Source organism: Haloarchaeobius pelagicus, from assembly GCF_051207375.1.
Lineage (GTDB): Archaea > Halobacteriota > Halobacteria > Halobacteriales > Natrialbaceae > Haloarchaeobius.
The window spans coordinates 456,929-514,599 of record NZ_JBPJZD010000003.1 but is presented as its reverse complement, the minus strand read 5'-3'; the positions used below and the strand labels follow the sequence as shown (position 1 = coordinate 514,599).

Sequence of the window (57,671 nt, the reverse complement as noted above, 5' to 3'; positions counted from 1 at the left end):
GGACCTGGGCTGTGAGTTCTTCCAGACCGACGTGCGAGAGTACGACCAGGTGGTCGCGCTCGTCGAATACGCGGTCGAGACCCTGGGCGGGCTGGACGTGCTGGTGAACAACGCCGGCATCGGGAGCGTCACATCGGTCGAGGAGATGGAACTCGAGGAGTGGGACGCGGTCATCGCGACCGACCTCACTGGCGTGATGCACGGGACCAAGGCCGCACTGCCACATCTTCGCGACTCGGGTGGCTGCATCGTCAACGTCGCGTCCATCTACGGGCTTGTCGGCGGGCACGGCGCGGCCTCGTACTCGGCGGCGAAGGGCGGTGTGGTCAACTTCACCCAGCAGGTGGCCATCGATTACGCCCGCGACGGCATCCGGGTGAACAGCGTCTGCCCGGGGTTCGTGGACACCCCGATGACCGACGACCTGCTCGAATCCGAGCGCTTCCAGTCGTTCCTGCAGACCAATACGCCGATGAACCGTGCCGCACAGCCGGAGGAGATCGCCCCGGTCATCGCGTTCCTCGCCTCGGACGACGCCTCGTACGTGACGGGCGCGAACGTCCCGGTCGACGGCGGCTGGACGGCCCACTGAGCCGTCCACACTCCAGTTCTCAGTCGTCGGCGGGCGCGACCGTGTCGCCGGCCCAGAGGTACAGTTCGTCCCGGTCGTCTTCGAGTTGCTCGTAGACCGCGTGCTCGACCCGGCGGTCGTCGTCGCGGTTGACGGCGGTTCCGACAAACCGGGGGACGAGCCCGGCGGCGAACCAGAAGTTCGCGCTGTCCTGGAGCTGGAAGTGCAGGTGCGGCTCGCTCGAGAACCCCGAGTTCCCGCACTCGCCGACGACCTGTCCCCGGGTGACCGCGTCGCCGGGGTCGACGCGGACGCTCTCGTGCTTGAGGTGCGCCACGAGGCTGTACTCCCCGCTTTCGTGTTCGATGACGACGTGGTTGCCGGCGATGTCCCAGGTGCGCCATTCGAGCCACCCCGACCCGGGCTTCGGGTAGTCCCGGAGCGACGCCTTCGTCTTCACCACGGTCCCGTCAGCGGGGGCACGAATCGGCTGACCGAAGGCGTGGTAGTCGGTCAGTTCGTCGCCGTCGCCGTCGTAGGTGTCGCCGTTCTCGTCGGTGACGACGAAGTCGTAGGCGTATCGCTGGGAGACGATTCCCCACGAGTGCGAGGTCGGCTTGGTGATGCCGCCGTTGACGGTCGTCCACTCGCCCGAGAACGGGACGGTCAGCCGGGTCGAGGGCGTGTATCTGGTGCGACTCGGCAGGCGGCCGAGATACCGCACGTAGGCGAGCGCGGTGCCGCCTATCTGGAGAACCTGCGTCAGGATGCCCCACGGGGTGAACCCCCAGCGAAGCTGGGAGACGAGAAACTTGAGCCGGTCCGCGTTCGAAATCTCGTGTTCGTAGCCGTCCGCCTCGGTCGAGACCGTCGCGAGCGGGATAGGGAGGATACCGCCGATGAGGAAGAACACCCAGTCGTGCGGTGCCAGTGGCCCGATTCGCCGCGCTACGAACCCCAACAGGAAGAAGCCGCCCATGACGACGAACATGTTTCGCCCCGCGAGCCACTCCACGACCCGGTGAGGAACGGACTGGAGGGCTTCGACCGGGGCCGGCCGGCCGGACTGTCCGGTGCTGGCCGGTGTCTTCTCGGTCATGATTTCACGGTTCGAGATGGTGGTAAGTAGAGGTTTTGAGAGATGCAGTTCACAAGTCGTGCTAGCAGGCAGCATGGATCGCGACCGGACAACTCGTCGCTGTCCCGACCGGTACGCTGATTTCCCGGTCCGGTGATAGCCCAGCCATGTCGGACGAAGCGGAGACGGTTCCCGAGACCCGGGAGGCGTTCGCCCTCCTCGGCCACGACATCCGGCTCGAGATACTCCTGGCGCTCCTGGACCGGTGGCGCGCCGCCCACACCGAGCCACAGGGCTACGCGGACCTGATGCGTGCGGTCGAGATGCAGGACAGCGGGAAGTTCAACTACCACCTCGGCCGCCTCCGGGGCGTCTACCTGCGGAAGACGGCAGACGGCTACGTCCCGACGGCCAGCGCGACGGCGCTCCACCGGGCGGTGCTGGCCAACCGGCCGACCGAGTCCGTGTCACGACACGAGTTCGACACCAGCGTGGCCTGTCCCGAGTGTGATGGGCCGACGACGCTCACGTACGACCGGGAGTTCTTCTCGCTTCGCTGCCCGTCGTGCGACGAACTCGTCGGTGGCTTCACCTACCCGTTCCCCAAGAACGGGCTCAGGAACCGCACGGACGAGGTGGTGTTCGAGACGGTGTACGACCGCGCCAGGACGCAGGTCGGACTGGCCCGCCGTGGGCAGTGCCCGGACTGCGCCGGGACCACGACCGTCACCGTCGACCCGGCGGCCCTCGACCGGGACGGCGCGTTCCCGGTCGGCATCTCCTGTGAGACGTGTACCTGGGTCGTCGAATCGGGCTTCTACCTGCCGTTGCTCTCGCACGCTCGGGTGGCCGCGGGGCTCTTAGAAATCGGGCTTCCCGTCGAGGAAGCGTATCACTGGGACCTGCCGACACCGACGACGACGGTCGTGCGGACCGACCCGCTGGAACTCGAACTCCGTATCGCGGGCCCGGAGGGGACCGCGACCATCGTCGTCGACGGCACCCTCGCCGTCACGTCGGTCACGACGAGTCGGGGCCACGGACCGAGATGACCGGCACCTCCGCGAGTCGCACCACGCGCTCCGTGACGCTCCCGAGCAGGTAGCGGTCGAGGCCGGTCCGCCCGTGGGTGCCCATGACGATGCAGTCGACGTCGTGCTCGTCGGCGTAGTCGATGATGGCGCGGTAGGGTGGGCCGTGGACGACACTCGTGTGGACCGTCACGCTGCCTCCGGCTTGCACGTGGTTCTGCATCGTCTCTAACGCCTGCTCACCGGCGGCCTCCAGCTCGCCGGTGATGAACCCGGACTCGACGCCGCCGGGCGCGACGGTCGTGTCGACGACGTTGATCGCATGGAGGTCACCCCCGACCGCCTCTGCGAGGTCGGTCGCGTGTTCGGTGGCCCGGATGGCGCATTCGCTGCCGTCGGTCGGGACGAGCAGTCGCTCGAAGCTCGCCCCGTCGGGAACCCTGGTGTCTTCGTGGACGGTGAGCACGGGGACCGATGCGGCACGTATCATCCGCTCCGTGACGCTCCCGAGGACGTACCGGTCGAACCCGGTCCGGCCGTGGGTGCCCATGACGATGCAGTCGACGTCGTGCTCGTCGGCGTATCGACAGAGTACCTCGTGGACCTGGTCCGGTTCGTCGATGATGACGGCGTTCGGCTCGATACCGCCCGCTGTCACCACGTCGCGGGTCGCTGTGAGGACTGCTTCTGCGGCGGCGTCGGCCTCGGCTTCCGACGGTGCGAACACCCGTTCCCGGCGGTCGGGCACGTGTACCACGTCGACGACGGCCCCGAACCGTCGGGCCATGGCGGTCGCACACTCGGCCGCGACTAGCGCGGCATCGCTCCCGTCCGTCGGCACCAGTATCCTCTCGTACATGGGACTTCTACACTCTGTAGGTTGCGAGCAGTGTCAACTCTGTTGCTGACATTCTGTTTTGATGACGTGTCTATATGGGGTGATTTCGCGGTGCCATTTGAATAGGTGTGCTAATCATGCTCACACTTCATGCGTTTCGATAACTGTGGTATAGCCGGAGTTCGAGACACAATGACAGTCAACAAGAGCCCCGATCGCGACCTTGCCGCGCTGTTCGTGGAGGTGACCGGCGAGACGACCGTCGTCGAGCGTCAGGACGAAGACGCCCACGGCGTCGTCGATGGCGACGAAGGTGCAGCCGTCGCCGAGACGATGCGGAACAACGGCCTCGACGACGCGCTCGCAGAGCCGGACGTCGACTGAGTGGCAAATTCACATGTAAGTACTTTGTGGCCGATGGGCCGCCTGTGGGGGGTGCCGAACCGCTGTCCGGGGTGTTCCCGGGCGCTGTTCGCCTATCGGCTCCGTTTCCTGTCAGGCGTGCTGGTCGACTCGCGTCGGCCGCGCCGCGTGGGTGGTTCGTCCCACGCGGCCACAGCGCTCCGGATTCTCACACACCAGTGCATCCGGAGCGTATCGTGCGTCTTCGAGAAATCAGATGCCTGTTATTTACCACATCTCGGTCACTCATTTCACCACCAGCAACCGTTTTGACGCTTCGTCGCGAAGTAACATGTATGCAACAAGCGTGGATTCAGCTCCAGTGTTCGGCGTGTGACGAAGGGTGGGAGGCGAACCCGGCCCAGCTCCCCGAACCGAAGCAGGATTTCACGTGCGAGCACTGCGGGACGACCCGTCGGATGGCGGAGTTCGCACAGACGCAGACCGACCTGCGCATCCTGAAGGAGTTCCACGGGGTCTGAGCGGGGTCCCCGGTTCGCGGTCGATTTTCAATCGTCGGCCATCGGCTGGTCCGGGCGGTACTCCCGGCTGATGGCCTTCCACTTCCCGGTCGAGAAGCGATAGTAGTTGATCGCCGCGGGGACGAACGTCTCGGCGGTGAACGACAGGTAGAGCCCCCAGATACCGAGAGCGGTGGTCGCGCCGAGGTAGGCGATGGGGATGGTGAACACGAACATGCCAAGCAGCTGGCTGTAGAACGGCCAGCGCGTGTCGCCGCTGGCGTCCAGCGGGCCGGCGGTCGCCGACTTGACGCCCTGGCCGACCACCGCGAAACAGGCGGCGTACACCAGCGCCACTGCGATGGGTATCGAGGGGTCGCTCGGGTCACCGACGAACAGCCGGACGATCGGCTCGGCGAACGCGCCGACGAGGAGCCCGGCGACGGTGTACGTCGCCACCGAGAAGATGATGACACCGCGGGCGTACGATTCGGCTTCGGCCTCGTCGCCGGCACCGAGTTCCTGCCCGACGAGGCTGCTCGCGGCCAGCGCGAAGCCCCAGCCGGGCGTGTTCATGATGCCCCAGATACGGCGGGCGATGACGTACGCGGCGAGGACGGTCGAACCGAACAGGCCGACGATGGCGAGCATCGGGAACTTCGCGACCGTCCAGACCATGTTCCGGCCGACGACCGGCAGGCCGATCTTCACCAGCTGTCGCAGGTTTCCGATATCGACGTACTGGCCCACAGGAGAGACCTGGACGGGGGAGACCCCGATACCCGGGAGTCGCCCAGCTACGAGCGCGACGACGAAGGCCACTGTGACGAGGACGTTCGCGAGGACGGTGCCGAGGGCGGCACCCGCGACACCCATCCCCATGTCGAAGATGAAGATGGCGCTGAGCCCGATGTTGGCGATGGCCCCACCGGAGCGGACGACCATCGGCGTCCAGGCGTCGTCGACGCCGATGAAGATGCGGCTCCCGATGAGGTTGAGGGCGGCGAACGGGACGCCGAAGGAGAGTACCGCGAGGTAGCGCGCGCCGAGTTCGACGACCCGCGCGTCGCTGGTGAGTACCGAGATGAGTTCGGTCGGGAACAGCCGGAACGCCGCCATCACCGGCAGGGTCACGACGATAACGAGAAGGACGCTCGACCGAACCGCTTGCGCGAGGCCGTCGTGGGCGTCTGCCCCGAATCGCTGGGAGACGAGGGCGATGGTGCCGGCGGCGAACCCGCCGCCGAGGGAGAACGCGATGCCCCAGAACGGCGAGGCCAGGCCGACGCCGGAGATGGCGAGCGGGCCGACCGCGATACCGACCATCGCCACGTCGACCGCGTTCTTCGACATCCGGGCGATGCCGGTGACGATGCGGGGCCAGGAGAGGTCGGTGGTCCGCTCGACGTGTTCCCGGGGGAGCAATCCGAGGCGGGCGAGCCCGAGCCCTATCCAGAGGATGAGCAACCGGATGGGGTTCGGGACACGGCTCATACCGAGACTATTTCGAACCGAAACTAATGTGTTGCGTCTCCGGAAGCACGTGGTATGCGGTGTCCTCCCTGCCCCGCCGACAGCGCCTGGGAGGCCGAACGATTTTTTGCCGCCTGCACGAAGTGGGAGACGAATGTCGGACGGGAGTGAGTCCGCCGCCACGGCAGGAAGCGGGGAAACGGAGTCCGTCGCGCCCCCGGAGTCGTTCGTCCAGCAGGCGAACGTCACCGACCCGTCCATCTATCGCGAGTTCGAGGAGGACTGGCCGGACGGGTGGCGACGCGCCGCCGACCAGCTGACGTGGTCCCGGCAGTACGATTCGGTGCTCTCCACCGACGACGACATCCGGTGGTTCCCGGGTGGGGAACTCAACGCTGCGGCCAACTGCGTCGACCGTCACGTCGACGCCGGGCGCAAGAACCACGCCGCGATCAAGTGGGAGGGCAAACTGGGCGAGACCCGGACCTACACCTACCAGGACCTCTACCGCGAGGTGAACGCGTTCGCGGCGGCCCTTCGGGACCTCGGCGTCGCGGAGGACGACGTGGTCACACTGTATATGCCGGTGGTGCCGGAACTCGTCGTGGCGATGCTGGCGTGTGCCCGCATCGGTGCGCCGCACTCGGTCGTGTTCGCGGGGTTCTCCGCGGACGCGCTCGCGACGCGCATGGAGAACGCCGGCTCCGAACTGCTCGTCACCTGCGACGGCTACTACCGCCGCGGGACCGCCGTCGACCTCAAGAGCAAGGCCGACAACGCCTGTCTCTCGGTCTCACAGGCGGTCGAACAGGTCGTGGTGAACCGGCTCGAACTGGGCTATCCCGGCGACCACCACGCCTACGAGGACTGCATCGCTGCCCACGACGGCGAGGTGGTCGAGCCGGTCGCTCGTGACGCGAGTGACCTGCTGTTCTACATCTACACCTCCGGGACCACGGGTGAACCCACCGAGGTCCGCCACACGACGGGTGGCTACCTCTCACACGTTGCCTGGACGAGCCACGCCGTCTTCGACCTCGAACCGACGGACACCCACTGGTGTACCGCCGACGTCGGCTGGATCACGGGCCACTCCTACGTCGTGTATGGCCCGCTCGCCATCGGCGCGACGACCGTCCTGTTCGAGGGCACGCCGGACCCGCCGGGCAAGGACCGCTTCTGGGAGGTCATCGAGCGCAACGCGGTCGACGTGTTCTACACCGCGCCGACCTCGATTCGGGCGTTCATGAAGTGGGGCGAGGAGGTGCCTGCGAGACACGACCTCTCCAGCCTGCGCCTGCTCGGCTCGGTCGGGGAGAGCATCGACGCGACCGCGTGGGAATGGTATTTCGAGCACATCGGTGGCGGCGAGTGCCCCATCGTGGACACCTGGTGGCAGACCGAGACCGGGGGTGTGATGCTGTCGACCCTGCCCGCCATCGACGAGATGCGGCCCGGGTCGGTCGGCCGACCCCTCCCCGGCATCGACGCCGCGGTCGTCGACGAGTTCGGCGAGGAGGCGTCGGTAGGCGAATCGGGCCAGCTCGTCGTGACGAAACCGTGGCCCGGGATGCCCGTCGCCCTCCGTGAGGGAACCGACTGGGCGCAGACTGCCCGGGGTGACCCAGAGGACGCGCGCTGGCAGTACTCGACCGGTGACGGGGCGGTCGAGGACGAGGATGGCTACCTGACGCTCCTGGGTCGACTGGACGACGTGGTGAACGTCTCGGGCCGACGACTCGGCACCTCCGAGATAGAGTCGGCCATCATCGGCGTCGACGGCATCGCCGAGGCCGCCGTCGTCGGTGGCGAGGACGACGTGAAGGGGACGCGAATCCACGCCTACGTCAGCCCGGCCGCGAACGTGGCCGGGACCGACGAGTTGCGCGAGCAGGTCGAGCGGGGCGTCGAGGACGCTATCGGTCCCGTCGCCATCCCCGACGAGATAACGTTCACCTCGTCGCTGCCGAAGACGCGCTCGGGGAAGATCCTCCGTCGCTACCTCGAAGCCATCGCCAACGGCGAGCGTCCGGAGGACACGAGTTCGCTGCGCAACCCCGAGGTCGTCGGCGAACTCGAGTCGCTCGTCGAGGAGTGATTTCACGGATATCGGAATCAGCGAAGTTGGTTCATGCACGCTCTCACGAGATGACGCCATCAGCGGCTGGTCTCCGGCGTAAACTGCTGTGATAATGCCGAACATTTATTCGCGCTCTCCGAGAAGTGCGAAACGACTGATGTCACCCGGCCAGCACGAGTCGTTCCTGACGGAACCCGAGTTCGAGCGACTCCGCCACGCGACCGAGACCTACCGGGAGGACCTCGTGGTCTCGTTGGCTGGCCTGGTCGGGCTTCGGCCGGCCGAGATGGCACGACTGCGGCCGGGTGACCTCGCCCAGCGGACCCAGCACGGGCGGACACATCACCTGCTCACGGTGCGAGAGACGGAGGCTGAATCCGACCCCACCGAACTCGCCGATGCCACGACTCGACTCGCCTATGTGCCGGCCACGGTCGCCCACGACCTCCGGAAGTTCGCCAACGTGGAGGGTGTCGCGGCCGACGAACCGCTGTTCGGCGTGAGCGCGCGCCGGCTCCAGATGCTGGTCTCCGACGTGGCCGACCGAACCGACGACGACCGCCTGCAGTCGGTGTCCTCGAAGGACCTGCGAAAGCACTTCGCCCATCGGTCGCTGAACGCCCAGGGTGTCCCCGCACCGGTCGTCCAGGCGGTCGGTGGCTGGAACAGTCTGGAGAGCCTCGACCAGTACCTCGACACACCCTCGGCGGCCGCCATCGTCGAGGCCTTTGCCCGTGGTTCGACGGGACTGCGGCAGGGCGGTGGTGCCCCGGTCGGACGCGACTCGCGGCACACACCAGCCACCGCTGACCACCACCCCCGCACCCCCTCGGGGACTGCCGAACTGGTTCACTGTGTCGAGGCCCTCGGTGAGGCGCTGGCGGACGTGGCGACACGTGAACAAGTCGAGACCGCCGCCTGCAGCGCCCTCGCGGACTTCTTCGAGGGGGTCTGGCTCTGTGACGGTGACGGCACACCACGCGAACGCGCAGGAACATGGAGTGACCAGTTCTCCGATGGGGAACTCGGTGAGGTCATCGCTGGGCAGGACCTCGCATCGAGGCTGGCCGACGGAAGCGACGACGCCGTCGTCTTCGATTCCCATGTCGTCGACGAACTGGCCACTGGGGGGGACGAGACCCTGTGCATCGTCGCGATACGGTCCGGGGAGACGGTAGACGGACTGCTCTGCGTCGCGACCCGGTCCGCAGACAGGGAGACACAACGGGTACTCGCGGACGCCGGCCGACGAATCGGCCGAACGCTCACCGCGGTCGAGCGGAAACGGTTGCTTCTGGCGGACACCGGCGTCGAACTCTCCTTCGAGTGCACCGACCGCCGTTCGTTCCTCGTCGACACGGCGACCGCGCTCGATTGCGACCTCGAACTGGAGGGCGTCGTCCCGGGGAACGACGGTTCCCTCCTGCACTTCGTGACGGTCGAGGGCGCAGGCGTCGGCGACGTGCTCGAACGGGTCGACGGGTGCGAGGCGGTCACGGACAGTCGGCTGGTCCGTGACTACGGCGAGCACGCGCTCCTCGAGTTCGTCGTCTCGGGTGACGCCATCGCGCCGATGCTGGTCGAGCGAGGGGGGACGGTCCGGAGTCTGACCGTCGAGAATGGGACCGCCCGCGTGACCAGCGTGTTCTCGGACCAGACGGACGTGCGAACCGTCGTCGAGGCGTTCACGGCGACGTTCGCCGACGCGAAACTGCTCGCCAAACGGGAGGTCGAACAGCCGGTCCAGACGACGGCGCAGGTCGAACAGGTCGTCGACGAGGACCTCACCGAGAAACAGCGGACCGTCCTCCGGGCGGCGTTCCTCTCCGGGTACTTCGAGTGGCCTCGCGGGAGCACCGCCGAGGAGCTGGCGGCATCGATGGACATCTCGTCGCCGACGCTGCACAATCACCTCCGGAAAGCCCAGCAGAAGCTCCTGACGGCCGTGTTCGAGGACTCGGAGCGACCAGCCGACGGACGCCACTAACTATCTAGGGTCGCAGCCGTGCTCACCGATGTCGCGATTACCGATGGAAACAGCTGTTCCTGCTGAACGACCGTGATGGATTCGGACACGTCCGAATTCCGTACTGTGGGATGGTTAGTTCCATCTTTTATAGGGGAGTCGTTACATCGTTATGGTGTATCATGACAGGGGACGATACCGACGTGGAACTCGAGGCACGGCTCGAAGAGCAGGAACGGTTCGAACCGCCTGCGTCGTTCGTCGAACAGGCGAACGCCTCGGACCCGGGCATCTACGAGGAGTTCGAGGAGAACTGGCCCGAGTGCTGGGAGCAAGCGGCCGACCTGCTCGACTGGGACGACGACTACGACACCGTACTGGACGATTCGAACCCGCCGTTCTACGAGTGGTTCACGGGCGGGTCGCTCAACGCGTCCGCGAACTGTCTCGACCGGCATCTCGAGGAGCGAGGCGACGAGACCGCCATCGAGTGGGTGGGTGAGCCGGTCGACGAAGCGGACCGGAGCTACACCTACGAGGAACTCCATCGCGAGGTGAACGAGTTCGCGGCGGCCCTCCGCGAACTGGGTGTGGGCGAGGACGACGTCGTGACGATGTACATGCCGATGATTCCGGAGCTGCCCATCGCCATGCTGGCGTGTGCCCGCATCGGCGCGCCGCACTCGGTCGTGTTCGCGGGGTTCTCCGCGGACGCGCTCGCGACCCGGATGAACGCGGCGGATTCGGAGTACCTCGTCACCTGCGACGGCTACTACCGCCGCGGCGACCACCTGGAGCACAAGGCGAAGGCCGACGAGGGTCTCGCTGGCGTCGAACACGACGTTTCCGACGTGGTCGTCGCCGACCGGCTCGGTGACGTCTACGACCACCCGATGGCCGACAACCACCACGACTACGACGCCCTCGTCGCGGACAACGAGGGTGCCGAGGTCGACCCGGTCGAACGCGACGCAGAGGACATGCTGTTCCTCATGTATACCTCCGGCACGACGGGGAAGCCCAAGGGGGTCAAGCACACCACGGGTGGCTACCTCTCGTGGGCGGCCTGGACCTCCCAGGCGGTACTCGACATCAAGCCCGAGGACACGTACTTCTGCTCGGCAGACATCGGCTGGATCACCGGCCACTCCTACATCGTCTACGGCCCGCTCGCGCTCGGGACGACCACGATGATGTACGAGGGAACGCCCGATTATCCCGAGCAGGATCGCCTCTGGGAGATCGTCGAGGAGTACGAGGCGACCCAGCTCTACACCGCGCCGACGGCCATCCGGGCGTTCATGAAGTGGGGCTCGCAGTACCCGGAGCGCCACGACCTCTCCAGCCTGCGCCTGCTGGGCACCGTGGGCGAACCCATCAACCCGCGGGCGTGGAAGTGGTACTACAAGCACATCGGCGACGAGTCCTGTCCCGTCGTGGACACGTGGTGGCAGACCGAGACCGGCGGGATGATGGTCACCACGCTCCCCGGCATCAAGGACATGAAGCCCGGGTCGGCCGGGCCGCCGCTCCCGGGTCTCGACGTACAGATCGTCGACGCGGCCGGTGACGAGGTCGAAGCCGGCCGTGCCGGCTACCTCACCGTCCAGAAGCCGTGGCCGGGCATGCTCCGGACCCTCTACCAGAACGACGAGCGCTACGTCCAGGAGTACTGGGCCGAGTACTCGGACACCGACAGCGACGACCCCGAGGACTGGGTGTACTTCCCGGAGGACGGCGCGAAGATCGACGACGACGGCTACATCACCGTCCTCGGTCGGGTCGACGACGTCATCAACGTCTCCGGGCACCGGCTCGGGACGATGGAGGTCGAATCCGCCATCGTCGGCGTCGAGGGCGTCGCCGAGGCCGCCGTCGTCGGTGGGAACCACGAGATCAAGGGTGAGGCGGTGTACGCCTACGTCATCACCGAGGACGGCTACGACGAGGACGAGGAACTGCGCCAGCGCATCATCCAGGGCGTCGAGGACGCCATCGGGCCCATCGCGCGGCCCGAGGCGGTCATCTTCACGCCCGAACTCCCGAAGACCCGCTCGGGCAAGATAATGCGCCGGCTGCTCGAAGACATCGCGAACGGCGACGAACTCGGCAACACCTCGACGCTCCGGAACCCGGACGTGGTCGAGGACATCGCGGCCAAGGTCTCTGGCGACTGAACAGGGACATCGACTGCGCCCGTCACTGACCGGTCGCCCGGTCAGTGGTGCGCACTCGTGATTCACCAGCACCGACACAGCGACAGCCATAGCCATCACGAAACTATGTCAGACACAGCCACACAATCCGCGTCAGAGTCCAGTCAGGGCGACGACGCGGCCGCACGCGAACAGAACATCGACTACCTGGAGGCGGAGATAAACATCTTCAAGCCGGCGACCCCGTTCATGCGCGACCACCTGAAGGTCGTCTGGGGGACGTTCATCGCCTGGGTCCTGTTCGTCTTCGGGCCGGTCACGGCGACCGCCATCGCGCCCGGGTTCATGACCGAGACCATCGTGCTGGGCTTCCAGCTCCACTTCTTCCTGACCGCCATCGGCGCGCCGGCGGGCGCATTGCTCCTGTCGGTCGTCTACGCCCGCCAGCGCGACGCGCTGGACGACAAGTTCGACATCGACCACGAAGACGACTCTGAGACTGCCCCGGCCGGACAGGCCACGGCCACCGACGGAGGTGAGGAACTGTGATGCCAGATATCGTCCTGCAGATCGGTGAGACCGGCCTCGACGCCGGGTTCAAAGCCATCCCCGCGGCCATCACCGCCGGGATGCTCATGCTGTTCCTGAGCATCGGGTACGTGTTCCGCGTGGCCGACACCGACGGCCTCTGGGTCGCCGGGCGCTCCATCGGGAACATCGAGAACGGCATGGCCATCGGCGCGAACTGGATGTCCGCCGCCTCCTACCTCGGGGTGGCCGGACTCGTCGGGTTGGCGGGCTACTACGGCCTCGCGTACCTGGTCGGCTGGACGGCGGGATTCTTCATCCTGCTCATCTTCATGGCCGCCCAGTTCCGCCGCTTCGGGAAGTACACGGCACCGGACTTCATCGGTGACCGGTTCTACTCCGACGGGGCCCGCGCCATCGCCGCGTTCACGACGATCCTCATCGGGTTCGTCTACGCGGTCGGCCAGGGTCGCGGGATGGGTCTGATGTCCATCTACCTGTTCGGGACCGACTACACGACCGGCGTCGTCCTCCTCATGGGCATCACCATCGTGTACGTCGCGCTCTCGGGGATGCTCGGTGCGACCAAGAACATGGCCGTGCAGTACGTCATCCTCATCGCCGCGTTCCTCGTCGGTCTCTACGCGGTCGGCTGGTCGCAGGGCTACTCGACCGTCCTGCCCTACATCGAGTTCGGTAACGAGGCGACCTACGTCGCCCAGCAGCTCTCCGCCGAGTTCTCGGCACCGTTCGCGAACGCCTCCTACTTCGTCTGGGTGGCGACCGCGTTCACCCTCATCGTCGGGACCTGTGGCTTACCACACGTGCTCGTGCGGTTCTACACGGTGGAGAACGAGCGGACCGCCCGCTGGTCCTGCGTCTGGGGCCTGTTCTTCATCTGCCTGCTGTACTGGGGTACCGCCGCCTACGCGGCCTTCGGCGGCATCCTCGCCCAGGAGTCGGGTATCAGCCCGGAGGGCGCGCTGTTCACGGGCACGCAGTCCGACGTGCTGGTCGTGCTGACGGCCCAGCTCGCTGAACTGCCCCAGTGGCTCGTCGGCCTCGTCGCCGCCGGGGCGGTCGCCGCCGCACTCGCGACGACCGCGGGCCTGTTCATCGCCGCCTCCTCGGCTGCCGCACACGACATCTACACGAACATCATCAACGAGGACGCGACCCAGCGCCAGCAGCTCCTCGTCGGCCGTGCGACCATCGTCACGCTGGGCGTGCTGGTCACCGTCGTCGCGCTCAACCCGCCGGCGCTCATCGGCGAACTCGTCTCCATGGCGTTCGCCATCGCGGGCTCGGTGCTGTTCCCCGTGTTCTTCCTCGGGCTCTGGTGGGAGAACACCAACCGGAAGGGTGCCATCGCCGGCATGCTCACCGGGCTCGGGTTCTCCCTGCTCGGTATCGTGAACGAGGTCCTGCCGGGCTACGTCGGCTTCATCGACGGTGAGGTGCTCTCGCAGACGCTCGCCAACGTCATCCCGGCGACCTCCTCCGCGCTCGTCGCGGTGCCGGTGGTCTTCGCGGTCATCGTCGGCGTCTCCTGGGCGACCGAGGAGCCCCCGGAGGACATCAAGAAGCTCGTCCGCCAGTGTCACAGCCCCGAACCCATGCAGCGCATGGAGTCGGCCGAACAGGTCGTGAGTGACGGCGCGAACACCCCTGCAGACGACTGATCATGACGGAACGAATCCTCATCCCGACGGACGGTAGCGCGACGGCGGAGGCCGCCGTCGACAAGGCACTGGAACTGGCCGAGCTGTACGACGCAGAGGTACTCGCCCTCTACGTGGTCGACACCATCGCGATGGACGTCAGCCTCGGCACCGAACAGGTCGAGCGCATCCGGTTGGGCAAGTTCGGCGAGATGGAAGACCTCGAAGACCGGGCCCGGAGCGCCACCAGCCGGGTCGCCGAGAAGGCCCGCGAACGCGGCCTCGTCGCGGAAGAACACTTCCGTGGCGGCCGGCCACACTCGGTCATCGCGGACTTCGCCGAGGACTTCGATGTGGACCTCATCGTGATGGGCAGCCACGGGCGCTCCGGCGTCAAGCGGGCCCTGCTGGGCAGCGTCACCGAGCGCGTGCTTCGCTCGACGCACCGCCCGGTCCTCGTCGTGGACGAACGCGAGGGCGAGGACGATGAGTGAGCACGCCCAGTCGGGGCGGTCGCTCGGCGACCTCGGCACCGCGGTCCGGAACCACGTCCGCGAGCACAACGCCGGGATGGCGGTCGACCTCGCGTTCGCGCTCGCCTGGGTGACCCTCGTCACCCTGCTGTTCGAGGTCGTGCAGGGCCCGTCGTGGGCGTACCAGTTGACGCTCGCCTCGGGCGTCGTCGCCTACTACGGCTTCTTCGGGTCGCTGGCTGTCGCGAAGTCGCGCCAGTAACCCGGTTTCAGTCTGCCGTTTCTCTCCCTGTCACCCCTTCGTAATAACAAATCACAGAGAAGGCTTAGCCGCGCTCACTGCCTCTCTTCGGGTACATGCGCACCGACGGCAACAACCGGACGACGGACGCCGTCTCTCAGTCGGACACCGAACAGATTCACGTCTTGCACGTCGACAACGACCCCGAGGCGCAGGACACGACGAAATTCTGGCTCGAACGGACCTGCGACCGGGCACGCGTCGAATCCGTCGAGCGTGCAACCGACGCACTGGCGGTCTTCGATGAGGGCGGTGTGGACTGCATCGTGAGTGATTACGACTTGCCGGGGATGGACGGCATCGAGTTCTTGCGCACGGTGCGAGAACGGGACCCCTTCATCCCGTTCATCCTGTTCACCGGGAGTGGGACCGAGGAGGTCGCTTCGGAAGCCATCTCGGCCGGCGTCACCGACTACCTGAGAAAGAGTGGCCCGGGAGCGTACGAGTTCCTGACGAGTCGCATGGAGCACTACGTGACTGCCTACCGGACCGAGAAGATCGTCGGCCGGCGGCTCCGGGCGATGGAGACGGCGCGCGAGGGCATCGCCATGTTCGACGAGAACGGGCAGTTCATCTACGCGAACCAGGCCTTCGCCGAGATGTACGGGTACACGACCGCGGAATTGCTCAAAGAGCGATGGAAGCTGCTCTTCGACCCGGAGGACCGCGAGTACGTCGAGAACACTATTATGCCGGCAGTCCCACACAAGGGTCGGTGGAGCGACGAACTCGTCCAGCGGCGCAAGGACGGGAGTCCGGTTCACGTGAGCGTGACACTCTCGTACGCCGAGAACGGGACGATGATATGTGTTGCCTTCGACATCTCCGAGGAGACCGAGGCCGAGCGACTGCTGGACGAAGAGAAACAACGGTTCGAACTGCTGATAGATGCTATCACGGAGTACGCCATCTTCTCGATGGACCCCGAGGGGCTGGTGACCACCTGGAACTCCGGGTCCGAACGAATCAACGGCTACCACCACGGGGAGATCATCGGCGAGAAATTCTCGATATTATACACGACTGAGGACGTCACCAATGGGGTTCCGGAACGACAGTTGGAGCACGCCCGTGACGAGGGACCGGTCCACGAGAAGGGGTGGCGGGTGCGGCGGGGCGGCTTCAGATACTGGGCCGATTTCACCCTCACCGCGGTGAACGACGAGAACGGTTCCCATCGTGGCTTCGTCTGCGTCCTCCGCGATATGACCGACCAGCTCGAACGTGAGCGCCAGCTGCAACAGCGGGTCAGGCAACTCGACGAGTTCGCGGGCATCCTCAGTCACGACCTCCGGAATCCACTGTCGACCGCGAAGGTCAGTCTCGACCTCGCGGCCGAGGACGCGGACCAGGCAACCGACCACATCGCCCGCGCCGACCGGGCACTCGACCGCATCGATGCCCTCATCCAATCGCTGCTGGAACTCGCGCGCAAGGGCGAGACCGTCAGTGACTTCGAACAGGTCTCACTGGTCGAATGTGCACAGCTCGCCTGGGACACCGTCGACGCGCCCGACGCCACCCTCGACGTCGACCCAGACACGGATTCGATAGAGGGCGACGCCGAACGCGTCCAGACCCTGTTCGAGAACCTGTTCCGCAACGCGGTCGATCACGGCGGGCAGACGGTGACCGTTCACGTCGGCGAGACGCCCGAGTACTTCTTCGTCGAGGACGACGGTCCCGGGATTCCACCGGCGGACCGAGCGAAGGTCTTCGACTACGGGTACACGGGTGACCCGGATGGGACGGGATTCGGCCTCGCCATCGTGAAGAGCATCGCGGGTGCCCACGGCTGGGACGTCACCGTGAGCGAGAGCGAGATGGGTGGGGCGCGCTTCGAGTTCGCGGGCGTCGATGGATTCGAGACCGACGACGAGTGACCGGCCCGTAGCCGATTGCCCATGCAACCCTCGTTTGTTGCTCTTGGAATCAGTACCCTCCCACCCCGAGTACAGCCACCTGCATGCCCCGCAGCCCGCCACTGCCACCGACCGACGAGATGTCTCGACGGCTCGAAGGGCCACGAGCGAATACTGGAAGCGCTCGGGTTCGCCGTCCCCGTCTGGGGTCGCGGGCACCAGCGTGTCCGCCGGGTCGAACTCGCTCGTGGACATTTCTCCAGTTACTGGGGGGACACAAACGGGACGTGCCCAACACGAACGTTTTCCTATCGCCCCGCTGAAATACCGGTATGTCTAACGAGCACCCCCGCCCCTTCCGCTACGATTCGGAGGTCGACCCCGGCGAGAAGAAGCAGTTCCGCTACGAAGTCAGCGAAACCTACCTCGGCGACTCGGTGGAGATCCCCGTCACCATCATCAACGGCAAACACCCCGGCCCGCGCGTGTTCATGACCGCGGCCATCCACGGCGACGAACTCAACGGGGTGAAGGTCCTCCAGGAGGTCGCCGACCGGTATTCCCCGAGCGACATCCACGGCACACTGGTGTTGCTCCACGTCGTGAACGTCCCCGGCTACCAGGCCCAACAGCGGTATCTCCCCATCTACGACCAGGACCTCAACCGGTCGTTCCCCGGCCGGGAGCGCTCGACGACCGCAGAGCGCATCGCCCACCAGGTCTACAAGCGATTCGTGAGCCAGTGCGACCTCGGGCTGGACTTCCACACCTCGACCCGGAACCGCACCACGATGTATCACGCCCGCGCCGACATCGGGAACCCCGAGGTCGAGCGCCTCGCCGAGGCCTTCGCGACGAACGTCATCCTCTCCGGCGAGGGCGACGAGAGTTCGCTCCGGGCGGTCGCGACCCGGAACGGCATCCCCACGCTCACCGTCGAGATGGGGAAGGCACACCGGTTCCAGCCCGCACTCATCGACAAGGCGCTGGCCGGCGTCGAGAGCGTCCTCGCCGAGTACGAGGTCTACCCCGAGGGAACCATCGAGGAGCCACTCTGGCGGAAGGTCATGGGGCCCGAGGAGGAGAAGCGCTGGCTCCGGGCCGACACCGGCGGCCTCGTCGAGATGAAGTGGGGCCCGAACCCGCTGGTGCAGGAAGGCGAGACCATCTGCACCGTCTCGGACCACTTCAAGGAGGAAGAACACGTCATCGAGGCACCGTTCACCGGCCTCATCGTCGGCGTGCTGGAGAACCCCGTCGCGCTCCCGGGCCACCCCGTGTGTCACCTCGTCAGACTCGACAGCGAGACGCGCGAGGAGATCGAGCGCGAGATAACCCAGGGCGAGTTCGACGGGTATCGCTCGTACGGCCAGCGCTGGATGGCGGACGAGGAAGAAGCAGAGTAGTCGAGTCGCTCACGACCCGCGTATCAGGGCGACGTTGCTCTGGACATCGTTCACGACGCGTTCCGTGACTGTCCCGAAGGGTATCCGCGATTCCTCGGGCCGGTTCGAGAGCCCGACACAGACGGTGTCGTACTCGCTGGCCGCCTCGACGACCGCCCGTCCGATGTCGTCGTCGACGACGACCCGGACGTCGTACTCGCCGGGGTCGAGCCCCGCCGCCTCGGCAGCGTCGGCCACGACCGCTCGACCCCGCGCTTCGGCATCCGAGTCGTCCCCAGCGCCGGGGGACTGGACGTTCAGCAGGGTCGGGACAGTCCCGTCGACGGTTGCGAACTCGACCGCCTGATGCGCGACGACCGGTGCGTTCGGTCCCGGTGCGACGAGCGCTACCGGTGTTCCGATGGTCTCGTGTTTGATGTCGACGAGCGAGACGTCACAGCGGGCGTTCCGAACAACCGTGTCGACCGCCGTGCCGAAGACGTGCCCGTCGTGCTCCAGCGTTCCGTCCCAGCCGAGGAGTACCTCGTCGGCCGCTTCGTCCTCGAGCACCTCGAGAATCGCCTCGCCGACATCGGGGGCGACCATCGCCCTGGTCCGGAGGGTGACGCCCATCGCGGTCGCGATGTCCTGGGCGTTCTCGAGGAGTTCACGTTGGTGTTCCGCACGGTCCGCCTCGACGTTCTGGAGCGGCGAGGGCTGTGCGACCGGCGTGACGTTGACCGCGACGAGTTCGGGCGTCCCCCGGTCCGCGTTGGCGTGTGCGCTCGCCGCCGCGAGCCGGAGTAGCCCGTGCTGTGTCGCCGGATTCGCCACCGGGACGACCACGCGGAACGGCTCAGCCGGCTCCCCGCGGAGCACCTGGCGCAAAAGCCCTTCACTTACGACGCGCCCCCGGGTGTAGGTGACGTACCAGATGGCTCCGAAGACAACGATTCCCGATCCGATGATGACGACGACAGTCGCCATCTGCGAGACGACGAGGAGCGACAGTATCACGCCGAGGACAGGGACGACCGGGTAGAGCGGCCGAGGCAGCTTGAACGAGGGGTCGTAGCCGTCCGGGTCGGCTTTCCGGAAGACGACGAGCGAGACGTGGACGAGCGAGTACGCGACGAGGAAACTGAAGCTCGCCGCCTCCGCGAGCAGCGCGATAATCGTCTCCACTTCGAGGCCGACGAGGATGAGCAACGCCGTCACGACACCAGTGGCCGCGATGGCTCGGTGGGGCGTGTAGTACCGGGGGTGGCTCACGTTGAACCAGTCGGTCACGACACCGTCCCGGCCCATGGCGTAGATGACTCGCGAGGCAGCGAGGATGGAGGAGTTAGAACTCGATATCGCTGCGATGATGGCGGCAAAGACGATTGCGAACACCCCCGCCGGACCCAGGTAGACGACGGCAACGTCCGAGACAGGGATGGGGGAGTCGCCGAGCGACTCGAAGGGTATCACCCCAGTGCTGACGAGCATGACGAGGACGTAGAGAATCGTCACTAGCACTACCGAAAGGATCATCGACAAGGGGATGATCCGACTCGGGTTCTTGATCTCGCCCGCGACAGTGGCGATTATCTCGAACCCGAGAAACGAGATGAACACGATGCCGGTCGTGGCGACGACACCACCGGGCCCGAAGGGGGCGAACGGCTCGAGGTTCCCCGTATCGATGAAGAAGACGCCGACGGCGACGAAGACGAGGATGATGGCGGTCTCAGTCCCGATGGTGACGTTCTGGAACGCACTCGACTCCTCGGTCCCGTAGTAGTTGACCCCGAGAAGCAAGACCAACCCGACGAGCCCCAGCCCGACGATGAAGCCCCGTCCGTCGAGAAACGGGATCGGCTCGACGAGGTATTGTCCGAATCCAATCATGTAGAACGCGCTCGCGAACATCAGCCCGGTCCACATCCCCCAGCCGACGACAGCCCCGAAGAGCCCTCCGAGTGCACGGTTGACGTAGTGGTAGCTCCCACCTGCGATGGGCATCCCGGTCGCGAGCTCCGAGAGTGAGAGCGCCGCGAGCAACGCGACGAAGCCGGCGATGGCGTAGGATATCGAGCTCGCGGGACCGGCGGTCTCGGCAGCGATACCAGGGAGGATGAATATCCCCGCACCGATCATCGTCCCGCCGCCGAGCGTCATCGCCTCGACGAAGCCGAGCGTCCGCTCGAGTTCGCCCCCGTCGGCGCTCATCTGTCCGCCCTCGTGTGTCTGGTCCGGGGTGTCACTCGACGTCCCTCACGATGAGTGCTGGGGCGTCGATGGCGTCGACGATTCCCGAGAGCACGTCCCCGATGATCCGCTCCCGGAGCGATGGCTCGGTCTCGCCGAGGACGACGAGGTCGTACTCCCGACTCAGGTCGACGATCTCCGTCTGCGGGTCACCGTCCTCTGCGAGCCGCCAGTCCACGCGGTCGCGGTCGACCCCGTACTCGACCAGGCGGTCGACGGCACCCATCAGGAGGAGTTCCCCCTGACTCGGGTCGGCGTCCTCCGAGACGGAGTGGAACAACGTGGCAGTCTCGTCCCCCGCCAGCAACAGGTCGGCGACGACCCTGAGAATCCGGTCGAGGTTCACGTCCCCTCGAAGCGGGACGAGGACGCGGTTGACGGTCGCCGAACGCCCGGGTGTCAATACCGCGTTGCAGTCGTACTCGTCGGCGATTCGGTCGATGGTGGCCTCGCGGTCGTGTGTGAAAACGAGCACGTCGTCGAGCGTGGCATGCTCCCGGGCTACTGCGGCTAGCCGGTCCGCAGCCTCGGTGCCGTGCTGGTCCCTGAGCAGTGCCGGCTCTGCCTGGTCCGGAACCGGAAAGTACCCGAGGAGTACGACCTCGACGGTACCGAGGTGGTCGAGGACATCCAGAGCGGGGAGACCTGGCCCCGAGACGTCGAACGGGACGAGGATAGTCAGACCACCACTGTGAGTCATGATGGGAAACAATCACCTCGGCCGGAGTTAAATCCTTCGCGGGGACGGGTGACGACGGTTCCCGGAGCGCCCCGGGTTCGAGGAGTGCTGGGTCGAGCCGTCGGATTCCGGCTGTCCGGACGAGATACGGTCCGTATCCCAGCACGCCACATCCGTGTTGCATACAGGGGACGAATCGGTCACGACCGGGTAGCCGCCGTCAGGAAGTTTCAAATACCTGTCGAAACGACAGGCCGGGAACCCTTGGTCTGTCACTCCGCATCGACCGACCTGTGTTCTCTCTCACTCGCCGGAACGGCGACGGCATCCGGGCGGTCGCCGGCAGCGTTGTCGGGCGTTCTCGCTGCGTCCTCTCCGCCCGAGAGCGCCCGCAGCGACACGACCAGCCCGGCTCCCAGCAGTACCAGCCCGCCAGCGACGCCGAAGGCGAACAAGTAGCCCACGGTCGCCGCCCAGCCGCCGAGCACGCCCCCGATGCCGCCGGCTACGGCCCCCAGTGCGGTGTGCACACCCAGAATCTCGCCGCGTATCGCCGGCGGCGCGAGCCGGGTGACGATGGCCGTCCCGACGACGGCGATGAACGCCCAGGTCGCCCCGATGGCGGCGAGGCCGACCCCCGAAACGCCGAATCCGACCGTGACCGCCCCGATACCGGTGATGAGCGCGACGGCCGGAAAGAGCAGCCCTCGGGCCGCGAGCGCCCCCGACTGGAGCAGCCGGATGTCGAGTTTGCTCGCGAACCGGCCAGCGCGTTCGTAGAGGACGGCCGACCCGAGGCTGGAGGCGAGATAGAGCGCGAACACCTGTCCGGAGTCGAAGTTCAACTCCGTGAAAAAGAGCGGGAGCGGCGCCCAGAACGCGGCGGAGCCGGTGAAAAAGAGAGTTGCGGCAGCCAGATAGGTCACGAGCGCCGGGTTCAGCCGACCGCGGAGTCGCTGCGGATGGAACGACTGCATCGTCCAGTACAGCCGGTTCGGCGAGAACGCGAAGGTCGCACCCTTGACGCCGCGGCGCGAACTCGACAGGAGGCGTGCGACCTTCCGGACCTGCCGGTCGCTCGTGACGTGGTCGGCCGGTGCGGGGCGCGGGAGCGACCGGGCAGCCCCGACGACGCTCGCGGCTGCACACGCCGCGAGGAGCCAGAACAGCACGCGCGTGACCGCGGCTGCACCGACCAGTTGCGTGCCGACGAAGGGCCAGACCGTCCCGAGGACGAGGCCGCCGGCCCAGCCATACCCCTGGTACTTGTTCAGCTGGCCGATGCGTTCGCTCCACGCCGATTCTGGCGAATCGTCCACCACGAGCATGGTCACGACCGGCGCGATGGACGCGACGAACAGCCAGAGCGCCGCGTTGGCGACGATGACCGCTGTGATGCTTGACACGAGTGGTACCACGGCGAGCGCGACCGCGACGATGGCGAGCGTGGTAAGCACCAGCGGGCGACGGTGGCCGACCCGGTTCGCGAGCTTCCCGAACAGGATCGCTCCTGGGGCACCGATGATGGCGGCGGACGCCGCCAGCAGGCCCAGTTCGACTGGTGATGCACCCAGCTGGACGATGTAAAGCGGTATCAGGAGAGACGCGCCCCCGAAGGCGACCGACCCGAGCGCCCAGGAGTAGAGCCAGCGGTCTGTCATTAGTTCGATAGTACAGCACCGGTCGATTAAGACTACTGGTCCGCGGACGATTCACCGGGATTCGCGGACGGCATCCTGTCGAACTTGCGACACGATTCCCGGGGCGGTTACAGCGAGTCTGGCCCCTCGGTCGTCGACAGGTACGCGGTCAGGTCGGTCGTCGTGACCACGCCGATGACCGCGTTTTCGTTGTCTACCACGGGCAGGTGGTGGAAACCGTGTTCGAGCATCACGTCTGCTGCGGTTCGGATGGATTCGTTTACCGTGGTCGTGATGACGTCCGTTGTCATCACGGAGCTCACGGTAGGGACCGGGTCTGCGTCGTCCTGGGCCACGACACGCACGAAGTCGGTCGACGTGAGGATTCCTTCGAGTCGCCCGTTCTCGTCGGCGACGACCATCGAACCGATGCCGTTGTCGAGCATCAGTCGGCCTGCCTCCTGGATGGAGGTCTCGGCATCGACAGTACGGACGGGTGAAGACATCAAACTACCAACGAATACGTCGCTCATCTGAAACAGTACAGTTCGGCGACGGAAAAGGGTTTTCTCGTGGTGTCGAACGTCCGGGACCGTGCTGCGGTAGGCAGGAAATCTCTGTATAGCGTAATGTGGTTCATCGTCTCTCGCGTCGGTAGTTCGCTGGTGAAACGCCTGTACGACTCTTCTTCCGAATCGCGCCCGCTCCCGTGAATTTACACGGGTCGCCGACGAACGCCCGACAGATGAGTCGAAACCTCGATGCAGGGGCTGCGAACCGTCGAGACAGGCACACTGGTGGTCCCCTGTGACCGAGTCGACATCGGGAGACGTGAAGGCGGTCTCCTGGACCACGCTCGACATCGACGAGACCGCCCAACGCTACTGGGACGTCGTCGCGCCCGAACTCCGGGCCGACGGCCTCGACCCCGAGACCGAGAAACCAACGCACGATTGGCTCCGCGAGCACGGATTCGGGACGCTCCTCTATGCCCTTCGGACGTACCACGACCGGACCTTCGGGGACTTCTGGGCAGCCGACCTCGGCTGCGAATCGCCCGATGCGGGATACGACTGGTCGACCGACGACGACCGGACGGTCGACGCCCTGACCGGGTTTCTGGACTCGCGGCGGACCCGGAAGGGGCTCGCGGAGTCCTCGCTCGACACGCTCCGGTACCGGCTCGACCGGTACGTCCGGGCGTACCGGGACGCCAACGGGCACGCGGACCTCCTGTCCCCGGTCGCCAGAGACGCCGAAATGCCTGTTCACGAGGCTATCGACGAGTGCTGGGCAGCGTTCGACCGCTTGCACGACGAGCTCGATTCCGGCCGAACGAAACGGCGTATCCACGGCGTCGTCGAGAACTGGTACGCCCACCTGGTTCGTCGGAAACGAGCACGCACGAACCCTGCAGCCGGTCTCGACGAGGAGTACGACTGGCGCGAGACCGACCCCGACCCGCCACACCTCGACGACGGACAGGTGCGGAGACTGTACGAAACCGCAAGCAGTGAGCGGGAGGAACTGCTCGTGCTCGCCCTCTGTGCGTGGGGGTTGCGTTCGGGCGAGGTCGCCCGACTGCACCGGTCGAACTTCGTCTTCGACGAGGACGTGGCCCATCTCAGCTTCGAGGAGCGAAAAAATGGCCCTGGCCAGGTGTCCCTCCTGTACGGTCTCGACCCGGTGAAACGTCGGTTCGCGCGGTTCGCTGACCGGGAGGACTGGCGTGGCTACCTGTTCCCGTCACCCACTGCCGGCCGGGACCACGTCAGTCGCTGGACCGTCTGGAACTGGTTCACCGATCTCGCCGACGACGCCGGCATCGACGCTGTCGATGGGGAGAATCCGGTGCCACAGATGGGGCGACGATTCTGGTACGACGCCTACTCCTCGTCGCTGGAGGTCGTGGTCGAGGGACTGGACGATATCGCGGCCGAACAGGGCAGCTCGAGCGCCGAGGTCGTGCTCCAGAACTACCTCTCGGATGCGCGTGTCCGCTCACTTCGCCGTGAACACATGCGAGAGCGGCTGTCTGCGGTGTTCGGGGATACTGAGTGACGATTCCTGTGCGTTCAACGGGCAGCAGGCACGAGTGATAAACTTCATGTCGCGATACGGAAGTTCGCGGGGCTGGTGCGGCCTGCCCGGTTTCTCGGTGCGAATTCGATAACGACGTCTTTCGGCGGGATAGTCCTGCTTCCTCCGTCAGTCGTGTCGACAGACGACCTTGCCAGCTCTCGAGATTCGCGGGTGCTCAACGGGCAGACTACCGCCACGGCGCTCGGGATACACAGCTGTGGTCGCTCAACTTGTGGGACACTGGAGCGTCTCTGAGAAGGGTCCAGGGGCGCATACCTTTCCAATGCACGCGCCCACGGACTCGGTCGATCTCGAGGCCGACCCCTGTCGCCAGACAGAGCACGCCACCCGGCTCCAACGACGGGTGCACCGTCGCCGACCGGACTGGCCCCATTCCCCCCAACGGAGCAGACACAGTCGGCCTCTACGGGTCATACATCACGATGTAGATTCAACTCACCGACTGACACTTGATGTCACCGCGTGACACCGCACGGGATGTTTTCTGGTATACATATTTGAACGTGCAGGTGGTTAGCGTGTGGTATGCAGGATGACGACGTGGGGGATGCGCTCGAACTCCTCGACCGCCGGTATCGATTCCTGGAGAGTATCGAGGAGGGGCCGGCGCACGTTCGCGACCTGACCGACAATCTTGGTGTCTCACGGTCGACAGTCAACCGAGGGGTCCGCGAACTCTCAGAGGCCGGGTGGATTCGGCGGACGACGGAGGGCTACGTCGTCACCACGGCGGGGACGCTGGTGTTGAACGACCACCGGAATCACCGGGCGGCGCTGGCGGCGGTGCAGTCGAACCGGGGCGTGTTCGAACCGCTCCCGCCCGAGACACCGCTCGAACCGGGTATCCTCGCAGGTGCGACGATCGACAGGTCCGACGAATACCGCCAGTACGAACTCATCGGAAAGATACACGACCTGCTCGGGCGGGCCGAGTCGTTCCGGGCGCTCTGGCCGGTCGCCAACGACGACCGGTCACTGACCGAAGTCGTCGCGGTGGCCGACCGCGGCGGCGAGTTCGCCATCGCGGCGGAACCCGACCTGGCGGCCCGACTCCGGGAGACGATAGGGGTGGCCGAGGGAGTAGACTCGGGCACGGTGACCGTCGAACCGCACGACTCCCTCCCCGAGTGTCTTGGTGTCCTCGACTGTGTGACCGATACCGACCGCCGCCTCATGCTCGTCTTGTACTCCCCAAACGGTGGGATTCACGCGGTCGTCGAGACCGAGACCGAGTCGGCTCGCCGCTGGGCTGACGACCTCTTTCGGCAGTACCTCGGAACTGGGGCCACAGCCGGCGTCTCTCCGAACGGCGGGGAGAACACGTCCACGACGGGCGGGGCTGCGACCGGCGACCGACCGGCACAGACGCTGCCGGAGACGCTCGGCGAGAGCGGCTTTCTCGCACTGACCCCCGAGTACTTCGAGACACGAGAGACGCTTCCGCCGGAGACGATGCTCCGCGCGGGCCCTGGCCTCCCGGAGGTCGCGGCGGGAATGACGCTATCACGTGAGCACGTCGTCGAAGACGAACGGCGGGATTTCGTCGACGACCTCGTGAGCTCCATCGAAGACGGGTCGGATACCGTTCTCCTCGGACTGCCGGGGAGCGGCAAGAGCACGTGCTGTAAGCAGGCCGCCTGCCGCTGGTGGGGGGCCAACAACGGCCCGGTGTTCTATCGAGAGGGCGGGCGCTCGTCGGCGGTAGACGACCCGTCCGAGCTGGCGGCCGAGCTTCAGGCGACCGACGGCCATGCGCTCGTGGTGGTCGAGGACGCCCCTCGGAGTGACGCGATGGGTATCTTCACCGTGATACAGGAACTCGCTGGGGAGGCGGAGGTCTCGTTCCTGCTCGATGCGCGCCGGTCGGAGTGGGCCGACCCGGACGAACTCCTCGACGCCCGACTGGAGGTGTTCAGGCAGGACGAGATCTCGACCGCCTCGGTGCCGCCCCTGGACGACAGGGAACGCGACCGATTCCACGCGCACGCCGCCGACCTGCTTCCCGGGTCGTTCCCGCCTCGCGAGGAGTTCACGACGGCGATGTGGGACGACGACGATGACGCCGAGGCGGGCGAGCTGCTCATCCTGTCGCACCGGTACGGCCTCTTCGCCGACCCGTTCGACGACGGGGGAGCCGTCACGTCCCTCTCGCAGGACGTCCGGCACTCCTACGCGGCTGTCTCGGACGACCCGGACGAACTCGTCGTCGCGATGTTCGTCAACACCTGTAACGCGGCCGGGCTACCAGTCACGCGCGATCTGGTGTACGCCCTTGCCGTCGACCCCGACGGGCCGCCGCTGGACACGGTCGATGCCGCACTCGACCGACTCGACGGACAGGTACTGTTCGGCCAGGAGAACAGCCACTATCGGACGGTCCACGACGCCTGGTCGACCGCGTTCCTCGACGAGGTCGTCTCGTCGCTGGACCAGGCGGTCGCCCACCGCCGGTTCGCCCGGGCAGTCAACGCGCTTCTCGCACTGGCCGACGACCCGGCGCGCCGCGAGCGCATCCGGTCACTTCGGCAGGGGGACGCTCCCGTGCTCGAGCAGCTCGAAGCCGCCCCCGAGTCGTGGGCCGAAACCGTCGCCGAACGGGTCTTCGCACTCGGCCGCGAAACGCCCGGCCTCGCCCCACTCTACGGCCACGGTCGCCACGCCGACCTGCAGTTCCCCGACGCCTGCCAGATGCAGACGGTCCACAGCTGTCTGGTCGCGCGGGCCCGGATGTACAGCGACGCAGGCGACTACGACGCGGCGATGGCCGAGTGCGAGTTCCTCGACGAGGTCGCTTCGACTGTCTCGGACGCAGACATGGCGGCGTTGCTCAGGGCCCGCTCGAACAAGATTCGCAGCTACGTCGCGGACCGGCGCGGTGACTTCGAGGACGCCTGGGAGTACGGACTCTCCAGCCTCGAAGGCTTCAGGGAGGCCGGCGACAGACAGGGCGAAGCGCGGGCGCTCAACGGGGTCGGCGTCGTCGCCTGGCTCCGTGGCGAGGTCGACGAGGCGAAGGCTCGCTTCGAGGCCGCCCTGGAGATTCACGACGAACTCACCGACCTGCGGGGCGAGGCGGACGTCCGGAACAATCTCGGGATGATCCAGCGCGAACGCGGCGACCTCGCTGGCGCGGTCGAACGCTTCGAGGAGAGTCACGAACTCCGCCACTCCATCGGGGCACGGGTGCAGGCCATCGATAGTCTCATCAATCTCGGCGTGACCGCTCGCGACGTGGGAGCCCTCGACACGGCCCTGGGTCGCTTCAGGCAGGCCATCGAGGAGAGCAAGACCGTCGGCGCCCGCGAGCGTGAATCCCACGCTCACCGGGCGCTCGGGAACACCTACCGGCGGACCGGCGACTACGAGAAAAGCCGGGAATCACTCGAACGGGCCTGCACCATGACCCGCGACCAGGACAACCGGTACTCGGAGATGCTCTGTCTCCGTGGGCTGGCCGCGACGGCGAGAGCGGCCGGTCGACTCGACGACGCGACGAAGCACGTCACTGCCTGCCTGGAGATGGTCGAGGAACTCGGAGACGAGCGCGACGAGGCACTCGCGCTGGCCTGCCGGGGTGCCATCGCTCACGAGCGCGGAAACGAGGACGACGCCATCGAGGACCTCTCGACCGCCGTCGACATGCTCGAATCGCTCGACCGCGCCCCCGGGCTGGCCGAGACGTACCGGGACTACGCGGCGGTGTGTGCGGCGACCGGGGCGTTCTCGGATGCGTTCGAGGCGCTCGAAGCCGCCGCAGACCGGTACGAGTCCGTCGGGGCCACACCCTATCTCCGGGACACCCTCGAAGAACTGCTCGAGGTGGCCGAGGCCGCCGAGGATGACGACCGAGCAGAGACGTGCAGGGAGCGTCTGGCAGCCCTCGAAGAGGAGTGACGCGACGAGTGCGGGCCATCGCGGGCAGTCCGTCATCTCCCCTGTGAGGGGCCGGCGACCGCGACAGTGTTACTATCTCACACCCCGATACCCCCGGAAAAATACGAATCCTTATTATTTCTACCACCGTCAGTTATTATATGACAGTCGTCAGCGTCTCGATGCCCGAGGAACTCCTCGACCGAATCGACGAGTTCGCAGAGACCCACGGGTACACCGGCCGGAGCGAGGTCGTTCGCGAGGCTTCGCGGAACCTCCTCGGTGAGTTCGAGGACAAGAAACTTGAAGACCGGAACCTCATGGGCGTGGTGACCGTCCTGTTCAACTACGAGTCATCGAACGTCGAACACCGGATGATGCAGCTCCGCCACGAGCACGAGGACCTCGTCGCCTCCAACGTCCACAACCACGTCGGCGACCACTACTGCATGGAGCTGTTCATCCTCGAGGGCTCGCTCGCGGAGATATCGACGTTCGTCGGGAAGATCCGCGCCACGAAGAACACCCTCTCGGTGGACTACTCGGTCATGCCCATCGACGAGGTCGGCAGTATCGCCTGAACCGGACCCGTCAGTTCTGTCGCGTCTGCTCTTTCACCGCTGCCATCCGCTCTTGCTCGCGACGGTCGGCGATGAGTCGTTCCATCGACCGGCGGTCCAGTTCGTAGCGCCCCTTCTCGTCCCGGCGCACCACGTCCCGCTTTCGGAGTTCCGTCAGCGCGCTCTGGATGCGCTGGCCGTCCGTCTCCACGAGCGGTTCGATCTGCGTGACCGTCATGGGTGCTTTCTCGCCCAGCACGGCGATGGTGTCCCAGGTATACGTCGCGTTGCACTCCGCCTCGTGGATGGCGTCCTCGACGCGGCCCTCGACGGGGTCGGTCTTGACGAGGTCGACGAGGTCCGGTTCGTCCTCCGGCTCGGTGTCCTCGCTGGTGTTCGACGGCTGTGAGAACCGCCGCTGGAGCTGTTCGAGCGCCATCTCCAGGAACGCGATGCGGTCGCGCTGGTCCTGGACGATGTCTGCCTCCTCGCCGTCCTCGTGGAGCTCCTTGTTCTCCTCGCGGAGCGTCTCGTTCCGGGCTTCGAGTCGTTCGAGTTCCGATTCGAGTTCGCGTACTCGCTTCCTGAGCGTGTTGCGCTCGGCCTCTATCTCCGCGTTCGTCTTCTCCTCGTCGGGCTTGTCGTCCTGGGTCGCGTCGTCCAGCGTCGTCTGCTCGCCCGGGGCTTCGATGCCGGTGTTGCCAGCGATGGCGTCGGCCATCTGCTTCGCCGCCGAGGAGATGTCTCGTGCCCGGTCGAGTTCGTCCTCCAGCGTCGATATCTTCTGTTCTTTCTTCTCGAGCTCGTTCTCGAGTTCGATGATGCGGTTCTCGCGCTCGGCCTTCTCCTCGGTGATGTCCGAGAGGTCCTCGACGAGCGCGTCACTCACTGACTTGAGCTCGGGGCGTTCGAAGTCGTCGAGGCCGGGTGTCGCCCCGGCGTCGAAGGTTCGCTTGCGTCGGAACTGGATAGTCCGGATGTCGGCCTCGGCCCAGTCGGACATCATGAACGCCTGCCCGGCGTTCAGGTCCGTGACGCGCTTCTCGTACTCGTTCCCGAGGATACGGCCGACGACCTTCGTGTCGTTCTCCCAGGTGAGGCGATGCCAGACCATCCAGTTCGCCTGTGTGATGAAGTCCTTCTTGACGTCGGCTGGTCGCTGGCTGATGCCCATGATGCCGAGGCCGTGCTTGCGCCCGCGCTTGCCGACCTTGATGAGCATCTTGCCCGTCTCGTCCATCCCGCCACCCTCCGGGATGTACTCGTGGACCTCTTCCACAACGAGGAGAAACGGTTTCTTGAGCTTCTTCTCTTTGGCGAAGAGGTGTTTGGTGGTTTCGAGGATGAGTTCGTTCGCGACGCTGTCGTCGAGATAGCCCGACACGTCGAGGATGATGGGCACGTTCTCTTCGAGCGCGAGGTGTGCCATGCGCTCGGCGTGCTCGGGTGCGATCTGGATGTCGCACTCCTCGTCAGCACCGGCGTGGAGGAGTTCGTACTCCTCCTTGAGCCCGTAGTACTCGCCGTCGGTGTCGACGATGAGCAGGGGGTAGCCCGCCTCGAGGAGTTCCTCGGCGATGACGCTCGCGGTGTTCGACTTCCCGGACCCGGACTTCCCGGTGACGAATCCCCGTCCAGTCAGCAGTTCTACGACCGGTACCGACACGGTCGACTCGTCCATCGTCTCGCCGATTGTTATCTGTCTCGTCTCGCTCATACCCGTCCCGTTACCGGCTACTCACCGTCGCCCTACCTGTATCTTTCGTGCGAGCTACCAATCGATGGAATCGAACCGTCTACACGGTCTAGAATGTCTACACAGTGTAGACCTCCTCACCCCGACACCACCCGCCTCGGCTCCATACTGGCACGGAGCGCTACGTTGAGAGACGGTCCCGGGAGGGAAACTCTACCGCGCTCCGAAGGTTCATGTATCGGTATGGACTGTGTGAGAACATGGACCGTGAGACCCTGGCGGAGGCACTGGAATACGCCGACCTGACCGAGTATCAGGCAGAAGCGTACCTCTGTCTGCTCGACATGGGCGTCTCACCCGCCATCGAGGTCGGGCGTGAGAGTTCCGTTCCGGTCTCACAGGTGTACGACGTCCTCCGGAGCCTGGAGTCGAAGGGCTACGTCGAGACAATCGACCGCGAGAAACTCTACGTCCGTCCCTGCGACCCGGAGGCGTCGATGGCGAACCTCGAGGCGCGTGGGGAGCTCCTCCACGATGCCGCCGAGGAGATCCGCGAGCGGTACCGGCAGCCGAACCGGATGGACGCCAGGGTGGGCGTGACCAAGCGCGGCGAGACCGCCGTCGAGAACGCACTCGACCTCATCGGCGACGCCGACACCGTCGTCGAACTCGCCGGGACGTACGAGCAGCTCCAGCACCTCTTCCCCGCGCTACGGGAGGCGCGTGAGGAAGGGGTCGTCGTCCGTGCGTCCGTCTACGTCGACGGTGAGGAGACGCCGCCGGAGGACTTCGACCCGACGGGGGCGCTCTCGGAACTCCGGGCGTGCAGCATCCCCGGGCCGTTCCTCGTCATCGTCGACCGCCACCGCACCTGCTTCGCACCGAACACGCGGTCGGACGAGGACTACGGCGTCATGATCTACGACCGAATCCTCCCGTTCGTGTTCCACTGGTACTACCTCACCTGTCTCTGGAACCTCTACCCGACGGTGTACGCCGACGACCCGGAACGGGTCACCTACGTCACCATGGAGGAGTTCATGTGCGACTGCCACTTCCTGTGGGAGGCGGGCTACGAGTTACGGGTCGTCGTCGACGGCGTCGATATCGCCACGGAGTCGCGACGGACCGTCGAAGGCATCGTGGTGGGGCTCTCGCACTTCCACGACGACCAGGACCTCACGCGGCTGGCGCTCTCCGACATGGGGGCCTACAAGAGCATCGTCCTCGCGACGGGCGACGGGACCATCGAGGTCGGTGGCTGGGGTGCGGTGTTCGAGGACATGGAGATGCGGACCATCTCACTGGTCGGTATCAACCCCGGCAAGACGCCGTTGCGCGGCCGCTAGCGAGGATTCTGCTGGGTCGTGTGCGACAGGCCGCGAAAAAATAACAGCGAAAAGCAGTGGTGGCTGCGAATGGTTGGTGGGATTCGGCTCCTCAGTTCTGCTCGACCACCTCCAGTGACGTCTCCGTGGATTCACACCAGAGGGAGACCTTCCCTGCCTCGAACCGACTCGCGCCGTCGGGGTGGACCACGTCGAAGGTCTCGGTGGTCACCTCGAACGTCACGGTGGTCTCCTCGCCGGGTTCGAGCGTCACCCGCTCGAAGCCGACGAGTTCCTTCACCGGCGTGACGACCGAGGAGTAGTCCCGGCCGGCGAACAGCTGGACGACCTCGTCACCCGTCCGGTCGCCCGTGTTCTCGAGCGTTACCGAGACGGACACCGACTCGCCCTCCGCGAGGGAGTCGTCGGAGACCGAGAGCTCGCCGTACTCGAACTCGGTGTACGAGAGCCCGTGGCCGAACGCGAACAGCGGGTCGTACGACGGGAGATGCTCGTTGTCGCCGATCGGCGTCGGGTTCGGCAGGTGGTTGTGTCGTACCGGGAGCTGGCCCTCCGAGCGCGGGACCGATATCGGGAGCTTCCCGGCCGGGTTGTTCTCGCCGAACAGCGTCTCGGCGACGGCCCGGCCACCCTGGGCTCCCGGATAGTACGCCTGCAGGATGGCGTCGACGTTCTCGGCCGCCCACGAGATCGCCAGGGGCCGCCCTGTGACGAGCACGAGGGCGGTCGGCGTCCCGGTGTCGAGGACGGCTTCGAGGAGTTCGCGCTGCGCGTCGGGCAGGGTGAGTTCGGCGCGGTTCGGGAAGTCCTCGGTCGGGCCGGTGACGTCCTGGGGACCGAACTCGTGGATGTACCAGTTCTCCCCGAGGACGACGACGGCGGCGTCGGACGATTCGGCCGCCTCGACGGCTGCGTCGATGTCGTCCGGCTCGTCCGTCCCGGAGCCACGCTCGTAGTTGACCGTCGTCTCGGCGGACGTGAGTTCCTCGATACCGTCGCGGATGGTCGCGCCGCTGAGTTCGTGCTCCTCTTTCAGGCTCCAGCCGCCGACCTGGTTGACCAGCGAGTCGGCGTTCGGGCCGGTGACGAGTATCTCGTCGGTGTCGGCATCGAACGGCAGCCGGTCGTCGTCGTTCTTCAGCAGCGTCATCGACTTGCGGGCAGCCTCGAGCGACACCTGCTGGTGGGTGGGCTTGCCGAGGGTATCGGCGGACTCGGTCGGGTCGACGAAGGGGTCCTCGAACAGACCGAGTTCTGCTTTGAGTTCGAGCACGCGACGGACAGATTCGTCGACCGCTTCCTCGGTGATGACACCGGATTCGACGAGGTCCGCGATGTGCTCGATGTGGTCGATCTCGCCGAGCGAGTGGACGTCGACGCCCGCGTCGAACGACTGGTGGATGGCGTCCTTGCTGGTCGTCGCGACCCGGTGGTCGTCGTGGAGCATGTTGATGCCGTTCCAGTCGGAGGCGACGTAGCCGTCGAAGCCGAACTCGTCCCGGAGCACGTCGGTCAGCCAGTGACGGGAGCCGTGTGACGGCTCGCCGTTGATGGAGTTGTAGCTGGGCATGATGCCCTCGACGCCCTCGTCGATGACCTTCTCGAACGACGGGATGAAGTCGCGGTAGAGCGACGACAGCGAGCGGTCGACCGGCGCGGTGTCCTCGCCGCGTTCGGGCTCACCGTAGGCCGGGAAGTGCTTCGCCATCGCGGCCACGTCGACGGGGGCGTCGTGGATGCCGCGGACCTTCGCCGCGGCGAGCTCTCCGACGAGGTACGGCGACTCGCCGAAGGTCTCGAACGTGCGACCCCAGCGGGGGTCACGGCCGACGTCGCAGGTCGGGCCGTAGGTCAGGCTCGACCCGGTTGCGGCGACCTCGGTCGCCGTGACGGCCCCGACCTGTTCGCTGAGATCTCGGTCACGGGCCGCCGCGACGCCGAGGTTGTGCGGGAAGATGGTGGTGTCTTCCACGTATGCGTTGCCGTGGATGGCGTCGACGGGGATGAGGATGGGAATCCCGAGGCGGGACTCCTCCTGGGCGACGCGCTGGAGCTCGTTCGCGATCTCGACGACCTCGGTGGAGTCCCGGTGTGGGGACGCGCCGTACCCGAAGGGGGTCACGAAGCCGAGACCGTGGTCGCGGACCATCTCCTTGGCGTCTTCGACGGTCCGTGTCTCGCCCATGGTGCCGACGTAGGTGCCGGCGAGCTGGGCGGCCTTCTCTCGAATCGTCATCTCGTCGAGAAGCGTCTCGACGCGCGCTTCGGTCTCTCCTTCCTGCGTTTGCGTTATCTGTGAATCGTGGGTCGTCATAATGTCGTGGTCGTGGTGGTCTCCTGGCCCGCCTGGTCGGTCACGGTTACCGCGACCGTCTCGGGGGTGTTCTTCGTCTCGAGGTCGGTCGTCCCCGAGGCCGTGTCGCCGGAGACCGAGGTCGTTGCCGAGTCGAGGGTCGACCCCGAATCGTCGCGGAGTTCGACCGTCACCGACTGGAGGTCGGCGGTGGCGTCGGACACCGTCCAGTCGACGGTGACGTCGGTCCAGGGGCCATTGCTGCTGGTCGAGGTGGACACCGAGTCGACCGAGGGGGTGGTCGAGTCGTCGGCGCCACCGTCGCCCGAGTTCGAACTGGCGGTCGTCGTCGCAAGGTCGTTCGCCGGGACCGACAGCGAGGTCCCGTCGGAGAACGAGACTGTCGTGCTGGTGTCGTCCGCGTTGTAGGCGACGTACGTTTTCGTGCTGCCGTCGTCGAAGACGGCGGCGAGGGGTGTGTCGGCGGTGACGTTGGCGTCGACCGCCCCGAGGCCGTTCATCGCCGTGAGCCAGCGGTAGGTGTGCGCCTTCGATTCGCCGAACTCGACGGGGTACGAGGACGCCTCGGCCTCGAACAGGCGCAGCGCGTCAGCGGGGTCGCTGAATGCGCGGTAGGACCACAGGATGTCGGGCCAGTAGGTGAAGTCGTCGCCGCCGTTGGCGGTCACGAGCTCCTGGTAGGTCGATTCGGCAGCCGCGCGGTCGCGGCCGAGCGAGAGGCTGTGGCCGCCGACCGGCAGGACGTTGATGCCGTGGATGGCCTCGACGTCGTCGGTCCACCAGGTGTCGTACTTGTAGCCGCCACCCCAGACCATCCCGGCGAAGCCGTAGTCCCAGTCGGCGGGGTGGTTCTCCTCGTCGACGTCGTACCAGTACTCGTCGACGGCGGTCGTCTCGTGGGCGAGCAGGTACGCGCCGGTGTCACGGAGTTCCGTGTCCCCGATGTACTCGCCGTACATGAGGACGGCGGCGTAGGCGTTGACCGCCTCGGAGGAGGACTCCTGGTTGTTGCCGAGGTAGAACGCCGGGTTGCCGGCGGCCCAGGAGTGCCCCTCGTAGGGCGAGAAGTTCCGCAGGAACGGGAACTTCGCGTCGCTCCGCGACGGGTTCGCGTAGTCGCGGATGAGGAGGTCGACCATCCCACCCCAGTTCGAATCGTCGGCCCACGTCGGGTTCGTCCGGGTGATCTCGGCGGCCGCCTTGACGTACTGGCCGTAGTGGAAGTGGTGGTCGTTCAGTTCGGGACCGGACCCGAACGAGTCGTTGTAGCCGATGAGCGTCCCCCACGTCTCGTTGTAGTAGAAGACGTCCTCGGAGTCCGACGAGCCGGAGACGGTCGCGTCGAGCCAGGTCTCCAGCTCGTCCTGCATCGCGCCGAGGAAGGCGTCGGCAGCGGTCGTGTCACCGACCTGCTCGGCGATGGGGCGCAACTGGGACAGCCGTTCGTAGTTCTTGCCGGTCCAGTACGTCCCGTCACCGGGTTGTTCGGGCCCGAATCGAATGAGTTCGGGCTCTGCCTCGACGTCGTCGACGTAGCTGGCGAGTCGGGACTCGTCGTACTCACCGACATCGGGCATGAACGGCACGATGGGTGGCAGGTCGAGCGTCGTCTCGAACGCCGAGCCGGTCGTCGTCTTCATCGTCCCGCGCGGGGAGACGAAGGTGTCGCCGTCGAGGGTCGCCTCGGAGTGCTTGTACTGGTGCGGGTACAGTGCAGCGATGGTCCCGGTCGTCGAGGACTCCGCGCGAGCGGTCGTCTCGAACGTGTGGGTCGTCTGCACCGTCGCGTTCGCCTCGTCGTAGGTCCACGAGACGGTGGTCCCGGTGAGCGTGTTGTACGCGTAGGACTCGTAGCGCGAGAGTGCCGCCTCCGTCGCCTCGGGCAGCACGCCGACCGTGAGGTAGCCCGAGCCCGCGAGGTCGCTGGTGAGCGTCGGCGAGCCGAAGCCGGACCAGGTCGCGCCGCTGGGCGCGAAGACGCCGTAGTGGTGCCCGTTGACGGTGACACCGAGGACGTTGCCCTGGTCGGCCCAGACGTCGGGCGTCGCCGAGAACGAAAGCCTGGCGTCGGCCCCATCGACCTCCGCGAAGACGAAGGGCGACCCCTGTGCCATGGTCGCGTCGAGCGTCGGTGAGGAGGCGTCGCCCGCCCCCCACCGGATGTCGACGTGCCAGTCGCCGTAGCCGGCGCACCTCGCATCGAGGAACGAGGCCCCGGTGGTCGACAGTGTGAGGTCGGCGCTGGGGTCCATCTCGGCGATGTTGCCCCGGTTCTTGTCGCCGTTGACCTGGGTGAAGTTCCACTCGGTCGGGTGGGTGATGCCGAGCCCCGAACTGGTCGGTGTTCCCACGAGCGGGTGTGCCCACATGGCCTCGCCGTACTGGCCACGGAGGAGGTTACTCCACCAGTCGTTGGTCGGATACGGTGCCAACACGTCGTCGGTCGCGTACACCTGCTCGGGTGGTTCCTCCTCTCCGGACGGGAGGGTCGTGGTGTAGCTCCCGGACCCCACGGAGACCACGTTCGCCGTGGTCTCAGCGGTCTCGGTCGCCGTCGCTGTCGCTGTGGACGTCGACGTGGGCTTGCTGCCGGCGGTGGTCGTTTCGGTCCCGTCGGACTGACTGGAACAGCCAGCGAGTCCGACGCTCCCGATCGCACCGATGCCAGCGAGGCAGCGTCGACGGGAGAGCTCGGTGTCACCGTCGAGCAGGAAGCCGGTGTCGCGTCCCATCAGAGTTCAGCTCCGTCGAGCGGGTCGCTATCCCAGTAGGCGTCGTCCTCGGTCGTGCGGTAGCAGGCGACGCGATGCTTGCCGTTGTCGTCGCCGTCGACGGCGGTCACGTCCGGTGCAGCCGTGCTGCACTGTTCGGTCGCGTTCGGGCACCGGGTGTGGAACCGGCAGCCGGACGGTGGGTTCACCGGGTCCGGGATGTCTATCTCGCGGACCGGCGGGCCCGATGCGTCCTCGTCGATGCCGAGCTCCGGGGTCGCCCACTTCAGCACCTTCGTGTAGGGGTGCTGGGGGTTCTCGAGCACCTCCTCGACGGGGCCGATCTCGACCAGCTCGCCGAGGTACATCACGCCGAGACGCCCGCCGGCGTGTTCGGCGATGTACCGGGCGTTCGAGAGGTCGTGACTGATGAACAGGAACGACGTGTCGAACTGCTCTTGCAGTTCGAGCATCAGGTCCATCATCTCGACCCGGAGGCTCACGTCGAGCGCACTGACCGCCTCGTCCGCGAGGATGAGGTCGGGGTTCATCAGCAGCGCACGGATGAGTGCGACGCGTTGTTTCTCGCCACCCGAGAGCTGGTGTGGGTAGCGGTGTGCGTAGTCCTGCGGCGGGGACATCCCGACGCGTTCGAGGAAGTGGAAGATGCGTGCCTCGCGGTCCTCGGAGCCGAGGTTCGGCTGCCACCGCTTCAGCGGTGCGGACAGCGAGGACAGCACGGTCCGGTTCGGGTTCAGCGACGCGCCGGGGTCCTGGTGGATGATCTGGAGCGAGCGCCGGATCTCCTCGAAGGGAATCTCCGGGTCCGACCGCCACTTCTTCGCCTCCCAGATGTCCTGTCCCCAGTAGTTGACGCTCCCGTTGGTCGGCTTCTGCAGGCCGACCGCGGTCTTGCCGAGCGTCGTCTTGCCACTGCCGGACTCGCCGACGATGGCGACGACGTCGTTCTGCTCGATCTCGAGGTCGACGCCGTCGACCGCGCGAACCGTCGGTCGGTGCGCGAAGGGGTTCAGGCCGCTGCCTTCCTTCTTGAAGTGGACGTCGACGTTCGACATCGAGAGGACCGGCTGGTCCGACTGCAGGGGGTCGTCCTCGAGTGGGGTATCAGTACTCATCGCTGCACCCCCGTCGAGAGCGATATCTCGTCATCGATGTCCTCCCAGTGGTGGCAGGCGACGTCGTGCGTCCCCGTGACGGGCTCCATGGCGGGTTTCGAGTCCTCGCACTCGCTGGTCGCCATCGGGCACCGTTCGTGGTACGGACAGCCCGGCGGGACGGCGACCGGGTCGGGTGCGGACCCGGCGATGGGGCGCATCTCCGAGAGCGGTGCGTCGAGGTTCGGGGTCGCGTTGAGCAGAGCACGGGTGTAGGGGTGTCGCGGGTTGCGAACCATCGCGTCCGTGTCGCCGACCTCCGCGAACTCGAACGCGTACAGCACGCCGATGCGGTCGGCCAGCTTCGTCACGAGTGGCAGGTCGTGCGTGATGAACACCATCGTGAGGTCGTACTTGTCACGAAGGTCCGACAGCAGGCTGATGATGGAGCGCTGCATGAGCAGGTCCAGTGCGGCCGTCGGCTCGTCCATCACGAGCACCTCCGGTTCGAGCACCAGTGCGAGCGCGATGAGCGCCCGCTGTTTCATCCCACCCGAGAGTTCGTGTGGGTAGGAATCCAGGATGCGCTCGGGGTCGAGATAGAGGTCCGAGAGAAGCTCTTCGGCCCGCTCGATTCCTGCTTCGACGTCGTAGTCGTGTGCCTCCAGGGTCTCGACGAAGTGCTCGTGGAAGTCCATCGTGGGATTGAACGAGCTCATCGCCCCCTGGAACACCATCGAGATGTCCTCCCAGCGAAGCTCCCGAAGCGGGCGCTTGCCGAGGTCGAGGACGTCGACCGGTTCGCCACCGCGGGGGTAGTAGTTGATCGTGCCCTCGGTTCGACCGGGGTTGACGACGGCGTTCAGCAGTGCCGATGCGAACATCGACTTGCCACTACCACTCTCCCCGACGATACCGAGAATCTCGCCGCGACGGATGTCCATCTCGACCTGGTTGAGGACGCGGCTCGTCCCCCGTTCCATGCTGAACGAGACGGTGAGGTCACGGCACTCGAGGACGACGTCCTCGGCGCTCGATTCGGTCGTGGTCGATCGCGTTGCAGTAGAGTTACTCATAGTTCACCTCCGACGGTCGTGGACGCGCTGGACGCCTCGGCGGGGTCCCCGTCATCGTCGCCGGTCGACTTCGCGTGGCGAGCCCGGACGCGGGGGTTGAACACGCGGTCCATCCCCTGCGCGAACAGGATGAGACCCATCGAGAGCAGGATGATGCAGAGCATCGGGACGATGAGCCAGTGGGCGGCGTCGAGCGTCAGCATCCCACCGTTCGAGTAGGCCAGCTGGAGCATGACGCCCCAGTTGACGACCTTCGAGAACGGCAGGAGGCCGAGGAAGTACAGGCCGACCGAGGCGAAGATGACGTTCCGCATCGCGCCGACCATGTTGATCATCACGAACGGCATGATGTTCGGGACGATCTCCTTGCCGACGATGCTCGGCGTCGACAGCCCCATGGCCCTCGCCGCCTCCACGTAGGAGGTCGACCGGAGGGTCAGGACCTGCGACCGGATGGCGCGAGCCATCCCGGCCCAGCCCTGCAGGGACAGGACGATACCGAGGACGATGGGGTCCTCCGGTTGCAACAGGGCAACCAGGATGAGCAGGATGGGCAGCCCCGGGAGCGTCATCACGATGTCGATGATGGTCGAGAGCCCCTGGTCGAGACGACCACCGGAGTAGCCGGCGAGCGCCCCGATGCTCGTCCCGAGAATGGTGACGAAGAGGCCAGCACTCGTGATCATCTGGAGCATCCGCGGGGTCGCGTAGACGGCCTGCTCGAGGATGCCGCGGCCGATGTTGTCGGTCCCGAGCGGCCAGTAGAAGGCCACCCAGGGGACCGAGACACCGAACATCGACATGCTCGTGAACTCGTACCAGCTCCCGCCGATGATCCCGCCGTGGAACGGACCCAACAGCAGGGGTGCCTGGCCGATGCGCGGCTCGACGACGATCATCGGGCCGATAACGCCGATGAAGATGAACCCGAGGACGAGCGCCGTCCCGATGCGGGCACGGACGTCGTTCCAGACGACCTTCGCCGGTGCCGCGAGCCAGAGGTCGAACACCTTCTGGAGCCGGTCCATCCGGCTCAGCGAGGAGTCGGCCACCGTGCCGAACCCGCTGGGGTCGTCCGGGAAGTTACTCATCTGGTTCTCCCGGCTCACTGGGCGTCACCTCCGGTCGTAACGCGGGGGTCGACGAGGCCGTAGGTCAGGTCGGCGATGAACGCGCCGGTGACGACCGCGAGCGTGATGAGCACGAACGTCCCCATCATCAGCGGGTAATCGCGTGTCTCGACGGCCGCGACGATGTAGTAGCCCAGCCCCGGGTAGACGAAGATCTCTTCCAGGATCGCCGAGCCACCGATGACGGCTCCAAAGGAGAGGAGTATCCCGGTGTACATCGGCAAGATCGCGTTGCGGGCGACGTAGCGCAGGGCGATGCGGGTGTCCGAGAGGCCGCGAAGGCGGGCGACCCGGAGGTAGTCCTCACCGAGGACCTGGATGCTGTTCCCGCGCATCCCGAGTGCGACACCACCGAAGCCGGTGATGACGACCGCCGCGATTATCAGCGTCGCGTGGTAGAACGCGTCGGCGACGAACTGGAACGTCGCGATCGGCTGGAGCGGGTCGACGATGGGCGCGACCTGTGAGGAGTAGTGCCCGTTCGTCGGGAACCACCCCAGCGTGAAGCCGAACACGTAGAGGAACAGCAGTGCGGTCACGTAGTTCGGCGTGGAGTTAAGGACGATACCGACACCGGTCACACTCATGTCGAAGCGGCTGCCTTCCCAGTAGGCCATGATGGCACCGAGCGCGATGCCGACGGTGAACATCAGGCCGATGGCGGTGGAGAACGCGAACACGGTCCACGGGAGTGCCTCGCCAAGTATCTCCGACACCGGTGCGTTCTGGCTGATCGACCGGCCGAGGTCGCCCTGCAGGATACCCACGACGTACTCGATGTACTGCTCGTGAAGCGGCTTGGTGAGGTCGATGTTGATGAAGTTCTCGACCTTCCGGTTGATCTCCTGCTGGGAGAGGTCGGGGTTGTTCCGTATGAGCTGGCCGCGGAGCTGGTCGGCCGGGTTACCCGGCATGAGCCGAACCAGTGCGAACGAGAGCGACAGGACGAAGAGCGCTGTAAACAGCGCCTGCGCTGTTCGCTTGACGAAGTACTCGTACATCAGCTCTCACTTGGGCTTGGCCGTGAGCTTCCCCTCGCGCGGCAGGTAGTACGGCGGCCAGTCGACGATGGCGTCCTCGTCGTTCTTCTTGATGGTCTCCCAGTTGTCGGTCGTCAGCCAGGACTGGTCGAGTTTCTCCATGAGCGGAGCCATCGGGAGGTGCCGGTTGACGACCCACGCGAGCTCCTGGGTCTTCTGCATCGCTTCCTCGCCGGTCAGCCCGGCCAGTTCCTTCACTTCGGACTCGAGGTTGACGGTCCGTTTCGAGCCGTTCGGCTGACCGAGCGGCGAGACCTCGACCTCGCGCGGGAACTTCAGGATGGTCCGGGAACGGAAGCCGTTCAGCAGCTTGTTGAGGGTGAAGTACGGGTAGACCTTCCCGTCAGCCCAGCCGAGGCCGGCGACCGTGTAGTTCTGGTTGCCGTAGATGTCGCCCCAGTAGGACTGGCTCGGGTTGAGCGAGGCTTCGATGCCGAAGTCGTTCAGGTCCTGGACGATGGACTGGCCACCGGCCGTCCAGTCGTTCCAGCCCGCGGGAATCTTGTACGGGAACTTCAGCGTCTTGCCCTTGGCGTCGACCCAGGTCCCGTTGTTCTTCTCGAAGCCTGCTTCACGCAGGAGCGACGCGGCCTTGTCCGTGTTCGGCTCGTACTTGTCGAACTTCGAGAGGTTGTCGCCGAGCCAGTTCTTGTAGCTGCCGTTGAAGTTGCCCGGGAGGCCACTCGGGACCTCGACCGGCACGTGCATCTTCGAGCCAGCACTCTGTGCGAGCTTCTGGCGGTCGATGACGTACTGGATCGCGCGCTTGACGTTCTGCTGGCTGTAGTGCTCGTGCTCGTGGTTGAACATGATGCCCATCCCCCAGTTGGCGGGCATCGGAATCTCGCGGACGTGGTCGCCGTAGGACTCCGCGATGTTGCTGGGCGTGAACACGTTGTCGATCCCGTCGACCGTGTCGGTGCGCAGTGCCTGCCACTGCTTCTGGTTGGACTGGAGGTAGTTCCACTTCATCCGCGGGAAGTTGATGTTGTCCGCGTCAGGGTGGTCCGTGAAGCGCTCGGCGACGACCTCCTGGTTCCCCGCCCGGACGAGTTTGAACGGCCCGCTGCCGTTCGGCTCGTCGATGGTGAGCTCGGTCAGGCCGGGTGCCTCGCCGTCCGATTCGTAGGCGTCGAGGAACTCCTTGAACGTATCGCGGGGCGTGTCGAGTGCGATGGGCTTGAGCGAGTAGAGGAAGACCTCGGAGGAGACGGGGCGCTGGAGGCCGAGTTCGAGGGTCGAGTCGTCGACGACCGTGACGTCCTCGGCGTTGACGATGTTCCCGATGGCTGCGCCGTCGTAGATCTCGAGCTTCAGCTTGAACGCAACGTCTTCGGCGGTGATCTCGTTGCCGTTGTGCCAGTGGTAGCCATCACGGACGGAGAGCGTGACCGTCTCGCTCCCGATGTCCCACGATTCGAGGATGCCCGGCATGAACTTGCTCGTCGCCTCGTTGACGTAGAGCAGGTTCTCGAACAGCGCCAGTGCGATGCGCTCGGGGTACTTCTGCCCGTACGGGTTGAACTGCATGTCCTTCGGGACGTCCGCCGTCGCGGTGACGAACGTCCGGTCGGTCATCGGCAGTTCGTCTTTCGAGGTCTGGGTCCCGGTACCGCCACCCCCACCCCCACCGCCGTTGTTATCCTGACCGGCGGTGGTGGCAGTGTCCTTGTTCGAGCCGGCGCAGCCGGCGAGGCCGGCAGCGCCCGCCGCCCCTGCAGCTTGCAGGAAACGACGTCGAGTCTTTCGCAGGTTTCGTTCGCTATCGTCCGTGTGGTGTTCGGACATACCTCGACCAAAAACCGGCAGGTATGTATGTATTTTCGATGATGTTTTAGATGTAGTGGCCCAATAAATAATTATTTTGACATAGTTCTGAACCGGGGTTCACGGACGAATCTGGCCGCTGCCGGGGCCAGCACGGGAGAATATCGTGGTTCAGGGCTCGTAGAACTCCGCACCCCGTCGAATCGCGATGCCAAGCCCGGCGAGTGTTGCCAGGATTATCCCGAACGAGGCGAGCGAGATGGCGCGTTCGGCCGTTCCGGGCTCCGTGAACTGGTACCCGATCGCCAGGAGCACGAGAAGGATGGTATCGAGCGCGAAGAGTATCGAGAGGAAGTTCTGGCGCATGCTTCCACCCGCGAGAGCCACGCTCAAAAGCATATCGGCGCGGGTGTCCAGGGCACGCTGATTCAGTCCAGTTCGGACTCGATAAAACATTTATCTTACATATCTGGTTCTCGTCGACAACTCCCCAACTGAGACCGTACCGATAAACCATCAGAACGAGTGTGTGGCCTCATGGAACATCTTCACGATGCCGCAGCACTCCGAGAGTCGATGCGAGCCCGCGACCCCGTCGTCGGGGGCTGGGTCTCTATCGGTCATCCGGCGGTCGCCGAGATAACAGCAGGTGCTGCCCTGGACTTCGTCACCATCGACATGGAGCACGCGGCGATGAGCATCGAGACCGTCGAGAACCTCGTGCGTGCGGTTTCGGTCACGCCCGGTGAGACGGTCCCGCTGGTTCGCCCACCCTCGGCCGACCCGGTCGCCATCAAGCGCGTTCTCGACACCGGTGCCGGTGGATTGCTCGTCCCGCGGGTCGACACGCCCGCCGAGGCAGCACAGGTCGTCGAGGCCTCGACGTATCCTCCCGCAGGCATGCGCGGGACCGGTGGTGGGCGGGCCTCGAACTACGGTGGGACGCTTCCGGCGTACATCGACGCCGCGGACGAGTCGTTGACGCGAATCATCCAGGTCGAAACCCGCGACGCTGTGGACAATGCTGCGGAGATCGCCGCCGTCGACGGCGTCGATGCCCTGTTCGTCGGCCCGGCCGACCTCTCGGCGGCGCTGGACTGCCACCTCGACTTCTCGGCTTCCCAGTTCGAGGACGCGGTCGAATCGGTTCTCGACGCCGCCGAAGCCGAAGGCGTCCCTGTCGGTGTGTTCGCGACTGCTTCCGACCAGCTCGAGGCGTGGCTCGACTCCGGGTTCGACTTCGCTATCGTCGGCTACGACGCGAAATTCCTGCGGGAGGCGACGGACGAACTGGTCGCCGCGTTCGACGAGGGAACCGGTGGCTCCAGCGAAGCCCGGTAGGTCCACTCCACAGACGATAACTCGGTGGTATGACTCGATGGTAATACTTTTCGTCGCCGTCGCGCAACTGCCCGTATGGCGTTCACGGACGAGATACGAGCGGAGGCCGACGCGTACTGGGAGGCCATGGTCGAGCACCCGATGGTCGCGCGACTCGGTGACGGCAGCCTCGACGAGGAGCCGTTCCGGTACTGGGTCAGACAGGACTACGTCTACCTGGTCGAGTACAGTCGACTGTTCGCGTTGGGGGCCGCGAAGGCACCCGACCTGGACACGATGGGGACGTTCGCGCAGCTCCTCGATTCCACGGTCAACACGGAGATGGACCTGCACCGGTCCTACGCAGCCGAGTTCGGCATCGACGAGACTGAACTCGCGGCGACCCGGCCGTCGCCGACGACGCGGGCCTACACCGACTTCCTGGTTCGGACGGCCTCGCACGGGACCTTCGGCGACCTCGTCGCCGCGTTACTCCCGTGCATGTGGGGGTTCAACGAGACCGGCAAGCGCCTCGCGGCGCAGGGCACGCCCGACCACGAACAGTACGCTGCGTGGGTCGAGATGTACGCCGGCGAGGAGTTCAGCGAACTCACCAAGTGGTGCAAGGACCTGCTGGACCAGGTGGCCGCGGACGGGACGGAGACCGACCACGCCCGATATCGTGACCTGTTCCGGACCTCCGCACAGTACGAGTACCTCTTCTGGGAGGCGGCGTGGACCGAGGAGGAGTGGCCGCTATGACTGGCGAGTTCGCGCACTACGCCGCGGCCCGGGACGAACCGCGGTTCACAGACTGGCTTCGAGACCGAACAGGGATGGACTGGCAGGCAGCGACCGACCATCGCTTCACCCGTGAACTCGGTGCCGACGAGATCGACGATGCGACCTTCGAGCGCTACCTCTTGCAGGACTACGCCTTCGTCGAGACGCTGGTCGGGACGTTCGGGCACGCCGTCGGGCAGGCTCCGACCATGGCGGCGAAATCGCGGCTCACCGACTTTCTGGGGATCCTGACCGACGAGGAGAACGATTACTTCGAGCGGTCGTTCGAGGCACTTGGGGTCACCGACGCCGAGTACGAGAATCCCGACCTGCTCCCGCCGACGCGAGCCTTCGTGGACCTGCTCGGCCGCGCCGCCGCGCAGGGAGACTACGCCGAGACCCTGGCCGTACTCGTGCCCGCGGAGTGGGTGTACCTGGAGTGGGCGGCCGCGGTCGCTGGCCAGGAGCAGTCCCGGTTCTACCTCTCGGAATGGGTCGACCTGCACGCGACGCCCGGCTTCGAAGCCTTCGTGGGGTGGCTCCGGTCGGAACTCGACCGGGTCGGGGCCGAGGCTGCACCCCGACGACAGGAACGACTCGCCCGCCTGTTCCGCCGGACGGTCGAACTCGAGGTCGCGTTCTTCGATGCGGCCTACGGTGAATCCGAGGCGGTTGCAGGGGGTGAGACGCAATGGTGAGTACGGCTATCGCGCTCTCGCTCACTGTCGCGACACTGGTCGTCTTCACCGCCCTGGGGCTCTGGCACTCGCGCGGCCGGGTCGGCTCGGTGGAGGACCTCATCTCGGCCCGGAACTCAGCGGGAGGACGCCGGACGACCGCGACACTGGTCGCGTCGGTCATGGGTGTCTGGATTCTCTTCTCGGCACCCGAAGCCGGTGCAGGCTTCGGCATCGCCGCGGTCGTCGGCTACGCCATCGGCGAGGCGGTCCCGATGCTCGCGTACTCGAAACTCGGCCCGCGCATCCGCCAGCTCATCCCGGATGGTCACTCGCTCACCGAGTTCGCCCACGCCCGGTACGGCGACGCCATGTACGGGTTCGTCGTGCTGGTGAGCGCGCTCTACATGTTCATCTTCCTCGCCGCCGAGTTGACCGGTATCGCGGGCGCGCTCGCCCTGGTCGCCGGGGTTCCCCAGTGGCAGACCGCCGTTCTGGTGGGTGGATTCGTCCTCCTCTACACCGGCTACGGTGGCCTCCGGGCGAGCCTGTTCACCGACACAGTGCAGGCGCTGCTTGTCCTGCCCCTGCTCCTGTTGACGTTCGGTGGCGCAATCGTCGCCCTCGGAGGCCCCGGACAGGTGTACGAGGGCGTTCAGACCACCAGCCCGACGCTGCTGGACGCCGGCTTCGCCGCCGGCCTGCAGTTCGGTCTCGCGCTCTCGTTCGCCATCCTCGGTGCGGAACTGCTCAACCAGACCTGGTGGCAGCGTATCTACGCCGGGAAGGACAGCGAGACCGTCGCCAGCAGCTTCAGACGGGCGAGCCTCCTGAACGGTGGCCTCGTCTTCTTCGCCGCACTCTTCGGTATCATCGCCGTCGGGAACGCCGACGTGGTCACGGACATCACGAGTTCGGGCTACAACGCCGACGTGGCGTTCTTCGTCCTCTTGCAGAGCGCCTTCCCGGAGTGGCTCGTCCTCGCGGTCGTCCTGCTCGCGCTGTTGCTCGTCATGAGCTCCGTGGACACGCTGTTCAATGCACTCTCGAGCCTCGTGACGGCCGACCTCGCCCGACTGCTCTCCGGTCCGAGCGACCGGCAGCTCGCCCTTGGCTCGCGCGCGTTCACCGTGGTCGTCGCGGTCGCGGCCATCTACGTCAGCCTCCGGGCACAGAGCGTCCTTCGGCTGTTCTTCCTCGCCGACCTGCTCGGGGCCGCGGTCGCGTTCCCACTCGTGTACGGCCTTTACTCCGAGCGCATCACCGGCCCGGGCGCGCTCGTGAGTAGTCTCGGCGGCCTCGCGGTCGGGCTCGCGTACTTCCCCGACCTTCGCGGGTACATCACGGCGATTCCGGTCGTCGGCGACCTGCTGCCTGCGGCGGACCCGCTGTACCTCACCTCCTTCGCGGGAGCGTTTCTGGTCTCGACCGGGCTGGCTCTCGTCGCGGCTCGCGCCGCGAATGCGGACTTCGACTTCGACCGACTCGCCCGGGAGATTCGGCGACTTGACGAGCCGATGACGGACGGAGGACGCGGCCAGGAGGAGTGAGGTCAGCTGTACACCCTGGCGAAACTGACTTGTCGTCGGTCCGAGACGGTCGACCCGGATGGACCTGGTGTTCCTCGGACGACTCGTGGTCGGGTACGGGTTCGGTCTCGCGCTCCTCTACGGCGGGGTGATGCAGACGCGTCGGGCGGCCAGACGGCAGTACGACAAGCTCACGTTCGGGTCGTTCCGGTACGTCTTCGGCCCACTCGGGCTGACCGACAACGACGAGGTACTCCGGGTCTTCTGGCTCGCCGGTGGCCCGCTGTGCTCGCTGGTTGGCACTGCGTATCTGGTCGGAATCACCTGGTTGCTCCTGACCTGACTGAGAAGGAGACTGCGACCGAATACGAGACGGAGTACGCACTCGGGGTTCGGTTCACCGCGGTCGAAGACTGACGGAGTGTCTTTCCAGAGTTGTGATAATACAGCAAACGATTTTTGCCCCTCTCCGCTGTGTGATAGAGTATGTCTCTCAGGATGGAGCGGCTGGAGCCACTGGACAGAACCCCCCTCGCGGGGAAGACCTGCGTCGTCACCGGCTCGTCGCGGGGTATCGGGCGGCAGATCGCGCTCGAACTCGCCCGCTGTGGGGGTGATATCGTCGTCAACTACAACTCGTCCGAGGAGCGTGCGGCGGAGGTCACCGAGGTCATCGAAGCGAACGAGGGCAATGCGATGTCTGTTGGTGCGGACGTCTCTGACCCCGAGCAGGTCGAACGGATGGCAGACGAAGTCCACGACGAGTTCGGCCAGATAGACGTCCTGGTCAACAACGCCGGCATCACGAGAGACCGAACCTTCGAGGAGATGACCTACGACGACTGGAATCAGGTCATGGGGGTCAACCTCAACGGGGCGTTCAACTGTACGAAGGCGTTCTACGAGGACATCAAGTCGACCGACGGTGGCCGGCTCATCAACATCTCGAGCGTCGTCGGCCAGCAGGGGAACTACGGCCAGGCGAACTACGCCACCTCGAAGGGTGGTCTCATCGCGTTCACGCGGACCATCGCCCTGGAACTCGCCCGTCACGACTCGACGGCGAACTGCGTCGCCCCCGGGTTCACCGAGACGGACATGCTGGGGGAGGTCCCGGAACGGGTCCGGGAGAAGATTCGCGCGAAGATACCCCTCAACCGGTTCGCCGACCCCGAGGACATCGTCGGTCTCGTCCGGTTCCTCGCCAGCGACCAGTCGAGCTACATGACCGGGCAGGTGCTCGGGGTCAACGGCGGCATGGAGTGGTAAGCGACTGATTCCGGGGGTTCGGTCACCCGAGTTCGACGACCCGCTCTGCCCACGCCCGAAGCCGACGTAGTGCCGCACGTTCATTTCGCGACACCGCGTCGTCGCTTCCGAGTTCGTCGCTCTCGAAGGCGTTGAGCACTGCCACGTCTGCCCGGTCGCAGTAGCTCGTCAGCCGCCCGGTCGCGTCGGCGTCAGCCTGTAGCGCGATGGTCGCGTCGTTGACGAAGACAGCGGTCGGATTCGCCGGCGCTGCATCGAGCAACCGGCCAGCGTTTGCCGCGTTCTCCGAAGCCAGTTCTCGTGCTTCCTCCTCTGACTCGCTTGCCGACCGCGGTGCATGTGCCTCCAGTACCCCGTGCCAGGCGTCGTCCGGAACTTCCGTGAACCGCGAGAGCCGGCCACCGAGGAGCACGCCGTCGCGCTCGACCTCGGGGGCGAACTCGAGGACGACGACACCCTCAGGGCCGTGCTCTGTGACCCACGAATCCAGCGCCTGCGCCGTGAGCCGGGTCTTCCCGGTGTTCGAGGGACCCACGACGAGCGTCGAACTGGACAGCGGGAACGGCAGGTCGGGCATCAGTCGAGCGATTCCTGTGCGGCTGGCTCGCGGCTGCCCCAGTCCCGGACGAACAGCGCCAGCAACCCGAGGGTCGCCACGCCGAGCACCGCGGCGAAGATGACCACGAACAGCGTGATGGGGTCACCGAGACCCGCAGAGACCTGCCCGCGCAGGAACGATCCGGCCGTGACGGTGGTGATGCCGATGAGGACGAGCCCGGCGACGTTCGCGGCGACGGAGTTCGTCTCCGACACCGTCTCGGGGTCGTTGAGCAGGAACAGCACGAGGGCGATGGCGAAGGGCGTCCCGACAAGCCCGAACGCGAGCACCAGCACCAGCAGCGGAAAGAACGCGCCGCCGAGGAAGACGCCGCCGATGCCGACCAGGGCCGTCACGACGATAGCGGCTCGGTACCGCGAGTCGGACACGTCGGTCTCCCAGCCGAGCTTATCGGCCAGCAGGTATGGCGGAACCGTCGTGTTCCCGCCGAGGGTGGAGATGGCCGCGCCCCAGAGCCCGAGCAGGAACAGCCACTTCGCGTTCTCGCCGACGAGCGGGCCGAGGGCCTGTGCGGCCGCGGTCGCTGTCAAGCCCTCAGCGGAGACGGAGCCTGCGGAGTGCAGGACACCCGCGGCCACGAGGAAGATGGCGAGGCTGTAGACCCCGAAGGCGACGAGCATCGATGCGCCGATGTCGGTGACCGCGAGGTCGTACTCGTCACTGGTCCACTGCTTGGCGCGCATGGTGTAGGACTGCATGGTGATGAGCGTGATGTGGACCGCGCCGCCGAGGATGCCCGCCGCGGCGAGCGCGCCGCTCGTTCCGGCCGGAATCTGTGGGACGAGCCCCGTCGCGGCCGCGCCGAGGTCGACCGGGACGACGACGAGCGAGGCCACGAACGCGAGCACGACGAGGGAGACGAGTACCTTCGCGCCGGTCTCGGCGATGCGGTAGCCGCCGCCGGCGAGGCCGACCGCGAGGACGACGCCCCAGACGACCGCCCAGACCACGTTGCTGATACCGGTGATGGTCGCGCTCACGTCCGCGACCGTCTTCATGATGACCAGCTGTGCCAGCCCGGAGGCGAGGACCGCGTCGCCGACGAGCAGCCACGCCCATCTCGAACCGAGCCGGTCCTCGACGACGGAGACGATACCCGCCTCGGTCAGCAACCCGAGTCGCATCGCGAGGAACTGTGCGGTCGCACCGAGCAGCGCCGAGAGCAGGACGATCCAGAGCAGGGTGTAGCCGTAGCCAGCACCCGCCGTGAGCAGGCTGGCCATGGTCGCCGGCCCGGCGGCGATAGCACCAGCCAGCCACGTCGGGCCCATCCGGGAGAGCAGTGCGTCGAACCGGCCACCGGAGTCACTCGTCGCCATCTCAGACACACCCCGGGAACTCGTCGCCGGTGACGTGGAGGCTGTCGACCCACTCGGGCGGCTCCTCGTCGGTGAACCGTGAGCGACCACGCATGTACGCGAGGATGAACGCGCGCCGCCAGTCGTCGGTGGTGTTCGGCGCGGTGTAGTGGGGCAACAGGCAGTGCTGGAACAGCACGTCGCCCGGTTCCATCGGGAGCGCCACGGTGTCCTCGGGGCCGTACTGCCGCCCCGTCAGCGTGATGTCGGTGTCGTACTCCAGCGCCTCGTGTTCGATGAGACCGTCCGTGTGTGCGCCGGGCACGACCTGCATACAGCCGTTCGCCGTCGTCGCCTCGTCGAGGGCGACCCACACCGTGACGTGGTCCATCGGATGGATTGGATAGTACGCCGCGTCCTGGTGGAACTTCTTCTCGCTCCCGACCCGGGGCGGCTTGAGCATCGCCGCGCTCCGCAGGAGTTTCAGGTTCGGACCCTGGAGCTGCTGGACCACCGAGACGATTCCGTCGTGCTCGGCGAGCGCCGCAAAGGCATCGTCCTCGCGCACCATCCCGAGTCCCTCGAACTTCCGGACTGGCTCGCTATCGCCCTCTGCGTCCCCGGGGAGCGAGTCCGCCTCCGGTTCGAGCATCCGACTGAACTCCCGTTCCGCACGGTCCCCCTCGACGTATTCCTGAAGCCGTCGCTTCGTTCGCTCGACGACCGACTCGTCGAGCAGTCCGTCCACCACCACGTACCCCTCGCGCTGGTAGTGGGCGAAGTCGCTGTCTGTGAGCTGCATACCACTTGGTTTTATTGCTGAGTAATAAAGTGGTTGGTTGCTGTTCCATCTACCGTCCTGCATCGGCTGAACGCTGGCGAGAAGGGCTTTCAACTGGATTCTGAGGGTTCTACGACCTTTTGCTCCACCGACGCCTACCTACGGGTATGCCTGCAGTTCGCTCCCGGATGGCCGCCCGATACCGGTCGCTGACGATGATGGAATCGCTCGCGGTATTGCTCGTTCTGGTCACGGCGCTCGTCCACCTGTACGAAGGGGTCGAGGACCTGGGTGAGGGGATGCTCGGCGTCATGTTCATCCTCGCCGGGCTCGGGTTCCTGGGTGCTATCGTGCTCTTCTTCCTCGACTACCCCCGGCTACCGCTGTACATCGTCGGTATCTTCTACACCGGCCTGCAGTTCGTACTGTACTTCGTCCTCCGGTGGCCGAACGTCTACGACACCCTCGCCCTGTTCGACAAGATCGTCCAGCTCGTGCTCATGCTGGTCCTCGTCGAACTGTTCCGGAGCGAGCGCGCGAAGTCGGAAGAGGCCGCCCCGGAAACGCCCGAGAGTGACGGACCGACGACGGAGGAGTGACATTCCAGTCCCCGACTTACGTCCCTCCCAAATCCTGCGAGTACCCAAGTCTCTATCCGCGATGAGCGACATATACAGGGTATAGGATGGTCTACGTGAGTATTATCGGCTGTGGCAACATGGGGAGCGCCCTCGCAGAGGGTCTCTCGAAGGCTGGCGGGTATTCCGTGACGGCCTGCGACCTCGACCCCGACGCTCGTGACCGCGTCGCGGACTACTGTGAAGAGACGACCGACGACCCCGCGGCGGCGACTGCCGGTGCGGACATCGTCGTCGTCGCCGTGAAACCGGACATCGTCGGCCCAGTGCTCGATTCTATCGACCTCTCGCCCGAGCAGACGCTGGTCTCGTTCGCGGCCGGCGTCCGCCGGGAGTACGTCCAGGCGCGAACCGACGCCACGGTCGTTCGTGTCATGCCGAACATCGCCGCCGCCTACGGCGACATGGCTGCCGCGGCCGTCGCCGACGACCTGACCGACGAGGTTCGCGAGATGCTCGCCGCCGTCGGCTCGTTCGTCGAGGTCGACGAGTCCCTGATGGACATCGCGACCGCGGTCAACGGCAGTGGCCCGGCGTTCGTCTTCTATCTTCTCGAAGCGATGAAGGACGCCGGCATCGAGAGCGGGCTCGACCCGGAGCAGGCCGAGGTGCTCGCCGCCCAGACGTTCAAGGGTGCGGGGGAGATCGTCCTGCAGGACGACCGGAGCGTCGACGAACTCATCGACGCGGTCTGTTCGCCCAACGGAACGACCATCGAGGGCATGAAGGTCCTCAGAGCCAGCGACGCGGACACCGCCGTCATGGATGCGGTGGAGGCCGCCCGCAAACGCTCTGTCGAACTCGCAGAGGAGTTCAGAGATGACTGAGGCGATAGACAGCACCCCGGTCGACGACGACGTCGTCTCCGCGGTGCGAAAACAGGCCGCCGCGGCGGAGCGCGTCATCGTCAAGGCGGGGACGAACTCGCTGACCGACGACGACTCCAACCTCGACGACGCGAAGCTCGACAAGCTCGTCGACGACATCTACGACCTCCGGAAGCGCGGCAAGGAAGTGCTCCTGGTCTCCTCGGGTGCCATCGGGGCCGGGGCCGGGCGGCTCGGCCGGACGGACCGGACCGTCGAGGAGAAGCAGGCCCTCTCGACGGTCGGCCAGAGCCACCTCATGCGGCGGTACACCGAGAGCTTCGAGCGCTACGACCTGACCATCGCCCAGATTCTCATCACCCAGCAGGACCTCGACAACCCGGAGCGGTTCACGAACTTCCGGAACACCATCGAGACGCTGCTGGACTGGGGTATCGTCCCCATCATCAACGAGAACGACGCCGTCGCAACCGAGGAGATCCAGATCGGTGACAACGACATGATCTCGGCGTCCATCGCCATCGGCGTCGACGTCGACCTGCTGGTGACGCTCACCGACGTCCCGGGCGTCTACACCGGCAACCCGAAGCACGACCCGGAGGCGGAACGTATTCTGGCCGTCGGCGAGAACTACGACGTGGTGCAGGACATCATCGCGAAGAGCGCGACCGATGGGTTCGGCGGTATCCGGACCAAGGTCGAAGGCGCACGCGACGTGAGCGAACACGGCATCCCCGCCATCATCGCGGAATCGACCGAACCCGCCGTCCTCGAACGGATCGCGAACGCGGAGTCGGTCGGGACCATCTTCCTTCCCATCAACGGTGACACCGATGACTGAGAACGACACACTGGCACAGGTGCAGGAGGCACAGACCGCGTCGCTCGAACTGGCGAAGCTGTCCGACGAGACGCGAAGCGAGGCGCTGCGAGCCATCGCCGACGCCATCGACGCCCGCCACGAAGAGATACTCGAGGCGAACGCGAAGGACGTCGAGGCGGGCGAGGAGCTGCTCGCGAAGGGCGAGTACACTCAGGCGCTGGTCGACCGGCTCAAGCTCTCGGATTCGAAACTCGATAGCATCGCCGAGATGGTCAGAAGCGTGGCGAATCAGGACGACCCGCTCGGGAAGACGCTCTCGGCGCGCGAACTCGACGATGGACTGGAACTCTACAAGGTGAGCACGCCTATCGGCGTCATCGGGACCGTCTTCGAGTCCCGGCCCGACGCCCTGGTCCAGATCGCCGCGCTCAGCATGAAATCGGGGAACGCGGTGATGCTCAAAGGCGGCAGCGAGGCCGCCCACTCGAACCGCGTGCTGTACGACATCATCCGCGAGGCGACCGCAGACCTGCCTGCGGGGTGGGCCCAGCTCATCGAGGCCCGCGAGGACGTCGACCGGATGCTGGAGATGGACGAGTACATCGACCTGCTGATGCCCCGCGGAAGCTCGCAGTTCGTCGAGTACATCCAGGACAACACGTCGATTCCGGTGCTGGGTCACACCGAGGGCGTCTGTCACGTCTTCGTCGACCGGGAGGCCGACCTCGACATGGCTTCGGACATCGCCTACGACGCGAAGTGCCAGTACCCCGCAGTCTGTAACGCAGTCGAGACGCTGCTCGTCCACGCGGACGTGGCGGCCGACTTCTTGCCCGAGATGGTTGCCCGGTACGAGGAGGCCGGTGTCGAGGTTCGCGGCGACGAGCGCACCCGCGAACTCGTGGACGTCGAGGAGGCCACCGAGGAGGACTGGTCGACCGAGTACGGCGACCTCGTGCTCTCCATCCGCGTCGTGGACTCGCTCTCGGACGCCATCGACCACATCACGAGATACAGTTCGAAGCACACCGAGTCCATCGTCACCGAGAACTCGGAACGGGCGGCCCGGTTCATGCGGAGCCTCGACTCCGCGAGCGTGTTCCACAACGCCTCGACCCGGTTCGCCGACGGCTACCGGTACGGCCTGGGTGCCGAGGTCGGCATCAGCACCGGGAAGACCCACGCCCGCGGCCCGGTCGGGCTCGAAGGCCTGACGACCTACAAGTACCACCTCGAAGGCGACGGCCACATCGTCGGCGACTACGCCGGCGAGAACGCGAAGCCGTACACCCACCGCGAGTTCGACGGCGAGTGGCAGCCCGGGAAGCGCTCGGACGAATAGGGGTTCACCGCGGTTCGTTCTCTTCCGTCTCTGAGCCAGTGCCCGTGTAGCGCGACGTTTCCTGGGCGGCCGGGCCATCGTGTCCGCTGATTTCAACTACGAGGTATGCGATGTCGAGGCGGCATGGTGGAGGTGGACGGGCACACGGTCGTCATCCCCGGGGCGTAGCCTTCCCTGTGGCACGAGGGTGTGTCGCACACCACCCGGTCGCTTATTATCGGGGAAACGACTGTTCTAGTATGACGCTCCTGTCGGTCTCCGTCTCGTCGCATCCGGCGTCTCTCGGAGCCATCGCCAGCCGGGCAGACAGCGTGGAACTCAAACTCGACTGGGAGCACGTCGACGCGCTCCTCTCGGATAAACCGGTGTCGGCACACTGTCGCGAGCAGGGTGTGGACACCGACTCGATTCGCAGCATCCATCTCCCGCCCGGGACGAACCGCCGGCACGGGATGGCCATCGCGCCCGGCAACACCGGCACCATCACCGACTTCATCCATCGAGGGCTGGGCGAGGCTGTCGACCCCGAGTGGCTGACCGTCCATACGGTACGGCGGTTCGACTACCGCGAGCAGGTCGAGCGATTCGCCACCGTCACCGACCTCACCGGCTTCCCGATTGCGGTCGAGAACACGCCCGACGCGTCGTACTTCCACGCCCCGGAGGAACTCGCCTTCGTGGCGATGCTGACCGACCAGGTGGACCGCCTAGCAGATACGCACCTGCTCGTGGACACGGCACACGTCGATACGGACAGATGCCAGGCCGCGGTCGACGAGACGGTCATCGCCGATGTCCTCGACAGGGCCCCGGCAGATATGGCTGCCAGCGTCGAGGACGACCTTCGTCAGTTCGTCGCAGAGAACCTGTCCGGGCTCGACGGGACGGTGCCGGCGAGTGACCCCTGGGCACCCGTCCTGACGACGCTTTACGCGACCGGTGGCGAGCGGGTCCGCGCGGTCCATCTGAATCACCCGGTCGACGATGGTCTGCCCAGGGCCGGCCACGACGCCGCAGAGGGTCTCGACCACGTACTGGCCTTCTGCCGCGAGCACGACATTGCGGTCGTCCTTGAACCCGGCCGGGCATCATTAGAAGAAATCGTGACCGTGGTCGAGGACCTGCGCGAGGGGGCCTGAGTACAGGCGCGTCCCCGCTCAGCCCCGGCGGTCGGCCCAGACCGACACCTCCCGGCGGACCAGTTCGGGATGCGGGTCGACCTCTTTCCTTCCTGCCGCGACGGTCTCGAACGCGTCGCCGATGTCCTGGTCCCGGTGGAGCGCCACCGCCGTCGCTGCGACGGCCGCGCTACGCGAGGACCCCCACGAGCAGTGGACGAGGACGCGCTCGCCAGCCTGGAGCAGTTCCACCGTCTCTGTGACGGCCTGCTCGAACGCCTCGCGGTCGTTCCTGGGGCCGTCCATCATCGGGAGGTGTCGATGGTCGAGCCCGGATGGGATGCCACCATCGGGCGACTCGTGGGTCACGGAGACGACCGCGGTGATGTCGTTCGCCTGTAGCTGCGCCCGGTCGCCGGCCGCCTCGATTCCACTCACGAACAGGTCGTCGGAGACGTCGTCCATGGCTGGTCTCATTCCTCTCGTCGCTCGACCCTCGCCAGCACCGGCTCCGCGGGCTGTAGCGTCATCTGTGGGTCGACCTCGACCGCGTCGTCGTCGACGTCGAGCGAATACCGCTGGCCGACCGTGGCGAGGACGGCCTTCATCTCCAGGCGGGCGAAGTGACGCCCGATACAGATCCGCGGCCCGGCACCGAACGGGACGTAGGCGTACCCGCGTGCCCGTGGTGTCGTGTCCGCCCAGCGGTCCGGGTCGAACGTCCACGGGTCGTCGTAGAACCGCGAATCGTGGTGCACGTTCCAGACAGAGAGCAGGACGTCGGACCCCTCCGGAACGACGTAGTCACCGACCTCGGCCGGCTCTCGCATCACCCGGGGAATCGCGTGGACCGGCGGGTAGAGCCGCAGCGTCTCGTGGATGATTCTGTCGAGGAACTCCATGTCCTGCAACTCCGCGAGTGTGGGGCTGCCGTCGACGACCTCGTCGAGCTCGGCGTGGAACCGGGCCGCAACATCGGGATGTGCGGCCAGCTGGTGGAGCGCGTACGTCATCGCGAGGGCGGTGGTCTCGTGGCCGGCGAAGATCATCCCGACGACCTGGTCGAGCACCTCGG

The 57,671-nt window shown here is 66.1% G+C and carries 49 protein-coding genes (2 of these 49 running past the window's edge); 28 read left to right on the top strand and 21 right to left on the bottom strand.

Annotated features, from left to right (window positions below; translation table 11 throughout):
- Positions 1–592, top strand: the 3' portion of a protein-coding gene (gene budC / locus ACSC1S_RS20375) for a meso-2,3-butanediol dehydrogenase (protein ID WP_435365924.1). 140 nt of this gene lie to the left of the window's left edge; only the last 592 of its 732 coding nucleotides appear in the window; its start codon lies beyond the left edge, outside the window; its stop codon occupies positions 590–592.
- A 19-nt stretch (positions 593–611) separates the two neighbouring features.
- Here the strand turns inward: budC and ACSC1S_RS20370 are convergent, their stop codons facing one another.
- The gene (locus tag ACSC1S_RS20370) at positions 612–1,670 is read right to left on the bottom strand and encodes a M23 family metallopeptidase (RefSeq protein ID WP_435365923.1); all 1,059 of its coding nucleotides are present in this window, start codon (positions 1,668–1,670) and stop codon (positions 612–614) included.
- A 146-nt stretch (positions 1,671–1,816) separates the two neighbouring features.
- Between ACSC1S_RS20370 and ACSC1S_RS20365 the strand changes: the two genes are divergently transcribed.
- Complete coding sequence (locus tag ACSC1S_RS20365; RefSeq protein ID WP_435365922.1) at positions 1,817–2,701, top strand: DUF7351 domain-containing protein; 885 nt, start codon at positions 1,817–1,819, stop codon at positions 2,699–2,701.
- On the opposite strand, the gene ACSC1S_RS20360 is transcribed toward ACSC1S_RS20365, so the two are convergent.
- Positions 2,670–3,539, bottom strand: coding sequence for a universal stress protein (locus tag ACSC1S_RS20360; protein ID WP_435365921.1), 870 nt, complete (start codon positions 3,537–3,539; stop codon positions 2,670–2,672). The genes ACSC1S_RS20365 and ACSC1S_RS20360 overlap by 32 nt on opposite strands.
- Positions 3,540–3,710: 171 nt before the next feature.
- Here ACSC1S_RS20360 and ACSC1S_RS20355 point away from each other — a divergent pair, with 171 nt between their 5' ends.
- Positions 3,711–3,902, top strand: coding sequence for a hypothetical protein (locus ACSC1S_RS20355; protein WP_435365920.1), 192 nt, complete (start codon positions 3,711–3,713; stop codon positions 3,900–3,902).
- A gap of 314 nt (positions 3,903–4,216) precedes the next feature.
- Positions 4,217–4,402 carry a DUF7836 family putative zinc-binding protein gene (locus ACSC1S_RS20350; protein WP_435320435.1) on the top strand — a complete coding sequence of 62 codons (186 nt, stop codon included), beginning with the start codon at positions 4,217–4,219 and terminating at the stop codon, positions 4,400–4,402.
- Positions 4,403–4,429: 27 nt separating this feature from the next.
- Here the strand turns inward: ACSC1S_RS20350 and ACSC1S_RS20345 are convergent, their stop codons facing one another.
- Positions 4,430–5,875 (bottom strand): MATE family efflux transporter, encoded by a 1,446-nt coding sequence (locus ACSC1S_RS20345; protein ID WP_435365919.1) that lies wholly within the window; start codon positions 5,873–5,875, stop codon positions 4,430–4,432.
- 133 nt (positions 5,876–6,008) lie between these two features.
- Between ACSC1S_RS20345 and acs (ACSC1S_RS20340) the strand changes: the two genes are divergently transcribed.
- From acs (ACSC1S_RS20340) to ACSC1S_RS20300, 9 genes are all read left to right on the top strand, one after another.
- Positions 6,009–7,952 (top strand): acetate--CoA ligase, encoded by a 1,944-nt coding sequence (gene acs / locus ACSC1S_RS20340; RefSeq protein WP_435365918.1) that lies wholly within the window; start codon positions 6,009–6,011, stop codon positions 7,950–7,952.
- A gap of 139 nt (positions 7,953–8,091) precedes the next feature.
- Positions 8,092–9,921 (top strand): bacterio-opsin activator domain-containing protein, encoded by a 1,830-nt coding sequence (locus ACSC1S_RS20335; protein ID WP_435365917.1) that lies wholly within the window; start codon positions 8,092–8,094, stop codon positions 9,919–9,921.
- A 161-nt stretch (positions 9,922–10,082) separates the two neighbouring features.
- Positions 10,083–12,077: an acetate--CoA ligase gene (gene acs, locus ACSC1S_RS20330; protein ID WP_435365916.1), complete on the top strand. Its 1,995-nt coding sequence runs from the start codon at positions 10,083–10,085 to the stop codon at positions 12,075–12,077.
- 105 nt (positions 12,078–12,182) lie between these two features.
- Entirely contained in the window at positions 12,183–12,605 is a 423-nt protein-coding gene (locus ACSC1S_RS20325) for a DUF4212 domain-containing protein (RefSeq protein ID WP_435365915.1), read from the top strand.
- Complete coding sequence (locus tag ACSC1S_RS20320) at positions 12,605–14,266, top strand: VC_2705 family sodium/solute symporter (RefSeq protein WP_435365914.1); 1,662 nt, start codon at positions 12,605–12,607, stop codon at positions 14,264–14,266. The genes ACSC1S_RS20325 and ACSC1S_RS20320 overlap by 1 nt, the downstream gene beginning before the upstream one ends.
- A 2-nt stretch (positions 14,267–14,268) precedes the next feature.
- Positions 14,269–14,739, top strand: coding sequence for a universal stress protein (locus ACSC1S_RS20315; protein ID WP_435365913.1), 471 nt, complete (start codon positions 14,269–14,271; stop codon positions 14,737–14,739).
- The gene (locus tag ACSC1S_RS20310) at positions 14,732–14,980 is read left to right on the top strand and encodes a DUF8119 family protein (protein ID WP_435365912.1); all 249 of its coding nucleotides are present in this window, start codon (positions 14,732–14,734) and stop codon (positions 14,978–14,980) included. The genes ACSC1S_RS20315 and ACSC1S_RS20310 overlap by 8 nt, the downstream gene beginning before the upstream one ends.
- 95 nt (positions 14,981–15,075) lie before the next feature.
- Complete coding sequence (locus tag ACSC1S_RS20305) at positions 15,076–16,902, top strand: PAS domain-containing sensor histidine kinase (RefSeq protein WP_435365911.1); 1,827 nt, start codon at positions 15,076–15,078, stop codon at positions 16,900–16,902.
- A gap of 311 nt (positions 16,903–17,213) precedes the next feature.
- Positions 17,214–18,287, top strand: a complete 1,074-nt coding sequence (locus ACSC1S_RS20300; RefSeq protein WP_435365910.1) for a succinylglutamate desuccinylase/aspartoacylase family protein — start codon at positions 17,214–17,216, stop codon at positions 18,285–18,287.
- A 9-nt stretch (positions 18,288–18,296) separates the two neighbouring features.
- Here the strand turns inward: ACSC1S_RS20300 and ACSC1S_RS20295 are convergent, their stop codons facing one another.
- The 4 genes from ACSC1S_RS20295 to ACSC1S_RS20280 form a co-directional block, all read right to left on the bottom strand.
- Positions 18,297–20,480, bottom strand: a complete 2,184-nt coding sequence (locus tag ACSC1S_RS20295) for an amino acid permease (RefSeq protein ID WP_435365909.1) — start codon at positions 20,478–20,480, stop codon at positions 18,297–18,299.
- A 31-nt stretch (positions 20,481–20,511) separates the two neighbouring features.
- Positions 20,512–21,219, bottom strand: a complete 708-nt coding sequence (locus tag ACSC1S_RS20290) for a universal stress protein (RefSeq protein ID WP_435365908.1) — start codon at positions 21,217–21,219, stop codon at positions 20,512–20,514.
- A gap of 251 nt (positions 21,220–21,470) precedes the next feature.
- Complete coding sequence (locus ACSC1S_RS20285; RefSeq protein ID WP_435365907.1) at positions 21,471–22,859, bottom strand: MFS transporter; 1,389 nt, start codon at positions 22,857–22,859, stop codon at positions 21,471–21,473.
- Between the two features lie 107 nt (positions 22,860–22,966).
- On the bottom strand, positions 22,967–23,371 hold the full coding sequence (locus ACSC1S_RS20280) for a CBS domain-containing protein (protein ID WP_435365906.1): 405 nt from the start codon (positions 23,369–23,371) through the stop codon (positions 22,967–22,969).
- Between the two features lie 274 nt (positions 23,372–23,645).
- Here ACSC1S_RS20280 and ACSC1S_RS20275 point away from each other — a divergent pair, with 274 nt between their 5' ends.
- From ACSC1S_RS20275 to nikR, 3 genes are all read left to right on the top strand, one after another.
- Complete coding sequence (locus tag ACSC1S_RS20275; protein WP_435365905.1) at positions 23,646–24,899, top strand: tyrosine-type recombinase/integrase; 1,254 nt, start codon at positions 23,646–23,648, stop codon at positions 24,897–24,899.
- Positions 24,900–25,466: 567 nt separating this feature from the next.
- Positions 25,467–28,835 (top strand): tetratricopeptide repeat protein, encoded by a 3,369-nt coding sequence (locus tag ACSC1S_RS20270; RefSeq protein WP_435365904.1) that lies wholly within the window; start codon positions 25,467–25,469, stop codon positions 28,833–28,835.
- A 140-nt stretch (positions 28,836–28,975) separates the two neighbouring features.
- The gene (gene nikR / locus ACSC1S_RS20265; RefSeq protein WP_435365903.1) at positions 28,976–29,395 is read left to right on the top strand and encodes a nickel-responsive transcriptional regulator NikR; all 420 of its coding nucleotides are present in this window, start codon (positions 28,976–28,978) and stop codon (positions 29,393–29,395) included.
- Between the two features lie 10 nt (positions 29,396–29,405).
- Here nikR and ACSC1S_RS20260 read toward each other — a convergent pair whose 3' ends face one another.
- Positions 29,406–31,091 (bottom strand): ATP-binding protein, encoded by a 1,686-nt coding sequence (locus tag ACSC1S_RS20260; RefSeq protein WP_435365902.1) that lies wholly within the window; start codon positions 31,089–31,091, stop codon positions 29,406–29,408.
- A gap of 239 nt (positions 31,092–31,330) precedes the next feature.
- Here ACSC1S_RS20260 and ACSC1S_RS20255 point away from each other — a divergent pair, with 239 nt between their 5' ends.
- Entirely contained in the window at positions 31,331–32,419 is a 1,089-nt protein-coding gene (locus ACSC1S_RS20255) for a TrmB family transcriptional regulator (protein WP_435365901.1), read from the top strand.
- 91 nt (positions 32,420–32,510) lie between these two features.
- Here ACSC1S_RS20255 and ACSC1S_RS20250 read toward each other — a convergent pair whose 3' ends face one another.
- The 8 genes from ACSC1S_RS20250 to ACSC1S_RS20215 all read right to left on the bottom strand — a co-directional run bounded on the left by ACSC1S_RS20250 (position 32,511) and on the right by ACSC1S_RS20215 (position 43,938).
- Positions 32,511–34,733: a glycoside hydrolase family 3 N-terminal domain-containing protein gene (locus ACSC1S_RS20250; protein ID WP_435365900.1), complete on the bottom strand. Its 2,223-nt coding sequence runs from the start codon at positions 34,731–34,733 to the stop codon at positions 32,511–32,513.
- Positions 34,730–37,465 (bottom strand): glycosyl hydrolase, encoded by a 2,736-nt coding sequence (locus ACSC1S_RS20245; protein WP_435365899.1) that lies wholly within the window; start codon positions 37,463–37,465, stop codon positions 34,730–34,732. The genes ACSC1S_RS20250 and ACSC1S_RS20245 overlap by 4 nt, the downstream gene beginning before the upstream one ends.
- Positions 37,465–38,580 carry an ABC transporter ATP-binding protein gene (locus ACSC1S_RS20240; protein WP_435365898.1) on the bottom strand — a complete coding sequence of 372 codons (1,116 nt, stop codon included), beginning with the start codon at positions 38,578–38,580 and terminating at the stop codon, positions 37,465–37,467. Before ACSC1S_RS20240 ends, ACSC1S_RS20245 begins: the two co-directional genes overlap by 1 nt.
- Positions 38,577–39,635 carry an ABC transporter ATP-binding protein gene (locus ACSC1S_RS20235; RefSeq protein WP_435365897.1) on the bottom strand — a complete coding sequence of 353 codons (1,059 nt, stop codon included), beginning with the start codon at positions 39,633–39,635 and terminating at the stop codon, positions 38,577–38,579. Before ACSC1S_RS20235 ends, ACSC1S_RS20240 begins: the two co-directional genes overlap by 4 nt.
- On the bottom strand, positions 39,632–40,744 hold the full coding sequence (locus ACSC1S_RS20230) for an ABC transporter permease (protein WP_435365896.1): 1,113 nt from the start codon (positions 40,742–40,744) through the stop codon (positions 39,632–39,634). Before ACSC1S_RS20230 ends, ACSC1S_RS20235 begins: the two co-directional genes overlap by 4 nt.
- Positions 40,741–41,766, bottom strand: coding sequence for an ABC transporter permease (locus ACSC1S_RS20225; protein WP_435320400.1), 1,026 nt, complete (start codon positions 41,764–41,766; stop codon positions 40,741–40,743). Before ACSC1S_RS20225 ends, ACSC1S_RS20230 begins: the two co-directional genes overlap by 4 nt.
- A gap of 6 nt (positions 41,767–41,772) precedes the next feature.
- Positions 41,773–43,593, bottom strand: coding sequence for an ABC transporter substrate-binding protein (locus ACSC1S_RS20220; protein ID WP_435365895.1), 1,821 nt, complete (start codon positions 43,591–43,593; stop codon positions 41,773–41,775).
- A gap of 150 nt (positions 43,594–43,743) precedes the next feature.
- Positions 43,744–43,938, bottom strand: coding sequence for a hypothetical protein (locus tag ACSC1S_RS20215; protein WP_435320398.1), 195 nt, complete (start codon positions 43,936–43,938; stop codon positions 43,744–43,746).
- 171 nt (positions 43,939–44,109) lie between these two features.
- Between ACSC1S_RS20215 and ACSC1S_RS20210 the strand changes: the two genes are divergently transcribed.
- From ACSC1S_RS20210 to ACSC1S_RS20185, 6 genes are all read left to right on the top strand, one after another.
- Complete coding sequence (locus ACSC1S_RS20210; RefSeq protein WP_435365894.1) at positions 44,110–44,913, top strand: HpcH/HpaI aldolase family protein; 804 nt, start codon at positions 44,110–44,112, stop codon at positions 44,911–44,913.
- Between the two features lie 75 nt (positions 44,914–44,988).
- Positions 44,989–45,654: a thiaminase II gene (gene tenA, locus ACSC1S_RS20205; RefSeq protein WP_435365893.1), complete on the top strand. Its 666-nt coding sequence runs from the start codon at positions 44,989–44,991 to the stop codon at positions 45,652–45,654.
- On the top strand, positions 45,651–46,373 hold the full coding sequence (locus tag ACSC1S_RS20200; RefSeq protein ID WP_435365892.1) for a TenA family protein: 723 nt from the start codon (positions 45,651–45,653) through the stop codon (positions 46,371–46,373). The genes tenA and ACSC1S_RS20200 overlap by 4 nt, the downstream gene beginning before the upstream one ends.
- A complete protein-coding gene (locus tag ACSC1S_RS20195; protein WP_435365891.1) occupies positions 46,367–47,902 on the top strand; it encodes a sodium:solute symporter family transporter in 1,536 nt (511 codons plus the stop codon). The genes ACSC1S_RS20200 and ACSC1S_RS20195 overlap by 7 nt, the downstream gene beginning before the upstream one ends.
- 58 nt (positions 47,903–47,960) lie before the next feature.
- Entirely contained in the window at positions 47,961–48,224 is a 264-nt protein-coding gene (locus ACSC1S_RS20190; protein WP_435365890.1) for a hypothetical protein, read from the top strand.
- A gap of 143 nt (positions 48,225–48,367) precedes the next feature.
- Positions 48,368–49,150, top strand: coding sequence for a beta-ketoacyl-ACP reductase (locus tag ACSC1S_RS20185; protein WP_435365889.1), 783 nt, complete (start codon positions 48,368–48,370; stop codon positions 49,148–49,150).
- Positions 49,151–49,172: 22 nt separating this feature from the next.
- Here ACSC1S_RS20185 and ACSC1S_RS20180 read toward each other — a convergent pair whose 3' ends face one another.
- Genes ACSC1S_RS20180 through ACSC1S_RS20170 form a run of 3 tightly spaced genes read right to left on the bottom strand, consistent with a single transcriptional unit; the run spans position 49,173 to position 51,869 of the window.
- Positions 49,173–49,727 carry a hypothetical protein gene (locus ACSC1S_RS20180; RefSeq protein ID WP_435365888.1) on the bottom strand — a complete coding sequence of 185 codons (555 nt, stop codon included), beginning with the start codon at positions 49,725–49,727 and terminating at the stop codon, positions 49,173–49,175.
- Positions 49,727–51,088, bottom strand: coding sequence for an NRAMP family divalent metal transporter (locus tag ACSC1S_RS20175; RefSeq protein WP_435365887.1), 1,362 nt, complete (start codon positions 51,086–51,088; stop codon positions 49,727–49,729). Before ACSC1S_RS20175 ends, ACSC1S_RS20180 begins: the two co-directional genes overlap by 1 nt.
- Before the next feature lies 1 nt (position 51,089).
- A complete protein-coding gene (locus ACSC1S_RS20170) occupies positions 51,090–51,869 on the bottom strand; it encodes a phytanoyl-CoA dioxygenase family protein (protein WP_435365886.1) in 780 nt (259 codons plus the stop codon).
- 146 nt (positions 51,870–52,015) lie between these two features.
- Here ACSC1S_RS20170 and ACSC1S_RS20165 point away from each other — a divergent pair, with 146 nt between their 5' ends.
- From ACSC1S_RS20165 to ACSC1S_RS20145, 5 genes are all read left to right on the top strand, one after another.
- Entirely contained in the window at positions 52,016–52,447 is a 432-nt protein-coding gene (locus ACSC1S_RS20165) for a DUF7475 family protein (RefSeq protein ID WP_435365885.1), read from the top strand.
- A gap of 86 nt (positions 52,448–52,533) precedes the next feature.
- Positions 52,534–53,313 carry a pyrroline-5-carboxylate reductase gene (gene proC / locus ACSC1S_RS20160; protein WP_435320384.1) on the top strand — a complete coding sequence of 260 codons (780 nt, stop codon included), beginning with the start codon at positions 52,534–52,536 and terminating at the stop codon, positions 53,311–53,313.
- Complete coding sequence (gene proB / locus ACSC1S_RS20155; protein WP_435365884.1) at positions 53,306–54,154, top strand: glutamate 5-kinase; 849 nt, start codon at positions 53,306–53,308, stop codon at positions 54,152–54,154. The genes proC and proB overlap by 8 nt, the downstream gene beginning before the upstream one ends.
- Positions 54,147–55,478 (top strand): glutamate-5-semialdehyde dehydrogenase, encoded by a 1,332-nt coding sequence (locus ACSC1S_RS20150; protein WP_435365883.1) that lies wholly within the window; start codon positions 54,147–54,149, stop codon positions 55,476–55,478. Before proB ends, ACSC1S_RS20150 begins: the two co-directional genes overlap by 8 nt.
- Before the next feature lie 239 nt (positions 55,479–55,717).
- Positions 55,718–56,617, top strand: a complete 900-nt coding sequence (locus ACSC1S_RS20145; RefSeq protein ID WP_435365882.1) for a hypothetical protein — start codon at positions 55,718–55,720, stop codon at positions 56,615–56,617.
- 18 nt (positions 56,618–56,635) lie between these two features.
- Here the strand turns inward: ACSC1S_RS20145 and ACSC1S_RS20140 are convergent, their stop codons facing one another.
- Both ACSC1S_RS20140 and ACSC1S_RS20135 read right to left on the bottom strand, forming a co-directional pair.
- Positions 56,636–57,061 (bottom strand): dual specificity protein phosphatase family protein, encoded by a 426-nt coding sequence (locus tag ACSC1S_RS20140; RefSeq protein ID WP_435365881.1) that lies wholly within the window; start codon positions 57,059–57,061, stop codon positions 56,636–56,638.
- An 8-nt stretch (positions 57,062–57,069) separates the two neighbouring features.
- Positions 57,070–57,671, bottom strand: the 3' end of a protein-coding gene (locus tag ACSC1S_RS20135; protein ID WP_435365880.1) for a cytochrome P450. Its footprint extends 709 nt past the window's final position; only the last 602 of its 1,311 coding nucleotides appear in the window; the start codon falls outside the window, past its right edge; its stop codon occupies positions 57,070–57,072.

Coding starts and splice junctions, on each gene's coding strand:
- ACSC1S_RS20370 (WP_435365923.1), bottom strand. CDS start 1,670: ATGACCGAGAAGACACCGGCCAGCACCGGACAGTCCGGCCGGCCGGCC.
- ACSC1S_RS20365 (WP_435365922.1), top strand. CDS start 1,817: ATGTCGGACGAAGCGGAGACGGTTCCCGAGACCCGGGAGGCGTTCGCC.
- ACSC1S_RS20360 (WP_435365921.1), bottom strand. CDS start 3,539: ATGTACGAGAGGATACTGGTGCCGACGGACGGGAGCGATGCCGCGCTA.
- ACSC1S_RS20355 (WP_435365920.1), top strand. CDS start 3,711: ATGACAGTCAACAAGAGCCCCGATCGCGACCTTGCCGCGCTGTTCGTG.
- ACSC1S_RS20350 (WP_435320435.1), top strand. CDS start 4,217: ATGCAACAAGCGTGGATTCAGCTCCAGTGTTCGGCGTGTGACGAAGGG.
- ACSC1S_RS20345 (WP_435365919.1), bottom strand. CDS start 5,875: ATGAGCCGTGTCCCGAACCCCATCCGGTTGCTCATCCTCTGGATAGGG.
- acs (WP_435365918.1), top strand. CDS start 6,009: ATGTCGGACGGGAGTGAGTCCGCCGCCACGGCAGGAAGCGGGGAAACG.
- ACSC1S_RS20335 (WP_435365917.1), top strand. CDS start 8,092: ATGTCACCCGGCCAGCACGAGTCGTTCCTGACGGAACCCGAGTTCGAG.
- acs (WP_435365916.1), top strand. CDS start 10,083: ATGACAGGGGACGATACCGACGTGGAACTCGAGGCACGGCTCGAAGAG.
- ACSC1S_RS20325 (WP_435365915.1), top strand. CDS start 12,183: ATGTCAGACACAGCCACACAATCCGCGTCAGAGTCCAGTCAGGGCGAC.
- ACSC1S_RS20320 (WP_435365914.1), top strand. CDS start 12,605: ATGCCAGATATCGTCCTGCAGATCGGTGAGACCGGCCTCGACGCCGGG.
- ACSC1S_RS20315 (WP_435365913.1), top strand. CDS start 14,269: ATGACGGAACGAATCCTCATCCCGACGGACGGTAGCGCGACGGCGGAG.
- ACSC1S_RS20310 (WP_435365912.1), top strand. CDS start 14,732: ATGAGTGAGCACGCCCAGTCGGGGCGGTCGCTCGGCGACCTCGGCACC.
- ACSC1S_RS20305 (WP_435365911.1), top strand. CDS start 15,076: ATGCGCACCGACGGCAACAACCGGACGACGGACGCCGTCTCTCAGTCG.
- ACSC1S_RS20300 (WP_435365910.1), top strand. CDS start 17,214: ATGTCTAACGAGCACCCCCGCCCCTTCCGCTACGATTCGGAGGTCGAC.
- ACSC1S_RS20295 (WP_435365909.1), bottom strand. CDS start 20,480: ATGAGCGCCGACGGGGGCGAACTCGAGCGGACGCTCGGCTTCGTCGAG.
- ACSC1S_RS20290 (WP_435365908.1), bottom strand. CDS start 21,219: ATGACTCACAGTGGTGGTCTGACTATCCTCGTCCCGTTCGACGTCTCG.
- ACSC1S_RS20285 (WP_435365907.1), bottom strand. CDS start 22,859: ATGACAGACCGCTGGCTCTACTCCTGGGCGCTCGGGTCGGTCGCCTTC.
- ACSC1S_RS20280 (WP_435365906.1), bottom strand. CDS start 23,371: ATGAGCGACGTATTCGTTGGTAGTTTGATGTCTTCACCCGTCCGTACT.
- ACSC1S_RS20270 (WP_435365904.1), top strand. CDS start 25,467: ATGCAGGATGACGACGTGGGGGATGCGCTCGAACTCCTCGACCGCCGG.
- nikR (WP_435365903.1), top strand. CDS start 28,976: ATGACAGTCGTCAGCGTCTCGATGCCCGAGGAACTCCTCGACCGAATC.
- ACSC1S_RS20260 (WP_435365902.1), bottom strand. CDS start 31,091: ATGAGCGAGACGAGACAGATAACAATCGGCGAGACGATGGACGAGTCG.
- ACSC1S_RS20255 (WP_435365901.1), top strand. CDS start 31,331: ATGGACCGTGAGACCCTGGCGGAGGCACTGGAATACGCCGACCTGACC.
- ACSC1S_RS20250 (WP_435365900.1), bottom strand. CDS start 34,733: ATGACGACCCACGATTCACAGATAACGCAAACGCAGGAAGGAGAGACC.
- ACSC1S_RS20245 (WP_435365899.1), bottom strand. CDS start 37,465: ATGGGACGCGACACCGGCTTCCTGCTCGACGGTGACACCGAGCTCTCC.
- ACSC1S_RS20240 (WP_435365898.1), bottom strand. CDS start 38,580: ATGAGTACTGATACCCCACTCGAGGACGACCCCCTGCAGTCGGACCAG.
- ACSC1S_RS20235 (WP_435365897.1), bottom strand. CDS start 39,635: ATGAGTAACTCTACTGCAACGCGATCGACCACGACCGAATCGAGCGCC.
- ACSC1S_RS20225 (WP_435320400.1), bottom strand. CDS start 41,766: ATGTACGAGTACTTCGTCAAGCGAACAGCGCAGGCGCTGTTTACAGCG.
- ACSC1S_RS20220 (WP_435365895.1), bottom strand. CDS start 43,593: ATGTCCGAACACCACACGGACGATAGCGAACGAAACCTGCGAAAGACT.
- ACSC1S_RS20215 (WP_435320398.1), bottom strand. CDS start 43,938: ATGCGCCAGAACTTCCTCTCGATACTCTTCGCGCTCGATACCATCCTT.
- ACSC1S_RS20210 (WP_435365894.1), top strand. CDS start 44,110: ATGGAACATCTTCACGATGCCGCAGCACTCCGAGAGTCGATGCGAGCC.
- tenA (WP_435365893.1), top strand. CDS start 44,989: ATGGCGTTCACGGACGAGATACGAGCGGAGGCCGACGCGTACTGGGAG.
- ACSC1S_RS20200 (WP_435365892.1), top strand. CDS start 45,651: ATGACTGGCGAGTTCGCGCACTACGCCGCGGCCCGGGACGAACCGCGG.
- ACSC1S_RS20195 (WP_435365891.1), top strand. CDS start 46,367: ATGGTGAGTACGGCTATCGCGCTCTCGCTCACTGTCGCGACACTGGTC.
- ACSC1S_RS20190 (WP_435365890.1), top strand. CDS start 47,961: ATGGACCTGGTGTTCCTCGGACGACTCGTGGTCGGGTACGGGTTCGGT.
- ACSC1S_RS20185 (WP_435365889.1), top strand. CDS start 48,368: ATGTCTCTCAGGATGGAGCGGCTGGAGCCACTGGACAGAACCCCCCTC.
- ACSC1S_RS20180 (WP_435365888.1), bottom strand. CDS start 49,727: ATGCCCGACCTGCCGTTCCCGCTGTCCAGTTCGACGCTCGTCGTGGGT.
- ACSC1S_RS20175 (WP_435365887.1), bottom strand. CDS start 51,088: ATGGCGACGAGTGACTCCGGTGGCCGGTTCGACGCACTGCTCTCCCGG.
- ACSC1S_RS20170 (WP_435365886.1), bottom strand. CDS start 51,869: ATGCAGCTCACAGACAGCGACTTCGCCCACTACCAGCGCGAGGGGTAC.
- ACSC1S_RS20165 (WP_435365885.1), top strand. CDS start 52,016: ATGCCTGCAGTTCGCTCCCGGATGGCCGCCCGATACCGGTCGCTGACG.
- proC (WP_435320384.1), top strand. CDS start 52,534: ATGGTCTACGTGAGTATTATCGGCTGTGGCAACATGGGGAGCGCCCTC.
- proB (WP_435365884.1), top strand. CDS start 53,306: ATGACTGAGGCGATAGACAGCACCCCGGTCGACGACGACGTCGTCTCC.
- ACSC1S_RS20150 (WP_435365883.1), top strand. CDS start 54,147: ATGACTGAGAACGACACACTGGCACAGGTGCAGGAGGCACAGACCGCG.
- ACSC1S_RS20145 (WP_435365882.1), top strand. CDS start 55,718: ATGACGCTCCTGTCGGTCTCCGTCTCGTCGCATCCGGCGTCTCTCGGA.
- ACSC1S_RS20140 (WP_435365881.1), bottom strand. CDS start 57,061: ATGGACGACGTCTCCGACGACCTGTTCGTGAGTGGAATCGAGGCGGCC.